Source organism: Tenacibaculum bernardetii (assembly GCF_029125915.1).
In the GTDB taxonomy this organism is placed as follows: domain Bacteria; phylum Bacteroidota; class Bacteroidia; order Flavobacteriales; family Flavobacteriaceae; genus Polaribacter; species Polaribacter bernardetii.
Genome location: NZ_JAQJCU010000003.1, coordinates 1 through 57,671, shown reverse-complemented (window position 1 = coordinate 57,671; position 57,671 = coordinate 1). Strand labels below are relative to the sequence as shown.

General features: G+C 32.4%; 41 protein-coding genes, 1 tRNA gene and 1 other RNA gene (1 of these 43 running past the window's edge). 19 read left to right on the top strand and 24 right to left on the bottom strand.

The features are described 5' to 3' along the window. Positions 1-3,000: the 3' end of an alpha-2-macroglobulin family protein gene (locus P2G10_RS03200; protein ID WP_275315178.1), read on the top strand. It extends 3,420 nt beyond the left edge of the window; the window shows 3,000 of its 6,420 coding nt (coding positions 3,421-6,420); its start codon lies off the left edge, out of view; it ends in the stop codon at positions 2,998-3,000. A gap of 54 nt (positions 3,001-3,054) precedes the next feature. After that, positions 3,055-3,501, top strand: a complete 447-nt coding sequence (locus P2G10_RS03195; protein WP_218771217.1) for a hypothetical protein — start codon at positions 3,055-3,057, stop codon at positions 3,499-3,501. A 55-nt stretch (positions 3,502-3,556) separates the two neighbouring features. On the opposite strand, the gene P2G10_RS03190 is transcribed toward P2G10_RS03195, so the two are convergent. The 3 genes from P2G10_RS03190 to P2G10_RS03180 all read right to left on the bottom strand — a co-directional run bounded on the left by P2G10_RS03190 (position 3,557) and on the right by P2G10_RS03180 (position 6,798). Next, positions 3,557-4,072 carry a DUF4136 domain-containing protein gene (locus tag P2G10_RS03190; RefSeq protein WP_218771218.1) on the bottom strand — a complete coding sequence of 172 codons (516 nt, stop codon included), beginning with the start codon at positions 4,070-4,072 and terminating at the stop codon, positions 3,557-3,559. Positions 4,073-4,161: 89 nt separating this feature from the next. Then, positions 4,162-5,640, bottom strand: a complete 1,479-nt coding sequence (locus P2G10_RS03185) for a S8 family peptidase (RefSeq protein WP_275315177.1) — start codon at positions 5,638-5,640, stop codon at positions 4,162-4,164. A 177-nt stretch (positions 5,641-5,817) separates the two neighbouring features. Continuing rightward, positions 5,818-6,798 carry a M20/M25/M40 family metallo-hydrolase gene (locus tag P2G10_RS03180; protein ID WP_275315176.1) on the bottom strand — a complete coding sequence of 327 codons (981 nt, stop codon included), beginning with the start codon at positions 6,796-6,798 and terminating at the stop codon, positions 5,818-5,820. A 153-nt stretch (positions 6,799-6,951) separates the two neighbouring features. Here P2G10_RS03180 and P2G10_RS03175 point away from each other — a divergent pair, with 153 nt between their 5' ends. Further along, on the top strand, positions 6,952-7,905 hold the full coding sequence (locus tag P2G10_RS03175) for a transglutaminase domain-containing protein (protein WP_275315175.1): 954 nt from the start codon (positions 6,952-6,954) through the stop codon (positions 7,903-7,905). A gap of 1 nt (position 7,906) precedes the next feature. Here the strand turns inward: P2G10_RS03175 and P2G10_RS03170 are convergent, their stop codons facing one another. From P2G10_RS03170 to P2G10_RS03155, 4 genes are all read right to left on the bottom strand, one after another. Beyond that, positions 7,907-8,257: a DUF1801 domain-containing protein gene (locus P2G10_RS03170; protein WP_275315174.1), complete on the bottom strand. Its 351-nt coding sequence runs from the start codon at positions 8,255-8,257 to the stop codon at positions 7,907-7,909. 20 nt (positions 8,258-8,277) lie between these two features. Then, the gene (locus tag P2G10_RS03165) at positions 8,278-8,499 is read right to left on the bottom strand and encodes a DUF3820 family protein (RefSeq protein ID WP_275315173.1); all 222 of its coding nucleotides are present in this window, start codon (positions 8,497-8,499) and stop codon (positions 8,278-8,280) included. Positions 8,500-8,531: 32 nt separating this feature from the next. After that, the gene (locus P2G10_RS03160) at positions 8,532-9,743 is read right to left on the bottom strand and encodes a mechanosensitive ion channel family protein (RefSeq protein ID WP_275315172.1); all 1,212 of its coding nucleotides are present in this window, start codon (positions 9,741-9,743) and stop codon (positions 8,532-8,534) included. Between the two features lie 115 nt (positions 9,744-9,858). Beyond that, entirely contained in the window at positions 9,859-11,067 is a 1,209-nt protein-coding gene (locus P2G10_RS03155) for an NAD(P)-dependent oxidoreductase (RefSeq protein ID WP_275315171.1), read from the bottom strand. A 195-nt stretch (positions 11,068-11,262) separates the two neighbouring features. On the opposite strand from P2G10_RS03155, the gene ssrA reads away from it, so the two are divergent. From ssrA to P2G10_RS03125, 6 genes are all read left to right on the top strand, one after another. Further along, positions 11,263-11,658: a transfer-messenger RNA gene (ssrA, locus tag P2G10_RS03150) on the top strand. Positions 11,659-12,133: 475 nt separating this feature from the next. Next, positions 12,134-13,525, top strand: a complete 1,392-nt coding sequence (locus tag P2G10_RS03145; RefSeq protein WP_275315170.1) for an arginine decarboxylase — start codon at positions 12,134-12,136, stop codon at positions 13,523-13,525. A 12-nt stretch (positions 13,526-13,537) separates the two neighbouring features. Next, a complete protein-coding gene (gene speB / locus P2G10_RS03140; protein ID WP_275315169.1) occupies positions 13,538-14,476 on the top strand; it encodes an agmatinase in 939 nt (312 codons plus the stop codon). Positions 14,477-14,485: 9 nt separating this feature from the next. Then, positions 14,486-16,018 (top strand): carbon-nitrogen hydrolase family protein, encoded by a 1,533-nt coding sequence (locus tag P2G10_RS03135; protein ID WP_275315168.1) that lies wholly within the window; start codon positions 14,486-14,488, stop codon positions 16,016-16,018. A 67-nt stretch (positions 16,019-16,085) separates the two neighbouring features. Then, positions 16,086-17,054 (top strand): deoxyhypusine synthase family protein, encoded by a 969-nt coding sequence (locus P2G10_RS03130; protein ID WP_275315167.1) that lies wholly within the window; start codon positions 16,086-16,088, stop codon positions 17,052-17,054. Positions 17,055-17,058: 4 nt separating this feature from the next. Next, on the top strand, positions 17,059-17,322 hold the full coding sequence (locus P2G10_RS03125; RefSeq protein ID WP_218771253.1) for a hypothetical protein: 264 nt from the start codon (positions 17,059-17,061) through the stop codon (positions 17,320-17,322). 81 nt (positions 17,323-17,403) lie between these two features. Here P2G10_RS03125 and P2G10_RS03120 read toward each other — a convergent pair whose 3' ends face one another. The 4 genes from P2G10_RS03120 to prfA form a co-directional block, all read right to left on the bottom strand. Further along, entirely contained in the window at positions 17,404-19,452 is a 2,049-nt protein-coding gene (locus P2G10_RS03120; RefSeq protein WP_275315166.1) for an OmpA family protein, read from the bottom strand. Positions 19,453-19,463: 11 nt separating this feature from the next. After that, complete coding sequence (locus P2G10_RS03115; RefSeq protein ID WP_476718324.1) at positions 19,464-20,381, bottom strand: PorP/SprF family type IX secretion system membrane protein; 918 nt, start codon at positions 20,379-20,381, stop codon at positions 19,464-19,466. A 46-nt stretch (positions 20,382-20,427) separates the two neighbouring features. Continuing rightward, a complete protein-coding gene (locus P2G10_RS03110; protein WP_275315164.1) occupies positions 20,428-31,563 on the bottom strand; it encodes a PKD domain-containing protein in 11,136 nt (3,711 codons plus the stop codon). Between the two features lie 436 nt (positions 31,564-31,999). Continuing rightward, positions 32,000-33,076 (bottom strand): peptide chain release factor 1, encoded by a 1,077-nt coding sequence (gene prfA / locus P2G10_RS03105; RefSeq protein WP_218771254.1) that lies wholly within the window; start codon positions 33,074-33,076, stop codon positions 32,000-32,002. 376 nt (positions 33,077-33,452) lie between these two features. Here prfA and P2G10_RS03100 point away from each other — a divergent pair, with 376 nt between their 5' ends. The 3 genes from P2G10_RS03100 (at position 33,453) to P2G10_RS03090 (ending at position 35,806) form a co-directional block, all read left to right on the top strand. Further along, positions 33,453-34,109 (top strand): ATP-binding cassette domain-containing protein, encoded by a 657-nt coding sequence (locus tag P2G10_RS03100; protein WP_275315163.1) that lies wholly within the window; start codon positions 33,453-33,455, stop codon positions 34,107-34,109. A gap of 12 nt (positions 34,110-34,121) precedes the next feature. Next, complete coding sequence (locus P2G10_RS03095; protein ID WP_275315162.1) at positions 34,122-34,547, top strand: DUF6265 family protein; 426 nt, start codon at positions 34,122-34,124, stop codon at positions 34,545-34,547. 98 nt (positions 34,548-34,645) lie between these two features. Further along, the gene (locus P2G10_RS03090) at positions 34,646-35,806 is read left to right on the top strand and encodes a DUF3095 family protein (protein WP_275315161.1); all 1,161 of its coding nucleotides are present in this window, start codon (positions 34,646-34,648) and stop codon (positions 35,804-35,806) included. On the opposite strand, the gene P2G10_RS03085 is transcribed toward P2G10_RS03090, so the two are convergent. Next, the gene (locus P2G10_RS03085; protein ID WP_255554351.1) at positions 35,792-36,655 is read right to left on the bottom strand and encodes a winged helix-turn-helix domain-containing protein; all 864 of its coding nucleotides are present in this window, start codon (positions 36,653-36,655) and stop codon (positions 35,792-35,794) included. The two genes, P2G10_RS03090 and P2G10_RS03085, sit on opposite strands and share 15 nt — an antisense overlap. A gap of 158 nt (positions 36,656-36,813) precedes the next feature. Here P2G10_RS03085 and P2G10_RS03080 point away from each other — a divergent pair, with 158 nt between their 5' ends. Both P2G10_RS03080 and P2G10_RS03075 read left to right on the top strand, forming a co-directional pair. Beyond that, complete coding sequence (locus P2G10_RS03080; RefSeq protein ID WP_275315160.1) at positions 36,814-37,392, top strand: hypothetical protein; 579 nt, start codon at positions 36,814-36,816, stop codon at positions 37,390-37,392. A 55-nt stretch (positions 37,393-37,447) separates the two neighbouring features. Further along, the gene (locus P2G10_RS03075) at positions 37,448-38,029 is read left to right on the top strand and encodes a hypothetical protein (protein WP_275315159.1); all 582 of its coding nucleotides are present in this window, start codon (positions 37,448-37,450) and stop codon (positions 38,027-38,029) included. 55 nt (positions 38,030-38,084) lie between these two features. Here P2G10_RS03075 and P2G10_RS03070 read toward each other — a convergent pair whose 3' ends face one another. From P2G10_RS03070 to P2G10_RS03035, 8 genes are all read right to left on the bottom strand, one after another. Beyond that, complete coding sequence (locus P2G10_RS03070) at positions 38,085-39,263, bottom strand: AIR synthase related protein (protein WP_275315158.1); 1,179 nt, start codon at positions 39,261-39,263, stop codon at positions 38,085-38,087. Between the two features lie 110 nt (positions 39,264-39,373). Continuing rightward, positions 39,374-40,873 (bottom strand): carboxypeptidase regulatory-like domain-containing protein, encoded by a 1,500-nt coding sequence (locus P2G10_RS03065; RefSeq protein ID WP_275315157.1) that lies wholly within the window; start codon positions 40,871-40,873, stop codon positions 39,374-39,376. A gap of 11 nt (positions 40,874-40,884) precedes the next feature. Next, positions 40,885-42,231 carry a CsgG/HfaB family protein gene (locus tag P2G10_RS03060; RefSeq protein WP_275315156.1) on the bottom strand — a complete coding sequence of 449 codons (1,347 nt, stop codon included), beginning with the start codon at positions 42,229-42,231 and terminating at the stop codon, positions 40,885-40,887. Positions 42,232-42,249: 18 nt separating this feature from the next. Continuing rightward, the gene (locus P2G10_RS03055) at positions 42,250-42,669 is read right to left on the bottom strand and encodes a curli assembly protein CsgF (RefSeq protein WP_275315155.1); all 420 of its coding nucleotides are present in this window, start codon (positions 42,667-42,669) and stop codon (positions 42,250-42,252) included. Positions 42,670-42,680: 11 nt separating this feature from the next. Next, positions 42,681-43,349 (bottom strand): CsgE family curli-type amyloid fiber assembly protein, encoded by a 669-nt coding sequence (locus P2G10_RS03050; protein WP_275315154.1) that lies wholly within the window; start codon positions 43,347-43,349, stop codon positions 42,681-42,683. Between the two features lie 69 nt (positions 43,350-43,418). Continuing rightward, positions 43,419-43,883: a hypothetical protein gene (locus P2G10_RS03045; protein ID WP_275315153.1), complete on the bottom strand. Its 465-nt coding sequence runs from the start codon at positions 43,881-43,883 to the stop codon at positions 43,419-43,421. Between the two features lie 79 nt (positions 43,884-43,962). Further along, complete coding sequence (locus P2G10_RS03040; protein WP_275315152.1) at positions 43,963-44,871, bottom strand: hypothetical protein; 909 nt, start codon at positions 44,869-44,871, stop codon at positions 43,963-43,965. Between the two features lie 408 nt (positions 44,872-45,279). Then, a complete protein-coding gene (locus P2G10_RS03035) occupies positions 45,280-47,463 on the bottom strand; it encodes a glutamine synthetase III family protein (protein WP_275315151.1) in 2,184 nt (727 codons plus the stop codon). Positions 47,464-47,651: 188 nt separating this feature from the next. On the opposite strand from P2G10_RS03035, the gene P2G10_RS03030 reads away from it, so the two are divergent. Beyond that, positions 47,652-48,677, top strand: a complete 1,026-nt coding sequence (locus P2G10_RS03030) for a glutamine synthetase beta-grasp domain-containing protein (protein ID WP_218771268.1) — start codon at positions 47,652-47,654, stop codon at positions 48,675-48,677. A 219-nt stretch (positions 48,678-48,896) separates the two neighbouring features. On the opposite strand, the gene P2G10_RS03025 is transcribed toward P2G10_RS03030, so the two are convergent. After that, on the bottom strand, positions 48,897-49,835 hold the full coding sequence (locus P2G10_RS03025; RefSeq protein ID WP_218771269.1) for a calcium/sodium antiporter: 939 nt from the start codon (positions 49,833-49,835) through the stop codon (positions 48,897-48,899). 521 nt (positions 49,836-50,356) lie between these two features. Between P2G10_RS03025 and P2G10_RS03020 the strand changes: the two genes are divergently transcribed. The 4 genes from P2G10_RS03020 to P2G10_RS03005 all read left to right on the top strand — a co-directional run bounded on the left by P2G10_RS03020 (position 50,357) and on the right by P2G10_RS03005 (position 52,336). Then, positions 50,357-51,694, top strand: a complete 1,338-nt coding sequence (locus P2G10_RS03020) for an SPFH domain-containing protein (RefSeq protein ID WP_275315150.1) — start codon at positions 50,357-50,359, stop codon at positions 51,692-51,694. Positions 51,695-51,791: 97 nt separating this feature from the next. Further along, positions 51,792-51,944 (top strand): SsrA-binding protein, encoded by a 153-nt coding sequence (locus P2G10_RS03015; protein ID WP_218771271.1) that lies wholly within the window; start codon positions 51,792-51,794, stop codon positions 51,942-51,944. A gap of 13 nt (positions 51,945-51,957) precedes the next feature. After that, positions 51,958-52,182, top strand: a complete 225-nt coding sequence (locus P2G10_RS03010) for a putative signal transducing protein (protein ID WP_218771272.1) — start codon at positions 51,958-51,960, stop codon at positions 52,180-52,182. A gap of 80 nt (positions 52,183-52,262) precedes the next feature. Next, positions 52,263-52,336, top strand: a tRNA-Arg gene (locus P2G10_RS03005). A 119-nt stretch (positions 52,337-52,455) separates the two neighbouring features. Here P2G10_RS03005 and P2G10_RS03000 read toward each other — a convergent pair. From P2G10_RS03000 to P2G10_RS02990, 3 genes are all read right to left on the bottom strand, one after another. Continuing rightward, complete coding sequence (locus P2G10_RS03000) at positions 52,456-54,402, bottom strand: OmpA family protein (RefSeq protein ID WP_275315149.1); 1,947 nt, start codon at positions 54,400-54,402, stop codon at positions 52,456-52,458. A 12-nt stretch (positions 54,403-54,414) separates the two neighbouring features. Continuing rightward, entirely contained in the window at positions 54,415-55,341 is a 927-nt protein-coding gene (locus tag P2G10_RS02995; protein ID WP_315945330.1) for a PorP/SprF family type IX secretion system membrane protein, read from the bottom strand. A 33-nt stretch (positions 55,342-55,374) separates the two neighbouring features. Continuing rightward, the coding region (locus tag P2G10_RS02990) for a T9SS type B sorting domain-containing protein (protein WP_275315148.1) at positions 55,375-57,671 on the bottom strand (2,297 nt) is incomplete at its 5' end.

Below are 57,671 nucleotides of genomic sequence, written 5' to 3'. Positions count from 1 at the left end.
AATTATTATTCATACGGAAATACTGCAAACGCTCGCCAAAGTTTTGGTAATAATAGTTTTAGAATTTATAACCGTAGTTATTCGAATAACCGTTATCAACCTCAACAATATGATAAATTTAAATGGTTTGGGTTTAGTTTAAATAATCATAGTTGGACAAATGAAAGATACCTGAAAAAATTAAACCAAAGAGATAAAATTAAAACTTCGGGAAAATACTCAGGAACAATAAAAGGTATTATCTCTGATGAGTCTGGTCCTTTACCTGGCGTAACTATTATAATAAAAGGAAGCACAGAAGGTACTGAAACAGATTTTGATGGCGATTTTACAATCAAAGCTAAAAAAGGAGATGTTTTAGTTTTCAGTTTTGTTGGTATGCAAACTATTGAAAAAGTTATTGGTGATTTTTCATCTATAAATATATGGATGATTAATGATAGTGTTCTAGATGAAGTTGTTGTTATGGGGTATGGAACGAGTACAAAAAAAGCATTTACAGGAACAGCTCGTATGGCTCTTTCTGGAAAAGTATCTGGAGTCAATATTGAAAGTAATGAAGCTGATGAATCAGAAGTAAGCTCATCTGAAAACATTCAAAAAAACCAAGAAAAAATAGCCTTAAAAGGAATTCAAGTTCGTAAAAACTTACAAGAAACAGCTTTCTTTTATCCGCATTTAACAACCGATAAAAACGGAGATATTACCTTTAGTTTTACAACTCCCGAAGCGTTAACTAAATGGAAATTACAATTATTAGCACATACTAAAAAAGCGCAATCGGCTACAAAAACATTAACAACGGTTACTCAAAAAGAGTTAATGGTTATACCAAATGCTCCACGATTTTTAAGAGAAGGTGACAAAATAACGTTGAGTGCTAAAATTTCGAATCTGTCAAATAAAAACCTGCAAGGGATATCTCAATTAATTTTAACGGATGCGATTACAGGTAAAGAGATTAATCTGTTAGAAAACGCAACAAAAAATCAATCTTTTAAAGTTGATACAAACGGAAATACAAATGTTTCTTGGAATTTGGCTATTCCAAATACTGTACAAGGCGTTCAATATAAAATTATAGCCAAAGCCGGTGATTTTTCTGACGGAGAACAAAGTGTTTTACCAGTTTTATCTAATCGAATGTTGGTAACTGAAACACTGCCAATGTGGGTGCGCTCTAATCAAACAAAAACATTTACGTTAGATAAACTAAAAAACAATACCTCTACAAGCTTAAAACACCACAAACTAACGTTAGAAGTAACATCTAATCCGACTTGGTATGCTGTGCAAGCGTTGCCATATTTAATGGAATATCCGTACGAATGTAGCGAACAAACTTTTGCGCGTTATTATGCAAATACATTGGCGAGTCATATTGCTAATTCAAACCCAAGGATTCAAGAAGTTTTTAAACAATGGAAAACTTCGGATGCTTTAGTAAGTAACTTAGAAAAAAACCAGGAATTAAAATCGTTGATTATTCAAGAAACTCCTTGGTTACGAGATGCGCATTCTGAAACCGAACAAAAAAAGCGTATTGCCTTGTTATTTGATTTAAATAAAATGAAAAACGAGCAGCAAAAAAGCATCCATAAACTAAAAAACATGCAATTGAATACTGGAGGTTTCCCTTGGTTTAAAGGAAGTGATTATGCCAATACATATATAACGCAACACGTTGTTAGTGGATTTGGTCATTTAAAAAAATTAGGTGTACATAATTTTGATACTTCAACAACCGATATGCTTCAAAAAGCAATTCGTTTTTTAGATGAAGAAATAGAAGAAGAATATACTTATTTATTAAAGCAAGCCAATAAGATAAAAGAAACAAACGGCGTTATTAAATATGAAGAATATCTAAGTAAAAATCATTTAAGTTATTTTACAATTCAGTATTTATACATGCGTAGTTTTTATCCTGAAATTGCTTTATCAGACACCACTAAAAGCGCAATCAAATATTATAAAAATCAAACTGCTGCTTATTGGAATACTTATAAATTATATACCAAAGGTCAGATTGCTCTAATTCAATTTAGAAATAACCATAAAACTATAGCATCTAAAATTATCGAATCTTTAAAAGAAAATAGTATTACTTCTGATGAATTAGGTATGTATTGGAAAAGTAATGTTGCAGGATATTATAATTATGAAGCTCCTATTGAAACACAAGCTTTATTAATTGAAGCTTTTTCTGAAATTGAAAATGACACCAAAACAATTAATAACCTAAAAATTTGGTTATTAAAAAACAAGCAAACCAATCGTTGGCAAACAACCAAAGCAACTACAGACGCGGTATATGCTTTATTATTAAATGGAAGTGATTGGCTTTCAATAACCGATATGGTTGCTATTAAAATAGGAAATCAAAAAATTGACCCTGCAAAGCTAAAAAACGTAAAAATTGAAGCTGGAACAGGTTATTTTAAAACCTCATGGAATGAAAATGATATAAAACCAACTATGGCAGAAGTAACGATTTCTAAAAAAGGAAACGGTATTGCTTGGGGAGGATTGTATTGGCAATATTTTGAAGATTTAGATAAAATCACATCAGCTGAAACTCCGCTAAAATTAAAGAAAAAACTATTTAAAAAGATAAATACTGATGCAGGTAAAGAACTTGTTGAGATTACTGATACAACGGATTTAAAAGTTGGTGATTTAATTACCGTAAGAATTGAGCTTCGCTCCGACAGAGACATGGAGTTTATCCATATGAAAGATATGAGAGCTTCTGGTGTAGAACCAATAAATGTGATTTCGCAATACAAATGGCAAGACGGCTTAGGTTATTATCAAGCAACAAAAGATGCTGCAACAAATTTCTTTTTTGATCGTTTACCTAAAGGGGTTTATATTTTTGAATATGATGTGCGCGTAAATAACTCAGGGAATTTTAGTAACGGAATTACAACAATACAAAGTATGTATGCGCCTGAATTTAGTAGTTATTCAAAAGGAAAACGATTAGTTATTAAGTAACTTTGCTTCCAATTTATAATAAACTACTTTTAACAATAATTAAAACTTAAAATTATGAAAAAAACATTTTTTATTATCGCCATATTATTTATAGGCGTTTTTTCTGCAAATGCTCAAGACATTTCTAAAAATGCTATTGGTGTTCGTTTTGGAGGAAATAATGGTTTTGGAGGTGAAATTTCATACCAAAGAGCTTTAGGGAGCAATAATAGATTAGAAATTGATTTAGGCCTAAGAAAAGGAGATGCTTTTAAAGCTACAGGGTTATACCAATGGGTATGGGCTTTAGAAGACCAATTTAATTGGTATGCTGGTTTTGGAGGTGGAATTGCTTCTGCAAACAGTAATAGTGCTATTTTCGGAGCTGGGGTTGTTGGTGTTGAATATAACTTTGACATTCCTTTAATGATCTCTTTAGATTTTAGACCAGAAGTAGGTTTTAGCGATTTTTACGACGGTTTTCAATCTGATTTCGGATTAGGTCTTCGTTACCAATTTTAATCAACTTACAACATAAAAAAAACCTCCATAATTGGAGGTTTTTCTATTTATAATACTATTTCTTAGGCGGATAATTCATTAACATTTTTTCAATTATCTTTTTATAATGTATCAATCTTTCCTCTGGCGTTGTTCGTTCTTTTATTGCTCCGTTTGATATTCCTTGCCACAATAATTCATCGTTTTCGCTCTTTACAAAATCAATAATTAACCTTTGATTTATTTTTTTGCTTCCAATAGGTATTCCTCCAGAAATCCCAAAACCTACATTTCGTCCACCTCCCATACCAATACCAATGGTACTTCTATCAATTTTCTTACTTTCTTTTGATAAGATGTTTATGTACATATCTGGATCTTCAGATAATTTCATTCCTTTTTGTTGTAATCCGCTGGTTAATTCGTTCGTAATTCTCTTAACATCTAATTCATTTAAGCCTTCACCTGCATCTTCAAAAAAATTAAATGTTTTATATGCTTTAAAATCAGTTTTACTATCATAATCATATACTACATTGGTAGAAGAACATCCAACGATAAAGATTAAAAAAAGATATTTTAATGGTCTCATAATATTATAATTTCTATAATCCGGTTTTTATAAAAATACAAAAAACCTCGAATATTCGAGGTTTTTCTTAGGTAAGTTAGTTGATTTTTTTATTGAACAGCTTTTAGCGCATCAATATTCCCATATCCGTATTCTGAGTGTTTATTTGGATAAAAATCTGCTGCTTCTTTCATTTTTTGTAATACTTGTTCACGAGACCAAGATGGATTTTTAGACCATACTAAAGATGCAATTCCTGCTGTTGTTGCTGTCGCAACAGATGAACCACCGATGTAATTAGCCTGTCCGTCATAATAACTTAATACCGGAATTTTATTATCTGTACCGTTAGTTCTTTGCATTTGAATAGTAAAATCGATTTTAGAACCTGTATGACAAACATCACACTTATCATACTCACCTTCTTTAACTCCGGTAACAGCAACTGTTTCTGACATACTTGCCGGAAAAATAACACCATACCAAGTTGTAAATGAAGTTGAAGTACCACCTGCTGCTAAAATCATTTTCCCTTTACTATGTGCATATTTAATTGCATCAGAGACATTACCGATATTAAAAGGAGATCCTATAGACATTGAAATTACTTTTACATCACTTCTATTAGCTAAAGCTGTTAATGCTTCTACAACTCCTCTTTTTTCATGATAATCATTAATAATAACATTCTCTACAGCTCTATATGTTACTAAATTAGAGTTGTATGCTACACCTACTGGTAAATTATCATTATTTCTTGGTGCTGTTGCTACAGCTGCCATTTTAGTTCCATGCCCACATTTATCGTTAACACCATCGTAACTATTAGACCATGCCCACCAAGAATCTACAAATGTTCCATACTTCTGAACAGTTCTTCCTGAAGAATCTCCATCATTAAAATATTGATTCATCCATTTTTGTTGAGGCGACAAACCTGAATCGATAATAGCAACTGTTACTCCTGCACCTGTACTATAGTTCCATGCAGAAGGAATATTATGCGCATCAAAAGACCAAGGCACTCTTGCTCCTGGCGATACTGTACGGTAATCATTTGTACTTAATGTAGTACTTCCATATCCACAACCTGAACCGCCTTCTGATCGAGCTTGATTATCTGAATCTAAGAAATTATATCCTCCAGGCTCTATATAACGCACCCTACTATCTTTTAATAATGTCGCTATCGTTTCTTTATTTGTAACTCTTATGTCAATAACATTAATAATCTCATCAACATGTAATTCACTAGCTCCTTTTGCAGATGTTTTTTCTAGGCTATGAACAAGTTGAATTAAATCATTTTTAATATTACTTGTCTCAGTAGTTCTTGCAAATTGATTTTTAGAGTTTCCATAACCAATGGTTAAAATATTCTCTCCATGTTTTACAGCACTCCAAATTGTATGAGCACTTTGTGTTGTCCAATTAAAATCACCGGTAGTTTGCAGTGAGGTATTAATAATTGAATTAATTTCTTTTTTTGAAAGCAATTCATTTTGCTCTTCTTGCATCTCTAATGTTTCGTTACTAGAACAAGAAAACATTGCTAAAACAATAGCCAAACTTAATATTCTTTTTTTCATCTTACTTTGAAGGGTTTAGATTAAATCGTTGCGAATATAGTAAAATTTTAATAATATTTTAACACAAATCACAATACCAAGACACAAAAGAAAGATTTCAATAATTTTTAAATTTTTCGTAAAACAAGAAAAGAGCCTTTAAAAAAAGGCTCTTTTCTTGTTTTACTTGGTTGAAAATTACTTTTCAAGGACTACTCTTGTAGGGGTGTCTTTACCATTTATAATACTTTCTGTTCCTTTTGCTACTGCCTGTATCGTTTGTGTAATTACCGTCATATTTAAAGTTTCTGCTTCATCTGAAACTTTATGATAATCTTTATCTACATCAATTGGCGTAGTAGAGAACGTATGTGAAGGCACTCCTAAACGAGCTAAAGAAGCATTATCTGATCTAAAAAATAAATTGAATTTCTTATATGGATCTGGAAATAATTGGTATCCTGTACCCAGTAAGTTTTTCTGAATAATTTTACCAAAATCAGAGCGTTCAAAACCTGTTAACCAAGCTGTGTTTGGTCCAAAACTTGGCGTTTTCCCTATCATTTCTAAATTAATTCCTGCAACAAATTTACTCGCATCAATTCCCTTACCAAAATGTGTAGAACCTATTAAACCCATTTCTTCTGCTGTAAAAGCTACAAAAATGATTGTTCTTTCGTTTTGTCCTTTATTTTTAAAATACCTTGCCAAGGCTAAAACGCCCGTTACACCAGATGCATCGTCATTTGCTCCGTTAAAAATTAAATCTCCTTCTCCTGTTTTTTTTGTACCTAAATGATCGTAATGTGCAGAAACTACCACATATTCGTCTTTTTTACTCTTTCCTTCTAAAACGCCAATTACATTGAACATTTTAATCCCCTTATATTCAAAGTTCTGACGAAAAGTTGGTAGTGAATTGTATTTTTTCAATCCGATTTTTTCGAATTCATTTTCAATATATTTTGCTGCTTTTTCAATACCTTCTGTACCAGGTTTTCTACCTGCCATTTCATCAGAAGCCAATGTATATAAATGTTTTTTAACAAGAGATGAATCAATATTAATTACACTTTTTTCAGTTTTTGATGAAACTACTGATTTGGTAGCTGTTGATTTTTTACTATCATTTTGTACTGTTTTACATGATAACATAGATAATGTTACCACTGTAGACATATATATTATTTTTCTCATCTGATTATTTAATTCTATTTGTTATTTAATTTGAAAGGCTAAATATAGCCAATTTAATTTTTTAGTATTTTTACCTCTATAGCAAATAATTTATAGGCACAATCTTTGATAAATAAAGTTGTTATAACATAACCTATGAAACAACTTTATTTTCTTTTTTTCTTAACGTTTTCGTCATTATATGCTCAAGATTTCACTTCTATTGATGAAAAAATAAAAACGTATCCTAAAATAATTACCGCAGATAAATTAGCGAATAAAATTACTGCTGATTTTAATTCTGATCAAGAAAAAGTGAGGGCTGTATTTTCGTGGCTAGCATTTAATATTAGGTATGATTTAGAAGAATTTTATAATCCTAGTCAAAAAAAAATTGCCTTTAGATACAGAACGGAAGATGAAAAACAAGCCAAAATTAAAGCTATAAAAGAAGCTATTGTAACTAAGACACTTTCTAGTAGAAGTGCTGTTTGCGAAGGTTATGCGCAAACATTTAGCAAAATTTGTTCTCTTTTAAATATTGAAAATGAAGTAATAAAAGGCCATGTAAGAAATTCCTCTAGCGATATCGGCAAAATAAACAATCGTACAAATCACGCTTGGAATGCTGTAAAGCTAAATAACAAATGGATGTATATTGATGCTACTTGGGCAGCAGGATCGGTGACTTACGGAAAATGGCAACGCAACTTTAATAATTATTACTACAACATACCGAAAGAAAAATATTTCTTCACTCACTTTCCTGAAGATGTACTATGGCAATTACGTGTAAAACGAATGAGCTTAAAAGAGTATTTTAATCAACCGATATATACTTCTTACTTTCTTAAAAACGACTATGAAGTAGTTACACCAACATCTGGCATTGTATACCGAAAACCTAATAAAACTGTTAGTTTTACGCTTAAAAATGTAAAATCCAATCAATCTATTTATTGCGGATTTAGAAATTCTAAATATGCTAAAAAACCTAAAGTTACCTTTAATAAAAACACAGCAACTATTAGTATTATACCTCCCGCTAACAGTAAAGAGATTTATTTAATTATTGATAAAGAAGTCGTGCTAGAGTACCTGTTAAAATAAATTACAATAACCTTATATTATAAGCCTCTAATAAAACACAAACTAATATTTCTTCATTAATATCTTCTACTCGGTAATACCGAAGAGATTTTACTGCTTTTCTTTTCTCTGACACTAAAAATTTATTGTATTTTTTAAGATTTGTTTTAGCATAAAATCCAACATCAACAAATCCTTTTTTTGTTGCATTAAAATAACACAAAGGCTTATTATTTAAATAATAAAACGGAAGTTTCCATTTATACAACAATTCTGCTTCACTAAAGTTCGCTTCTATTAAAACCTGAAGGTATAACAAAATTGACCTTAATGATTCTTCTTGTTTTAGAATATACTCTTCTGCTGGTTTCATTCTTTAAAAATAACAAAATTTTAAAAATTTGCTTTTACCTTCTTAAGAATATCTTCTAAACCATTTAGTTGCAGCTCATAAACCAATCCCATCATTTTACCCAACTTACCGTCAGGGAAACCTTTGTTTTTGTACCACACTATATAATACTCAGGAATATCTACTAAATAAACTCCTTTATATTTACCAAATGGCATTCGCATTTTGGCGGTATCTATTAAAAATTGTTGGTCTGGTATCATTTAATAGTATTAAAAATTATATTGATAAAAAATTAATTATCAATCTTAAAACCTGGTTTTACATATCCTTTGGGCACATTTTCTGGCGGAACAGTTAACACATTTCCATCTCTAACAGCATTGTAATGCGGAGATAGTATTTCGATACCTGCTTTGTGTAACTCATTTTTAATACTTTCATGTAAATGAGAATATATTACAGCAGCTTTTTCTGGATTTTTAGTATGACAATTAATTTCGTAATTGATATAAAAATCATCTAAACTTTTCACTAGCACAAAAGGCACAGGTTTATCTAAAACCATCGGAGTATTTTTTGCTCCTTCAACTAAAGCCTTTATTACCTCTCCACTAGGCACATCGTAACCAATCGTTACAGAAGTGTGCAAAATCACCCCAACATCTTCTGTGGCATTTTTACTAAAATTGATGATATGATTCCCTAAAATTGACGAATTAGGAATCGTAACATCAATATTTTTAATTGTTTTAACTCTTGTTACCAGTAAACTCCTTTCGGTAACATCACCAATAGTGGTTCCTATTTCTACACGATCACCAACTTTAAAAGGGCGCATATAAGTAATCACAATACCGGCAACGATGTTAGATATTGCTGCTGTTGAACCTAGCGAAAATAACACTCCAAAAAAGATAGAAACACCTTTAAACCCATCAGATTGAGAACCCGGTATGTAGGGCCAACAAATTATTACAGCAAAAGCAATTATAACCACTCTTAATAAATTAAAAGTTGGCTTGGCCCAATCTGCATGAAAACCATCTAATTTTACAGCCTCACGCTCCAACTCACTCGTTAAGTACTTTAAAAACTTTAATAGGTATTTGGTACCATAAAAAATTACAATTATAAAGAACAAGCCAGGTATAAAATCTAAAAAACCTTCAACTATAAAGTATACTGGCTTTAATAAATACTCAAAAGCTTTTTTTGCATACGCTTCTGTTTCTGGTATAAAACTAAAAACAAGCGGTAAATAAAAGATTAAAAACAAAATACTTATTGCATATCTTAAGGTTTTTGTTACAAATTTTAAGATATGTTTTTCTCTTCTTGGTGTTATAAACTTAAAGAAATTAACTAATTCGATTTTTCTAAAAAAGAAATTTCGATCTAACTTATCTAACTTAGATTGAAACCAGTTGAAGAGTTTTTTTAGTAAATAAAAAAACAGGAAAATTCCTAAAATAGACACTCCAAAATATGTATAACTTAAAATCATGTTTTTTAAAAGTGTTAGATGTAAAAATGAGTATTTTTAAAAAGAAAGTCATTAACCCCTTTATTACTCGTAATTTTATACAAACTAAAACCCCCGTTAAGCAGGGGGTTTTTAGTTATTCTTTTCCGTCTACGTAGTCTTGTAAATACGAATATCTCGCTGCTAATTCCCCTTTGCTAGTTGTCATTTTTGCTCTTGCTAAAACGCCCTCTTTATCATTATTAAAAAACGACGGAATTACGTGTTTTAAAAACATGTCGCCAAAACCTTCACTAGCGTCTTTAGGCAATTCACAAGGTAAATTATCTACCGCCATTACCGTTATTGCTTCAGCACTTTTAAAATCGACTTCTTTTTCTGTTTGCGGATCATAACCATAAATGGGATCGGCAATTGTAGATGCTTTTATTGTCGATGCAACTGGGCCATCAACATCACACGAAATGTCTGCCACATATTTTATCTTAAATTCTGCTGATTTAGCATCTTCTCTTGTATATAAATAAGGTGCTTCGTTTCCGTAAAAATGACCCGCAATAAAGAAATCTGTTTCCTTTGCGTATGGCATAAAATTACTTTCATAACCTCTAGGATCTTTATAAAAAGCTGCCTTATCCCCGACCTTACCATCTTTACGCTTTGCATATTCCATAACATCTGCCATGCAATATACCGGTTCTGTAAATGTTGATGTCAAATACAAGGCATCAGAAACTTGCTTTATACCTAAATAATCTAAAATTTCTTTAGCTCCGTATGCAACTTTACCTGTTCCTGTTAATAATATTTTAAAATTCGGAAGTTTAATTTTATCTAACGCATCTTTTACAGCGTTTAAATCTGCCAATGTTTCTACTTTAGGTAAGGTAAACGTATTTTCTCGTAAACCAATTGCTCTAAATCCGTTATAAGCACCAACTAAACCTGCGTAACGACCAAAACCTATTAAACGCGCTCCGTTTTCTTTAACAATTGTTTCATGGTCAAACATTTCAATGTTTTTTGCCAACATTTCTTTTAACAACTTACGGTTATATGGTTGTTTTTTGATGGTATGACTAAAATAAAAATATTTTTTATTAGGAATTAAGCTCTCTACAGGAACTTCTTTTACTCCTAATAAAACATCGCAATCTGAAACGTCTTTTACCACTTCAAAACCAGCTTTCTGATAGTCTTCATCTGTGAAAATTCTAATATCAGAACTTTCTACAACTATTTCAGCTTGTGGAAATTGTTGTTTAAATTCTTTTAATTTTTGTGGTGAAAATACGACACGCCTATCTGGTGGGTTTTTACGTTCTTTTATGATTGCAAATTTCATACTTATATTTTATTTTTTTGAAGCCCTGCGAATTTACTCTTTTTTATAGGTTTGTACAACCTTGTTTTTATTATCTTTGCCGACCGCGTTAGGGATTAAAGCATTTGTTGAAGCTCCTTGAAAAGAGCGACTGCGAAAAGCCCGCCCGAACGCCCAAATGATTGGTATAGTTTTTGACTAATTATTTGACATAATGGGGACGACTGGTTTTGACAGCGAGGCCAGTGATAATGTAAGCATACCGAGGAGCGAAGAGATACACTCGTTAAACTTTTTTTCAACTTTTTAAACGGCGAGAATAACTACGCTTTAGCTGCTTAATCCGAATCATAGTAGGATTGGCCTAGGCACACAAGGTGTGCAAGCTTTATGTCCACGGATAGCCTTGATTTACGGCGCTTCACTTTTGGATATCGTAAAAGTAAATATAGAAAACTTGCTGCTTCGACAGGTTTTTGAAGCTAAAGAAGATAAGCTTTTAACAGATTGTTCTTAATCAGTTATAAGTCGAAAATTAAGAAAGAAATAAGTATGTAGAAAGCATTTGAGCTGCTTGTTTGGACCCGGGTTCGATTCCCGGCGTCTCCACAATTAAACCCTGTAAGCACTATGTTTACAGGGTTTTTTATTTTTAAGGCAACTAGAAATACTTCTTGTATATTTTTTTTCGAAAAAAAATAAAAAAAAATTTGTTGTTTTAAAAAATAGTTTACATTTACCGCATCTTATTAGATAGGTTTAATGTATCGTTCTACTTATTTCGTAAACAACTTTTATGAGAAGATAAAAAGCTGTTTGGTGTTTTGGAAACACAGCGAAAAAATTAAGGTTTCTTCTTTTTCAAATAACTACTCTTTACCACTGAATTTCGACAATCAGTGCGGTGACTGTTTGGCTCTAAGAGTCTGATATATTCATATACATTTTAGTTTTTAACAAATCAGCTATAAAATATAGCCTATAATTTGTTACGCATTATTTTAAAAAAGATATACTATTTCGTTATATCTATTTTTTAAACAACTTCTCTGTACACAACATTTACAGGGTTACATTAAAAAACAAAATGAATACTAAATATAAAGATTTAATAGCACAAACTTTCGATTTTCCACAAGCGGAATTTCGTACAGAAAAAAACAATTTATTTTTTCATGATATAGATATGATGGAGCTGGTTAAACAATACGGTGCGCCGTTAAAGTTTACCTATTTACCTAAAATATCCGAAAACATTAACAATGCTAAAAATTGGTTTGCAAAAGCAATAAAAAAACACCAATATAACGGTAGCTACAACTACAGCTACTGTACTAAAAGCTCACACTTTAAATATGTGTTAGATGAAGCGTTAAAGAATGATATTCATATTGAAACTTCTTCTGCTTTTGATATTGATATTGTAAAGGCACTTAAAAAATCTGGCAAACTAAGTAATGATGCTTATGTACTTTGTAATGGTTTTAAACGCGATAAATATATTGAGAACATCGTAAGTTTAATTGATGGCGGGCATAAAAACTGTATTCCCATTATAGATAATTATGAGGAGCTAGATCTTTTATTAAACGAAACTAAAAGTAAGTTTAAAGTAGGTATTAGAATTGCTTCTGAAGAAGAACCTAAATTCGAGTTTTACACCAGCCGTTTAGGCATTGGTTACAAAAATATTGTTTCTTTTTACGAGCGTGAAATTGCTAAAAACCCACAAGTAGAGCTAAAAATGCTTCACTTTTTTATCAACACAGGTATAAGAGATAACGCTTACTATTGGAACGAATTACTAAAATGTTTAACGGTATATATAAAATTAAAAAAGGTATGTCCTACTTTAAATAGCCTAAATATTGGTGGTGGTTTCCCTATTAAAAACTCATTAGCCTTTGATTATGACTATGAATATATGGTTGATGAAATTATCAATCAAATTAAAGCTGCTTGTGATGAAGCTGAAGTAGAAGTTCCTAATATTTTTACTGAATTTGGTAGTTTTACTGTTGGTGAAGCTGGCGGTGCTGTATACGAAGTATTATATCAAAAAAAGCAAAACGATCGTGAAAAATGGAACATGATTAACTCATCTTTCATTACAACATTACCAGATTCTTGGGCTATTAACAAACGCTTTATTATGCTTCCTGTTAATAAATGGAATCATAGATATGAACGTGTTTTATTAGGTGGTTTAACTTGTGATAGTGATGACTATTACAACTCAGAGCAACATGTTAATGGTATTTATTTACCGATATATGAAAAAGAGAATCCGCTGTATGTTGGTTTCTTTAATACCGGAGCTTACCAAGAAACAATTGGTGGTTTTGGCGGCTTACAACACTGCTTAATACCAGCACCAAAACATGTTCTGATATCAAAAGACGAAGAAGGAAACATTGTTACCAAATTATTTAAAGACCAACAAAAAAGCGAAGAATTCTTATCAATTCTTGGTTACTAACAATATAGTATAATGAAAAATAAAAATTACGCAGGAATTCCAGATCAATACGCAAAACTAGAAAATGCACAAATCGTATTAATTCCAGTTCCTTATGACGGAACTAGTACTTGGCAAAAAGGAGCTGATAAAGGTCCTGATGCATTTTTAGAAGCTTCAGAAAACATGGAGCTGTATGATATCGAAACAAATACCGAAGTTTATAAACAAGGTATTTATTTAGCGGATGCTGTAACAGAAAAATCATCGCCAGAAGCAATGGTAGAAGCAGTTCATGCAGCAACTAAAAAGTTTATCAATAAGAAAAAATTTGTAACCCTTTTTGGTGGTGAACATTCTATTTCTATCGGAACGATAAGAGCTTTTGATGAATGTTTTAACAACTTAACTGTTTTACATATTGATGCGCATGCCGATTTAAGAAAAGAATACGAAGGTTCTTCTTGTAACCACGCTTGTGCTGTTTATGAAGCAAATCAGAATACTAATTTAGTTCAGGTTGGTATTAGAAGCATGGATGTTTCTGAGCGAAAGGAAATAAATGAAGACAAAGTGTTTTTTGCACACGATATGGCTGTAAATGAAGACTGGGTAGACGATGTTATCGATCAATTAACGAATAACGTTTTTATCACATTCGATTTAGATGCTTTCGATCCTTCTTTATTACCATCTACTGGAACACCAGAACCTGGAGGTTTATTTTACTATGAAACTTTAGACTTTTTAAAGAGAGTATTTACAACCAAAAATGTTGTTGGTTTTGATATTGTTGAGTTATGCCCTAATCCATCTGAAAAATCATCAGACTTTTTAGCAGCTAAACTTTACTATAAAATGTTAAGCTATAAATTTTCTAACGATACAGACGAAGAGGAAGATATTGATTCTAAAAAAAGCAATCGTGCTGCTGTTTCTAAGTTTAAAGACAATGATAATGACTATTTTTAATTCTGTAAGATGTTAAAAAATATCGAAAATATTGAGCTTCATTATTTAACGTTAACTGATTATAAACAGTTAAAAGAAGCCATGATCCAGGCATACTCAAGTATGCCGGATTCTTATTGGAAAGAAGATCAAATTAAATCGTTAATCAACAAATTTCCTGAAGGGCAAGTTGTTATAAAAATAAACGGAGATTTGGCAGGCTGTGCACTTTCTATCAAATTAGATTATGATAGTTTCGATGACCAGCATACCTACGAAGATATTACTGGCAATTATACATTTGACACTCATAATGAAAATGGTGATGTATTATACGGAATAGATGTTTTTATAAAATCGGAATATAGAGGTTTGCGTTTAGGCAGAAGACTTTATGATTATAGAAAAGAATTGGCTGAAAAACAAAATTTAAGAGGAATTGCGTTTGGAGGTAGAATTCCGAATTATCATAAATACGCGGCAACTTTATCACCAAAAGAATATATAGAAAGCGTAAAACGTAAAGAAATTCAAGACCCTGTTTTAAACTTTCAAATTTCGAATGACTTTCATCCTTCAAAAATTTTAAAAGGATATTTAGAAGGCGATGAAAATTCGGGTGAATTTGCCGTTTTATTAGAATGGGATAATATTTACTATGAAAAAAAATCTAAAAAAGCAGCAACAAAGAAAAAGGTTGTTCGTTTAGGATTAATTCAGTGGCAAATGCGCTTGTATAAAGATTTGGAAGAATTAATGCAGCAAGCAGAATATTTTGTAGACGCAGTTTCTGCTTACAGATCTGATTTTGCTTTATTCCCCGAGTTTTTTAATGCGCCTTTAATGGCTGACAATAATCACTTGCCAGAATCGGAAGCAATTAGAGAATTAGCAAAATATACACCGCAAATTGTTCAGAAATTCTCTGAATTGGCAATTACGTATAACATTAATATTATTACTGGTAGTATGCCAGAAATTAAAGATGAACTGTTATACAATGCTGGTTATATATGCAAAAGAGATGGCTCTACAGATCGCTATGAAAAATTACATGTTACACCAGATGAAGCTAAAGTTTGGGGAATGCAAGGCGGAAATGAGCTAAAAACTTTTGATACAGATTGTGGTAAAATTGGTGTTTTAATTTGTTATGATTCTGAGTTTCCTGAATTAAGTAGAATTTTAGCAGAAGAAGGAATGGATATTTTGTTTGTTCCGTTTTTAACAGATACTCAAAACGGATATTCAAGAGTACGTCATTGTGCGCAAGCCAGAGCAATAGAAAACGAATGTTATGTTGCCATTGCAGGTAGTGTTGGTAATTTACCAAAAGTAAATAATATGGATATTCAGTACGCACAATCTATGGTTTTTACACCCTGCGATTTTTCTTTTCCTGCAAACGGAATAAAAGCAGAAGCAACCACAAATACTGAAATGATTTTAATTGCTGATGTAGATTTAGATTTACTAAAGGATTTAAATCAATTTGGTAGCGTACGAAATTTAAAAGATAGAAGAACAGATATATTTGAAGTAAGAAAACTTATTAAAAAATAATTTAAAATATAAAAAACATCTCGATACAAAATTTCTGAAAAATCGTATCGAGAACAAAAAAATAAAAATGAACAAACCAATATCAAATTTTATAGAAAAATACTTTTTACACTTTAACGCAGCATCTTTAGTAGATGCTGCCAAAGGGTACGAAACACAATTAGAAAAAGGTTCTAAAATGTTAGTTTCTTTAGCGGGTGCAATGAGCACGGCTGAATTAGGTAAGATTTTTGCAGAAATGATTCGTCAAGATAAAGTACATATTATTTCATGTACTGGTGCCAACTTAGAGGAAGATGTTATGAATTTAGTAGCGCATTCTCATTACAAGCGCATACCTAACTACCGCGATTTAACGCCACAAGATGAGTGGGATTTATTAGAAAAAGGGTTAAACCGTGTTACCGATACTTGTATTCCTGAAGAAGAAGCTTTTAGAAGAATTCAAGAGCATATTGTAAAAATATGGAAAGATGCAGAAGCAAAAGGTGAACGTTATTTGCCACATGAATATATGTACAAATTATTGTTATCTGGCGTTTTAGAAGAATATTACGAAATAGACATTAAAGATTCTTGGATGTATGCTGCTGCAGAAAAAAACTTGCCAATTATTTGTCCTGGTTGGGAAGATTCTACCATGGGGAACATTTTTGCTTCTTATGTTTTAAAAGGTGAGTTAAAAGCAAGTACAGTAAAATCGGGTATAGAATACATGACTTTCCTTGCCGATTGGTATACTGACAATTCTGAAAACGGAATTGGATTTTTCCAAATAGGTGGTGGTATTGCTGGTGATTTCCCAATTTGTGTTGTGCCAATGCTGTACCAAGATATGGAAAAACCAGAAACACCATTTTGGAGTTATTTCTGTCAGATTTCTGATTCTACAACAAGTTATGGTTCATACTCTGGTGCGGTACCAAATGAAAAAATTACTTGGGGTAAATTAGATATTGATACGCCTAAGTTTATTATAGAAAGTGATGCTACTATTGTTGCTCCGTTAATTTTTGCCTATCTATTAAAAATGTAAAAGGATGAAAAGAGTTATTGTAAACTACGAAAAACTAACAGCTAGTATTTTAGATTTGTTAATTGAAGAATATCCTAACGGATACGATCACAGTGATATTATTTCGTTTAAAAATGCCAAAAACGAGACTATTAAAGCTGTAGAGGTTAAAACAGACGACACTTTATATTTAGTCAAAATCAGCTCTAAACTAGAGCAAACAATGGAAGATTATGCTGACGATGAAGATTCTTTTGATGAGATTAATTTCGACGAAGAATTTGAGTAGTACCTATTAAATATCTTTTTTTTACAATACTAAAAAAGCAACCAATTTGGTTGCTTTTTTAGTATTGTAAATTATATAAAACTACATTTTTAAAATAATAAACTCTGATCTTCTATTTAACTGATGTTCTGCTTTAGAACATGGAACACCGTTTAAACACTTATTAAGTAATCTGCTTTCTCCAAACCCTTTTGCACTATCTATTCTACTTGCCTTTATACCTGTTTTAATTAGGTATTCTTTTGTAGATTTTGCCCTTCTGTCTGATAAACTTAAATTATAAGCATCTGTATTGCGTGAATCTGTATGTGATTCAATCTTAATAACCATTTTTGGGTATTGCATCATTAATATAACAATCTTATTAAGCTCGATAGCTGCATCTGGTCTTATAAAAGATTTATTTAAATCGAAATAAATAATTCCTATTTTAATTTTTAATTGCCCGCCTTCTTCAACAATAAGTTCGTTTAATGTTTCTAAACCTAACGGAACAATTGTTTCTCCAGTTACTAAACCTGTTAACAAAGGTTTATCATTTTTTCCATAACCCGTTTTAGTAGCAATAACTTTATATTTTGTTTTACAGTCAAATACTTTTGTGAACGCATAAGCTCCATTAATATTTGTTATTGTTGTTTCTAACTCTTCTTCTTTTTCATTAAATAAAGTAACTTTAACATTAGCTATACGCTCTCCTGTAATAGTATTAGAAACAGTTCCTTTTACTAATTGATTACATTCTGGCTCTTCTTTTGGTGTTAAAGGTGTTCTTACAAATGAATAAATATCATCATCGCCTTTACCAAATTTTCTATTAGAAGATACAAAACCTGTATTTTTATCTTCTTTAATAATAAAGGCGAAATCATCTAACTCACTATTTAATGGTGCTCCTAAGTTAGTTGGTTTCGCAAAGCTATTTTCTTTAATACTACTTTGATAAACATCTAAACCTCCTAAACCTAAATAACCGTCTGAGGCAAAGTATAAGGTATTATCTGTTATGTAAGGAAACATTTCTCTACCTGCTGTATTAATTTTACCACCAAGATTTCTTGGTCTTGAGTAGCCTGTATATGTTGAGTCTGCTACTTTATTATTTTTATTATCTAAAATATCAACAACAAAAATATCTGTTGACCCAATAGATCCCGGCATATCAGAAACAAAATACAACAACTTACCATCACTACTCACTGTTGGATGTCCAACAGAATAATCTTTACTATTAAAAGGTAATTCTTTTACATTTTGCCATGTAGCATGTTCGCTATCTTCTTCTTTAACTAAATCTGCACTGTAAAGTTTTAAATGGTTTGTTCCTTCTTTATCTCTTTCTAATTTACCATTATAATTATTTCTTGTAAAGTAAACTTTTTTCTCATCTGGTGAAAATGCTAAAGCAGCTTCGTGATATATTGTGTTTAAACTCTCAGAAAAATCTCCTTCCTTTTTAACATTTGCTCCAGTCTCACTTATAATTCCCGAATACATATTTAAAAATGGTTGTTCGTTCCAATGATAAATTCTTGTATGATAGTTTGATGAATCTACTGCTGATGAGTAAATTAATTTATCTTTATAATACATCGGTCCAAAATCTGAATATTTTGTATTGATTGACAAATTATTTAAAATAAATTGAGGCTCTATAGCAAGTACATCTTCTATTGTTTGATGTTCTTGATTATATTTTTCGGATCTATCATCTTGTTTTTTAGTTCTTTTAGAGAACTCTTTCATCCAACGTTTTGCTTCTTTATATTTACCTATTCCCTCTAAACTATGTGCATATCTAAATATATATTCTGGAGCTATTGATGAATAATCATTTGCTACTAAATCTTTATATATTCGACTTGCATTTTTCATGTCTGTATTAAAAAAGTAAGAATCTCCTGCCTTTTTTAATACTTCTAAATAATCAGAATTTCTAACTTCCTTTTTATTTAGTTTTTTTAACTCCCTTTCATAAAGTACTGCAGCCTCTTTATACCACATACTTTTAAAAAGTTTATCTGCCTTAGGTGTTGAACTTTTCTCTTTTTGATTATACAATCCATCGTTTTGTGCAATAATTAAATTATTTACAAACAAGATTATTAGTACTGTAATTACTTTTTTCATTTTCATAAAATTTAAAAGAAACGAGGTGATTTTAATTGTTTTTCTCTTGTTATTAATTCATATCGTAACATAATTTCATGTGTTCCTGAATTAAAATCTCCTAATCTTGTTGTTGTTAAATCGTAAGCGTAACCTAATAAAAGCCTTGGGCTTATTTGTAAACCTAACAATCCACTAACTGAATCATCCCAACGGTAAGCCACTCCTAATCGTACTGTTTCTTCGATCATAAAGTTGGCTGATAAATCTACAATTGCTGGAGCACCAGAAACAAATTTACCTAAGAATGCTGGTTTAAATTTCACACTTGAGCTAAGATCAAATACTTTTCCTGCTATTAAAAAATAGTGTAATCGCTCAGCACTTACATTATAATTATTTGTACTAAAATCATTTCTATTAAAATGCTTATCTGTTAAGAAGTTAGGAACTGATAAACCAATGTAAGTTTTTTCATTACGCCAATAAACTCCTGCTCCTACAGTTGGCAAAAACTTATTATCTATTGATGCTACATCTGATTGGTTTTGAAACCCATCAAATAAATCAACATTTAATAATCTACCTCCACCTTTCATTCCGAAAGAAAGTTGACTTTCATCGTTTAGTCGTATAGTATATGAAACATTTGCATCTATATATGTTTCTTTAGCCGGACCTAATTTATCGTTTACAAACGACAATCCTATACCTACATTTTTACCTACAGGTGACTCAATACTTAATGATTGTGTTTGTGGTGCTCCGTCTATACCAACCCATTGTGTTCTATGCAATGCTGTTACCGACAAATGCCCTCTCGAACCAGCATAAGCTGAATTCACAGTCATTGTATTAAACATATAGTTTGTATACTGTGGATCTTGTTGCGCAAGACTACTTAAAGTCCCTAAAGCTAAAAACAAGATTATTGATATTCTAAATTTCATATCCATTTTTATTTTTTTCTAAAATATTTTTTTTCTGACTTTAACTTTATTTCGCAATATATAACCATCCAACTTTTGCCTTTGTTCCATCTCCTAAATCTAACACATAGTAATAAGTTCCTGCAGGTAATTCTTTGTCTTTACTAATAACAGCTCTTCCGTTAGAGATTCCTCCAAACGTATTATCATATCCCAATTTAGAGTATACTACATTACCCCACCTATTAAATATTTCTAATTTATTGTTTGGATAATTCTGAATACAATCTATATAGAAAACATCATTATTTCCATTTCCGTTAGGCGAAAATTTATTATGAATTGTTAAACATACTGGTGCTATTTCTGCACTGGCACTATCGTTATCTGAATTTGAATCTATTTGATCTAAAGATTGTAATGAAGCTGTATTTAAATAATCATTAACATCTAAAACTTTCACTTCAATTTCTAATATTTGAACATCTCCTATACTTACAAGAGGTAAACTCCATACACCTGAGTTTTCATCATAAATACCAGAAGTTGTTACTGCTGATATGTATTCATATCCTGAAGGTAACGCTTCTGAAACAACAACATTTGTTGCATCTATTTGCCCTTGGTTTGTAACAGTTATAGTAAATATTATAACATCTCCAATAGATGGCTCTAATATATCTACTTCTTTAACAACTCCTATATCTGCTGTTGGTGTATTAATAGAAGCTTCAGAATTATTATTACTTAAATCAGGATCAAACTGATCACTTGTCGTAATGTTAGCTGTATTTAAATACTCGCCATCTTGTAATGTTGGACTATTAACTGTAGCTTCATAGGTGATTGTTAATCCTGCTAATGGGACATCTAAATTAGACCAACTTATAATGTTTCCATTTAAAGTACCTCCATTACTAATGTTATTTATGTTACTATAACCAATAGGCATTATATCTTCTAATGCGACACCTGTTGCAGCATCAGGACCTAAATTATTTACTTGTAATGTAAATATAACTACTTCTCCTACGTTTGCATTTTCATTACTAACTGACTTAATCAATTCTAAATCTGAAAGTGCTACTTGCACTACAAAATTAGCTTCATCATCATCAGCAATTCCATCTGCTAAATCATCTGTTGAAACATCACTGTTAACATCACTATCAGGATCTATTTGATCTGAAGCTGTAATTTCAGTAAAGTTGATAAACTCATTTGCTGTACCCGTTGGTGAATTAACAATAACATCTATAAATAATGTTTGTGATCCGTTTGCAGGGATATTATCTACTGTCCATAATCCTGTTATTGGATTATAAACTCCTGATGTTGCACTAAACTGTTGGTATGCAAAACCAGCTGGTAAGATATCTAATACTTCAACATTGGTTGCATTATCAGGTCCTGCATTGCTTACGTTAATTTGGAAACGTAATGCATCACCTGGTTGTGCAGTTGTTATACCTCCTACTGTTGTTTTACTTATAGAAAGATCAGCAACTGTTTGTATAGGTGTTGTATTTGCTTCTGCATAGTCATCCTCTGTTGTTATACCGTTTCCTGGTGTAGAATCATTATCTAAAATATTTGAACCTGTAATTTCAGCAGTGTTTAAATAAACTCCTGTTGGTTTTACAATTACATCTATTAATAATGATTCAATTGCTCCGTTTGCTAAATTACCAATTGTCCATTCTCCAGTTGTTTCATTATATGTTCCTGTTGAAGAACTGAATGTTTGGAAATCGTAACCTGTTGGTAATAAATCTGTAACTACTACTCCTGTTGCATCTTCTGGACCTTGATTTGTTACAGTTAATTTAAACGTTATTTCATCTCCAACTAACGGAGTAATATCTCCATCAACAACTTCTTTAGTTAATGATAAATCTGCTAAAGGTACTATTGGTGTAACCACTGCATTATCCATATCATCTTCCGATAATATTCCGTTACCATGCACAGAGTCAGAATCAGTTCCATTCTCAGACATAACCTCTGCTACGTTTGTATAATTACCTGTTGGTAATACAGTTGCTGTTACCGTTAATGTTTGTGATGTACCTGTTGGCATATTATCTAATCCGTCCCATAAACCTGTTGCTGGTGTATAAAAACCTGATGATACTGTATGACTAACATAATTGTAACCTGAAGGTAACAGATCTAAAACATCTACTCCAGTTGCCGTATTAGGACCATCATTTGTTACTACAATATCAAATGTAATATTACTTCCTACTACTGGAGAGTAATTACCATTTGTTACTACTTTAGTTAATGATAAATCAGAATTTGATAACATTGGTGTTACTACTGTATCATCCATATCATCTTCAGATAATATTCCATTACCATGTACAGAATCAAAATCAAACTCATTTGCAAACATAACTTCTGCAATGTTGTTATAATTTCCTGTTCCTAATACTGTTGCTGTAACTGTTAATGTTTGTGATGTTCCGTTTGGCATATCATCTAAACCGTCCCATAATCCTGTTACTGGAGTATAAAATCCAGACGATACTGTATGACTAACATAACTATAACCTGATGGTAATAAATCTAAAACATTTACTCCTGTTGCAGATGTTGGTCCATGGTTTGTAACTACAATATCAAATGTAATTTCATTTCCTATAATTGGTGTGTAATTACCATCTGTTACTACTTTAGTTAATGATAAATCACCTTGCTTAACTATTGGTGTTATTGTTGTTTCATCATCATCTGCAATTCCATCGCCCATGTCATCTGTTCCTAAACCACTTGTAACATCACTATCTGGATCATATTGATCACTTGCTGATATTTGTGCAGAGTTTGTATAGCTAATACCTGATCCTGGTGCATTTACCGTAGCTGTATAACTTACACTTATTGTTCCGTTATTCGCTGGCACACTTAACCCTGTCCAATCTATTGTCCCTGATGTTTCAACTCCACTATCGTTTATTGTTCCAATAGTATATCCGTTTGGTACAATATCTTGTATTGCTACTCCGGTTGCTGCATCTGGTCCTGCATTAGTTACCGTTAATGTAAACGTTATTACATCCCCTACATTTGGTGACATATTACTCGATACCTTTACAATACTTAAATCTGATTGTTGAATCGTTACTCCGACTGAACTCTCATCATCATCCGATATTCCATCGCCATTATCATCTGTATTTGCATCACTTGTTACATCACTATCTGGATCATATTGATCACTTCCTGTGATTTCTGCCGTATTTAAATACTCATTCGCTACTCCCGTTGGTGCATCTACTACTGCATCAAAGGTTAAACTTAATGATCCGCCATTAGTTACTGTTAAGTTTGCCCAACTTACTGATGTTGCTCCTACTGTTGCATTTGCTGCATTACTTACATTGGTAATTCCGCTATATCCTGCTGGTACAATATCTTCTACACTAACGTTCGTTGCATCGTTTGCTCCTGCATTGCTTACTAATAAAGTAAACGTTACCGTATCTCCTACATTTGGTGTATCATTACTTACACTCTTTACCAAACTTAAATCTGAGGTTTGAGGAACTACTACAAATGTTGTTTCATCATTATCTGCTACTCCATCTCCATTATCGTCTACACTATCATCTGTCGTTGGATCACTGTTTGGGTCAAACTGATCACTCGCGGTAATTTGAGCCTTATTTAAATACTCATCTGTTGCTCCCGTTGGCGCATTTACTGTAGCTTGATACGTTAACGTTACACTTGTTCCTGATGCAATATTTGCTATTGTCCAACTTGCAGTGTTTCCTGATGCTGTTCCTGAGTTATTTACAGTTCCTAATGTATATCCTGATGGTAATACATCTTCTACTGATACATTCGTTGCTGCACTTAATCCTGCATTGCTTACCGTTAACTCAAAAGTTAATACCGCTCCAACTTGTGGCGTTGCACTTCCTACTGATAATCCTTTAGTGATACTTAAATCTGCACTTTGCGGAACTACAGTAAATGTATCTTCGTCATCATCATCTCCTCCTGTTGCTGGGTTGTTATCTCCATCAGCATTGTCCTCATCAACTGTATTATCTGATGATGGATCACTATCTGGATCATATTGATCACTTCCTGTAATTTGGGCTGAATTTCTATATTCGTTTGCTGCTCCCGTTGGTGCATTTACCGTTACTTGGTAGGTAACATCTGTTGTTACTGCTCCATGAGCTACTGATGCTAAAGTCCATGTAATTGTTCTACTTCCGGCATTATAAACTCCTCCTTGAGTGATACTTCCTGTTACAATACTATAACCTAATGGTAACATATCTTCTAAAACTACATTGGTAGCTGTTGAAGATCCTCCCTCATTGTTTGCAATAGCAATAGTAAATGTTAAGGTATCTCCTACATTTGGTGCTAAATTACTTGCTGTTTTATCTATTGATAAATCTGATACTACGGGTACTATTGTAAAAATAGTCTCATCATCATCTGCAGCTCCATCTCCTAAATCATCAACTGTACTATCTGTTGCTGGATTACTATCTGGATCAAATTGATCACTCGCAGTAATTTGTGCTGAGTTTCTATACTCATTTGCTGCTCCCGATGGTGCGTTTACTGTTGCTTGATAGGTTAAAGTAATACTGCTATTCTTTGGTACAAATAAACTGGTCCAACTTGCTGTATTCCCTACTCCTGATCCTGCATTATTAACTGTACCTAATGTATAACCTACTGGTAAAATATCCGATACGTTTACTCCTGTTGCATCATCTGTTCCTGCATTACTTATTGTTAATTCAAAGGTTAAAACATCGCCTACATTTGGTGTAGCGCTTCCGCTTTGTAATCCTTTTGCAATACTTAAATCTGCTTGTTGAACTATTGGTGTTATTGTTGTTTCATCATCATCTGTGATGTCATCGCCAAGATCATCTACTCCTGAGCCTGTTGTAACATCACTATCTGGATCGTATTGATCACTATCTGTTATCTCTGCATTGTTAGTATAACTTACTCCTGCTCCTGGTGCTAATACCGTTACTTGATAACTTACACTTACTGTTCCGTTATTGGCTGGTACACTTAGCCCTGTCCAATCTATATCTGTTGTAACTCCAACTACTGTTGTATTTGATGCTCCTCCTGTTGGTGTTACTATATTACTGATGCTTCCATATCCGTTTGGTACAATATCTTGTATTGCTACTCCGGTTGCTGCATCTGGTCCTGCATTAGTTACCGTTAATGTAAACGTTATTACATCCCCTACATTTGGTGACATATTACTCGATACCTTTACAATACTTAAATCTGATTGTTGAATCGTTACTCCGACTGAACTCTCATCATCATCCGATATTCCATCGCCATTATCATCTGTATTTGCATCACTTGTTACATCACTATCTGGATCATATTGATCACTTCCTGTGATTTCTGCCGTATTTAAATACTCATTCGCTACTCCCGTTGGTGCATCTACTACTGCATCAAAGGTTAAACTTAATGATCCGCCATTAGTTACTGTTAAGTTTGCCCAACTTACTGATGTTGCTCCTACTGTTGCATTTGCTGCATTACTTACATTGGTAATTCCGCTATATCCTGCTGGTACAATATCTTCTACACTAACGTTCGTTGCATCGTTTGCTCCTGCATTGCTTACTAATAAAGTAAACGTTACCGTATCTCCTACATTTGGTGTATCATTACTTACACTCTTTACCAAACTTAAATCTGAGGTTTGAGGAACTACTACAAATGTTGTTTCATCATTATCTGCTACTCCATCTCCATTATCGTCTACACTATCATCTGTCGTTGGATCACTGTTTGGGTCAAACTGATCACTCGCGGTAATTTGAGCCTTATTTAAATACTCATCTGTTGCTCCCGTTGGCGCATTTACTGTAGCTTGATACGTTAACGTTACACTTGTTCCTGATGCAATATTTGCTATTGTCCAACTTGCAGTGTTTCCTGATGCTGTTCCTGAGTTATTTACAGTTCCTAATGTATATCCTGATGGTAATACATCTTCTACTGATACATTCGTTGCTGCACTTAATCCTGCATTGCTTACCGTTAACTCAAAAGTTAATACCGCTCCAACTTGTGGCGTTGCACTTCCTACTGATAATCCTTTAGTGATACTTAAATCTGCACTTTGCGGAACTACAGTAAATGTATCTTCGTCATCATCATCTCCTCCTGTCGCTGCATTATTATCTCCATCTGCATTATCCTCATCTACTCCACTTCCTGTTGATGGATTACTATCTGGATCAAACTGATCACTTGCAGTAATTTGTGCACTGTTTACATAACTTATTCCTGCTCCTGGTGAATTTACTGTCGCCGTATAACGAAGTGTAATACTACCTCCTAATGGTATATTTAAATTTGACCAAGAAGCAGTATTAGCTGTTCCACCTAGGAAACCGCCATTAAGAATTGTGCCTAATGTATATCCATTAGGTAATACATCTTCTACACTTACTCCTGTTGCTGCAACAGTACTCGTTGGTGCTCCAGCATTACTTACCGTTAATTCAAAAGTTAAAACATCTCCTATATTTGGTGTAGCGCTTGAACCAGCCGCTAAAGCTTTTGTTATACTTAAATCTGCTAATTGTAATGTAATAACTTCACTATCTTCATCATCTTCACTTTGATCCCCATCATCATTATTTGGTGTACTATTAGAATCCGTACCATCTGAAGCTGTTACTTGTGCTATGTTTTTATATTCATTTGCAGCACCTGTTTGAGCATTTACTGTTGCTTGATAAGTTAACTGAGTAGCATTAGCATTTCCTATCTGAACAGTTAAACCACTCCATGTAATAGTACTACCTGTTAAACTTCCTGCATTACTAATGTTTGTAATGTTACTATAACCTGATGGTATTACATCAGATACACTTACGTTTGTTCCTATACTCGGACCTGCATTAGTTAAATCTATTGTAAATGTTACTACATCTCCAACATTTGGTGTTGAATTATTAACACTTTTATTTAAACTTATATTGGTACATTGTTCTACTGTAATTGTAACTGGTACTTTTGCACTTTCGCATATTCCATTAGAATGACTAACATAATATGTTTTATTACCAATAGTTGATGTACTAGGTATAGGTGCAGATGACAATACCGTTGTTGAATTAGAATCATACCAAATAATTGTACCAGAAGCTGTAGCAGTTAATTGAGGTGCTGGACTATATTGACAATAAACAATATTACTAGTTGTTGTTGGTAAAACCGGTACAGCAACTTCTTGAACTTCAACTTCTGTAGATGTAGTATTTCCACAATTTTCAGAATCAGTTACTACTACTCTATAAAATCCTGGTTGTAAACCAGTATAACTTCCGTCAGTATCACCATCAGTTTGAGTAGCGTCCGTATATGTACCTCCAGAACTTGTAGCATAAATTAAGTTATATGTTAAAGGAGGAGTTCCACCAGAGGCAGAAGCTGTTACCGTACCATTACTTAAACCTTGACAACTATTAGTTGCACTTATTGAATTAATAGTAGCTGTAGTTGGACCTACTATTGTTATTGTTACATTATCTGTTGCGGGAGTACATGTTGGACCATTAGACACTGTCCAAGTTAAAATAGCTGTTTCTCCTGGTGCTGCGCCTGTTAATGTTAATGATGTCGTAGGACTACTTGGGCTATCGAAAGCTACAGTAAAATCTGGAGAAGAATTAACACTCCATGTACCAACACCAACCGAAGGTGCTACAGCACTTAATTGTGGGTTTACAGTACACACATTCATAGCAGCTGGTCCAGCATCAGCAGTTGGTTGTTCATAAACTGTAATAGCCATGTCATCAGTTTTTCTACATGATGATCCTGCTACTCCATTACTTGTTGTCCATCTAAAATAATAAACTCCCGCTGTCGTTAAACCACTTACTGGTGATGTAGGATCAGAAGCTGTAAAGGTTGGTGTTGAAACACCTGAAGTACTAAGTGATGGTAAAAAAGACCAAGTACCACCTGTTGCAGCTGTAGCATCCATAGTGGCTGTACCAGGTGTTGTTCCACAAATATTAATATCTGGTCCAGCAGCCGCAGCTGGTGGTTCTTGATTTGTTACATTCATTGAGTCTGACAATGATGCTGGCGAACAACCACCTCCAGGTGCATTTAATGTATAAGTAAATACATAATTTTGTTCTGGTGTAATAGTAGCTGTAGCTATATTGTCACTAACTGCTGTAATAGTTGGTGCTGGTCCTCCTGTACTTGAATTTAAAGACCATGTACCCTCAGAACCTGCTGTACCCTCTAAGACTACTTCGGTAACACCACATAAATTTTGATCTGATCCAGCATCAGCTGGAGCTATTACTGTTACCGTTACATCGTCAGATGTTGTTAAAGTTGTATTACATGCAGGGTCTCTACTTGGTTCTTCTGGCGATGTTACCCATCTAAATACATAATCACCAGTAACTAAACCACTAATTCCTGTACTAGGGTTATTCGCATCTGCAATTGATGGAGAATTTGGTCCAGAAATAAATTGCCATGATCCTTTTCCTACTTGTGGAGAAAATAATGCATTTAAATTACCACTATTGCTATCACATATTGTAAAATCTGATCCAGCATTTGCTGCTGTTGGTTGATTAGCAATAGTAAAAACTATCCTATCGTTTGTAGCACAACTTGCGGTAAAAACTCTCCATTCAAACTCGTATAAACCATCAGCTAAATTAGAAAATGTTGCTGTTGGGCTATTAATATTATCAACAGTCCAACCACCACCACCGTAAGTTTGTACCCAAGTACCTTGACTAACTGGTGTAGCTGCTGCCATGGTTATAGAACCTGAACCACAAATATCTTGATCTGCTCCTGCTGAATAAGTTGAGGCAGGTGTAACAGAAATTGTAACTGTATCTTCAGTAGTATTGTTAGGACACGCAGCACCTCCCGAAGCAGTCCACTTAAACACATAATTACCTTCCTGTAAACTTGTTACTGTAGTATTAGGATCACTAGGTGTAGTTATATTACCTCCAACTGGTCCACTTTCTTTAGTCCATAAACCAGATCCATTCGTAATCGTTGAACCATTTAAAGATGTTGAATTACCTGTTACACAAATATCATTTCCTGCACTAGCTAAACTAGGACCAGTATTATTGTTAACTGTTATTACAACATCATCTGTTGCTGTACCACATTGATTCGTTATGGTATATGTAAATGTATATATGGTATTAGCTTGTAAACCTGTTACCAAAGTTTTTGGATCATTTAAAGAAACTATTGTTGGTCCTGATGGAGAAACACTCCATGTAGCTAATTCATTTTCAAAAACATTTGTTCCATCTAACTGATAATTACCAGCACAAACAGTAGCATCAGCACCAGCAAAATTACCTGAATATAATGGTGGTCCTGTTGAAACTGCTACTTTAACTTCGTCTAAATTTGCATCGTTAAGCACTCCATTAGGTCCTGAAGAAATAGCCCATCTAAAGTAATAAACACCTCCTGTTAAACCTGTTACAGTTGTTGATGGATTATTATCATCTGTTATTGTTGCTGTATTTGGCCCACTTACTTGAGACCATGTACCTTCTCCTTGAGAAGGAGTATTACCAGTTAATGTAACTTGAGTGGTTGGTACACAAACATATATATCAGTACCTGCATTTGCATTTACTGCTATTCCAGAAATTTTTACTGTAATGTCATCTGAAGCAATAGTACAACCTATATCTGTATCTCCTCTTGGCTCACGAGTAGCTCTTACAACATAAGTACCTATTTGTGTAAATGTTCTTGTAAAACTATTCGAATTACCTACATTAATTACTCCTGTAGTTTGAGGTCCACTAATTATTTGATAACGTGTTGGTGTATTTATTGTAGGTCCTGTTTCTTTAGTTATACCAAAAGTTACATCTACTTCACTTGCTCCATTTAATGTAGCAAAAATACATTCTGAAGATGAACCATTATCCGTTAAAGTTACCTCTAATGGATTTTTAATAAACCTTACCTCTACTACATCTGAACTAGTACAAGCCGCACTTGTACCACTAGTTACCGTATATCTAAATATGTATCGTGCATTATCTCCTCCTGCAGTAGCACTTAAACCATAAACAGTAGGCGTTACAACTCCTGATACAACATCTTGTTGGGTAGCACCGTCACTATTAAAAGTAGCTGTACCAAAACCTGGACCTGGGTTTGTAATAATCTCCCACATTACTGTTTCTCCTGGTTTTTCAGGCGGGTTAGCTACTAAAGTATATTGTGTTGTAGGGTTAGAAGGGTCGTTACATATACGTATGCTGTTGTTTTCTATTAAAGAACCAGCGTTTGTAACACTACCAGCTGGGGCAGGAACTGTAATTTGAACTGTATCTGTACCAGTAACACAGGCACCATTAACCGTCCATCTAAAAACGTATGTACCAGGTACTAATGGACTAACACTAGCGTTATTATTGGTTGGGTTACTAAAATCAGGATTACTAGGACCACTAACTAGCTCCCACATACCTGCAGGCTGACCAGAAGCTGTATTACCAGCAAAAGAACCTTGTAAATTATAACTTGTATTAACATCATAACATGCACTAAGTGTATCATCTAGACCTGCATTTACAGGAGATAAACCGCCTAAGTTTGTTACATTAATTCTTGAAACACCATCACAAGTCGCTGGATTTCCGTCAGTAAGTCTCCACTCTATAATAGAAGTACCTGCTGAACCTGTTGGAAATGTAATCCCTGATGTATTTGACGTAGCATCTGCAAAAGACACTCCCGCCTCATTTCCCCCTACAACCGACCATTCACCTGTAAAACCTGGTGGTGGTGGTGTACCAGATAACGAATATCCACCTGGACATCCAGTAATATCTGAGCCAGCATCAGTGGCTGGAGCGTTAGTAACTGTAATAGTAACATCTTGTGATGTTGGTAAACCATTACTACATGTAACTGTTAATCTAAAAACATAGGTATTGCCACCCGTTGCTCCTGTTATAAATGGTTTATATACTGACGGATCGCTAATACCAACTGTTGGTCCTGAAACTTGAGACCACGATATTGTAGATGTATTTACATTTGCATCACCTGCCCCATCTAACTGGAGATCAACCCCTTCACAAAAAGAAGCATTTGCTCCTGCATTAACACCACAATTAGGATTAGATTGTGAATACATTTTAAACTGAAAAATCAGTAAAAAAAGTATAAAACTAAGTTTAAAGTATTTTTGTTTCATATACGTTAATTTACAATAAGGTAAAGATGATTTTGAATTAATTTCTTTATTAAATAACAATTTTTGAGCACTATACTTTTATAAATAACGCACCTATTTTAAGTAAAAAAACTTAGATAGTTTGTTTTTATTTTATAAAAGTATGAAAAATTTAACACTTTTAACATTAACATTAATGTTAATGTTAATGTTAATGTTAATGTTAAAAGCTGTGTTTATAATAGACTAGGACACTTATTTATTAATAATGTCACATAAAATAACTGGCATTCACATCTAAAACCGCTAAACATTTGATTTAAAAACATATAAGACTAAAAAAAAGCAACCAATTTGGTTGCTTTTTTTATTCTTTATAGTATTAAACAGAAAATGCTTAAATAGATTCTCCTAACTCTTTTAGTTTAGAGGTATTTTCTGCCATCATTAACTCATCAATAATTTTTTGGATATCACCATTTATAATATTCGATAAATCATATAATGTCAATCCGATTCTGTGGTCTGTCATACGACCTTGTGGAAAGTTATACGTTCTAATCTTAGCAGATCTATCTCCAGAAGTAACCATCGTACCTCTTTTTAAAGCATCCTCGGCATTTTTCTTAGCCAATTCCATTTCGTATAAACGAGAACGTAATACTTTAAAAGCCTTTTCTTTATTTTTATGCTGCGATTTCTGATCCTGACATTGCGCTACTAAACCAGTAGGAATGTGCGTTAATCGTACTGCCGAATAAGTTGTGTTTACCGACTGACCTCCTGGACCTGAAGAACAGAAAAAATCGATTCTTACTTCTTTTGGGTTTATCTCTACATCAAACTCTTCTGCTTCAGGAAAAACCATACAAGTAGCTGCCGATGTATGCACACGACCTTGTGTTTCTGTTTGCGGTACACGCTGTACACGGTGTACACCTGCTTCAAACTTTAACGTTCCGTAAACATCATCTCCAGAAACTTCAAACTGAATTTCTTTAAATCCTCCGTTAGTTCCTTCAGAATAATCTACTGTACTTACTTTCCACCCTCTACCTTCACAGTATTTAGTATACATTCTAAATAATTCACCAGCAAAAATACTGGCTTCATCACCACCTGCACCAGCTCTCAATTCTACAACGGCATTTTTGGCGTCTTCTGGATCTTTAGGTATTAACATGAATTTAATTTCATCTTCTAAAACCGGAATACGCTTCTTTGCCTCATCCATTTCCATTTTAGCCATCTCAGTCATTTCTGCATCACTTCCGTCTGCAATAATTTCCTTAGCCTCTTCAATTGAATCAGTTAGACTTTTATATTCATTACCTTTTTCTACAACCTTACCTAAATCTTTATATTCTTTGCTTAATTTAGCGTAACGCTTTTGATCCATTATAATATCTGGTTGGATAATTAAATCCGAAACCTCATCATAACGTTGTTTTATAATTCTAATTTTATCTAACATCTTCTAACTTTTCTGGTTTGCGAATTTACGTTTTTTATCGGAATTATTTTTAAAATTCAATTAACTATATTTGATTTAAAACTGATTCATCAATAATGAAAACATTGCAGCTTTATTTTCTTTTTTATAAAACTAAGTTTTTCCTTCCCTTAGCGCTTACTCTTTTTGTGGTACTTAAGTTCAAAATGATGCCATTGGCTGTACTTACCTTATTTATAGCTTCTTTATTAGTTTGGTTTTATCAGAATTTTATTAATGATCGAAAAAAAGAAAAACTATATTTTTATTACAATATGGGTATTACTGAACTTAAATTATATGCTTTCGTTTTTTTCATCAACCTTATTATTACCATAACATTAAACATTTGCATGAAATGGATTGTTTAGAAATTGATAATATCGAACTAAATTTTGGCGCTACCGAAATTTTAAAAGCCATTTACTTTAAAGCCGAAAAAGGAAAAATTACAGGTATTTTAGGAAGCAACGGATCCGGAAAAACATCTTTATTAAGAATTATCTTTGGCGAACTGCTACCAAAAAGCAAACTTCTTAGAGTAGATAGTAAACCTATTTTAACACCACTTTACAAAAAAGGGATTGTTAAATATTTACCACAGTTTCATATCATACCTAATACTATTTCTTTGCAAGAAGGTTTTAAATTCTTCAATGCTTCTTTTACTGATTTCTTAACTGATTTCCCTCTTTTTGAATCTCAGAAACAGCATCGTTTCTCTGAGTTTTCTGGAGGAGAAAAAAGATTGATAGAAACGTACATCATTCTAAAATCTGATGCAAAAATTGTACTATTTGATGAACCTTTTTCTCATTTAGCACCGCTTTATATTAAAAAACTAAAAGAAGTACTAGAGATTGAAAAACAGCATAAAATAATTATTATTACCGATCATTTATATAAAGATATTTTAGATATTTCCGACACCCTGTATTTACTAAAAGATGGTTGGAGTAGATTATTAAAATCTCCCGAAGAATTAATTCAATACAACTATATAAACGCCTTATAAAAATCTAAATTTATGAAAAACTACTTCCTTTTACTCTTTGCTATTGCATTATTTTCTTGTAAAAAAGCACAAAAACCACAACCTAATTGGCTCGTTGGTAAATGGGAACGTGTAAATGAAAAACCGGGCAAAAGCACCTTCGATTTTTGGAACAAAGATTTAACAGGAGTTGGTTTTACTTTAAAAGAATCGGATACTATTTTTAAAGAAATAATGAGCATCGTAACTATTAAGGACACTTTACATTTAAAAGTTGAAGGTGTAAACGAAAAACCTACTTTATTTAAGTTTACCCAACAAACTGACACTTCTTTTGTATGCGAAAACCAAGAGAATGAGTTTCCTAAAAAGATTTACTATTTTTTAGACAATCAGCAATTAAAATGTAAAATATCTAATGAGGAATTTTCTGTAGATTTTGTTTTTAACAAACAATAAGAAAATAGCTACCTTTAAATAAAATTCACCTTTTATAATCTCTTTTTTTTAAAAAAATATACTAAAATAATATATAAACAAAGCTATAATATGTACTAATGGCAGAAAACATCAAATACTACAATAATTTAAAAAAATATGAAGATACTCTTGTTAACCTTCTAACTGATGAATCGTGTTTTTCTGACATACCAAAAACCTGGTATGTGGTAGTGGTTGATATTGAAAATTCTACAAAAGCTGTTAACGAAGGAAAGCACCACCAGGTAAACTTAACGGCTACCGGAGCAATTATCTCTGTTTTAAATACCATTAGAAAAGAGAAAAAAAATATTGAAATACCTTATTTTTTTGGCGGCGACGGAGCTACTTTTATTATACCTAAAACTATCTTAAAACCTATTTTAATCATCTTAGAAAACTATAGCCTTCATATTAAAAGAAATACGAACCTAACACTTAGGGTTGGTCATATTTCTGTTAATAAACTAGCTTCTGAAAAACATAATTTAAAGATTGCAAAACATCAACTAACAAATCAACTAACTATTCCGGTTGTACTAGGAAACAGTTTAAAGAAAGCTGAAGAATATATTAAAAAAACTTTCGAAGAAAAAAATGCTATCAGTTTTAATGAAAACCTTTTAAATTTAGAAGGCATGGAGTGTAGATGGAAACAAATAAAACCGAATCAAAACAAACAAAAGGTTATCTGTTTACTACTAGATTCTATAACTGAAATTAATCAAAGAGAAGTTTACAGGAACGTGCTTGCTAAAATGGATTTAAGTTTTGGTTCTTTTAAAGACAGACAACCTATAGTGGCTACTAATTTAAAGTTAAACTATAATATTTCTAAAATATGGAAAGAAATGAAAATTAGTTTAGCTGATAAAAGTTTAGCCTATTTATTAAAAAAATGGACTTCTACTCTTATAGGTAAATTTTACTTGAACCTTTCTCATGATGGGAAACAATATTTAAAGCAAATTAGTCAATTATCACATACTTTTATGTTAGACGGTATGATAAACACTATTTTTATTGCTGATGAAGACAAAATTAAACCTTTTATAAAGTATTTAGACGAACTAGAAAGAGATAAAAAAATTATATATGGTATTCATATAACCCATGCTTCTGTTATGTCATGCTATGTATTAGATAGAAAAACAAAACACTCTCATTTTGTAGATGGCACCGAAGGTGGTTATACCTCTGCTGCTAAAATGTTTAAAATAAAACTAAAAAACCTCTAACTTATAACCAACACCATGCACATTGGTTAATTTAATAGAACTGTCTTCTTTTAATTTTTTTCGTAACTTAGATATATACGTATCTAAGCTTCTACCCACAAAAACACCGTTATCTTCCCATACTTTTTTAGTAAGATCTTCTCGTTTTATAATTTGATTTGGGCTTGCCACAAAGATTGCAAGAATTTCACATTCTTTTTTAGAAAGACTTATTTCTGTTGCTTTTTTTACCAATTTATTTTGTGTTGGGTAAAACTGAAAGCTTCCTATTTTAGTATACTCTTTAATATTTTCGCTTGTATTAACAACTTCCTTTTTTCCAGAAAATAGTATATGAATTATAAAAACGATTACCAAAAGAAGTAATCCAATTAAAAAGAAATTACTATGCCAAAAAGAAATTTCATACGCAAAAAACACTACCTGAATAACATAACATCCTTTAGGCAAAACACGCTCTCTGCAAGGTATTATTGTACTCTTTTTTAAAGCGCTGTTTTGATAACTATAACTTACTTCACTATTTAAACATCGCAATACTTCTACCCTATAATCATTTGGTAATTTTACTTTACTAAAACTAGTATTTATAAAAGTAACTAAATTGTCTGGCTCAAAAGAAAACTTCTTTTGAAAAGACAATTCATACTTATTATTTTCTAATTCGATAATTGGTAAAACTAAAGATGTTGAATCTTTATCAGAAAGCAATAATTGATTACCTACATCTCGCAAAGAAACCTTTACTCTTTCTGTAAAATCTTTACTACTATTTGTAGTAGAAAAAAACCATCCTAAAAGGAGAAAAAAAGCAAAGCCACAATATATATAAATTTTGTTCTTGTTCATAATCCTGGTAAATAACATACATTTTTATGACTTTTTACTACCATTCACACTTCTTTTACATTTTTTTGACACTCTTAGCAATTGCTAACCTTACTTTTATCATGTTCTTAATATAATAGTGAATTTCTATTCAATAGTAATTTTTAAATCTCTATAAAATGAAAAATACAATAATATGTTGTTGTCTAATTCTTACAATAAGCTGTAAAAAACAAAGTGTTAATCCAGTAAATTTAATAGTCGCCAACAATGTAGCAACTCAATATACAACTACACAAACTCCTTTAAACTATTTTGATAGCCAAAAAAGAAAAAATTCTGAGCCTTACAAATTAAAATTAGCTTCAAAAAAATTACAAAATAATGAATATGACTTATCAATCTCAATGGAATTATTTGATAATGCTCATTTTATATCTCCGAATGCTAAACGTGAATTTAAAGGAAAGTTTAAAGTAGTTTTTAACACTACTGATAAATTTAGTTTATTAGGTAAGCTTATTGAAAAACCGCTTTCTGTTGAAGAATATGATGAGCATCCGTTTACGAACGGCACAGTTAATTGGGTTAGAAAAAACACCACATATCGTCAGAAAATAAAACTAAACTCAACTAAAAACTTTCAAATAAAAGGATACATTCAATTTACTATTGAACCACGATGTACTTTAGAAAAAATATCATTTATCATAAAACAAGTAAATGGTAAAATGAGTGTAGAATTATTTGGTTGTTAATTTAGACATACGATACATTATAACAGTTATCATATTCAATAAAAAAACTAATACTATGAATAATAAAATTATTACACTTATTACTCTACTATTTAGCATTACAACTATATTTTCTCAAAAGGATGAATTTAATTTGATTGCACTAGATTCTACCTGGGGACAAGAAGTTCTTCGTTTTCCCGCAAGACATATGAATTATATTGGTGTAGGCGATATAAGATTCCCTCCTAAAGGTTGGATAAAGCCAGAGCACACGTTTTTTTGGTCATACACATATGCTTGGAATATTAATGTAAATAGAAAAATTACCGAAGAAGAACTAACACTCGATTTAGTAAAATATTTTAATAGCTTAAATAAAGTTGATATGAATGCTACAGCTGATAAAAAGTATGCGTCTGCTAAAATAACTAGTATAAAAAAGGCCAAATCAACTACTTTTTTCAAAGGATATATTAATACTTTTGATCGTTTTGCTACCAATAAGTTAATTACTCTAAATGTTTTAATAGAAAGCAATTATTGCAAAAAAGAAAAAAAAACAGTTATTCTATTTAAGTTCTCGCCTAAAGAGTTTAATCATAAAGTATGGAAAACACTTAATGAAATAAAACTACATACTTCTGTTTTAAATTAAAACAAAAAACCTCAGCATAATAACTGAGGTTTTTAAATATGAAATACTTTTTAGTTTAATATTCAAAAGTTCCAAACTCACTATTTATAGTCAGTTTTTTAGTTTCAGAGGCTTCCACTCTACCAACAATCTGCGCATTTACATTATAGCTTTTAGAAATAGCAATAATATCTTCAGCTACCTCTGGTGATACATATAATTCCATTCTATGCCCGCAATTAAATACCTGATACATTTCCTTCCAATCAGTTCTAGATTGTTCTTGTATCAACTTAAATAAAGGCGGAATCGGAAACATATTGTCTTTTACAATATGTAATCCCTCCACAAAATGCAAAATTTTAGTTTGAGCGCCTCCAGAACAATGAATCATTCCGTGAACAGTATCTGTATTAAATTTTGATAAAATTTCTTTAATAATTGGCGCATACGTTCTTGTTGGCGACAATACCAATTTACCTGCATCTATAGGCGAATCCTCTACTTCATCAGTTAATTTTGCGTTACCAGAATACACGAGATCTGCAGGAACTGCTGCATCATAACTCTCAGGATATTTAGCAGCTAAATAGTTGTCAAAAACATCATGACGGGCAGATGTTAATCCGTTAGATCCCATTCCACCGTTGTACTCAGTTTCATAAGTTGCTTGTCCGAAAGATTCTAAACCTACAATTACATCACCAGCTTTTATATTCGCATTGTCAATAACATCAGTACGTTTCATACGAGCTGTAACTGTACTGTCAACAATAATTGTACGCACTAAGTCACCAACATCAGCAGTTTCACCACCTGTTGAATGAATTGTTACACCAAAACCTTTAAGGTCTTCGATCAATTCTTCTGTTCCGTTTATAATTGCTGATAAAACTTCTCCTGGTATTTTACTTTTATTACGTCCTATAGTAGACGATAACATAATATTATTAGTAGCGCCTACGCATAGTAAATCATCAATATTCATGATTAATGCATCTTGTGCAATTCCTTTCCAAACAGAAATATCTCCTGTCTCTTTCCAGTACATATATGCCAACGAAGATTTTGTTCCTGCTCCATCTGCATGCATAATCAAACAATAATCATCATCATTTGTTAAATAATCTGGAACAATTTTACAGAAAGCTTTTGGAAACAATCCTTTATCAATATTCTTAATTGCATTATGCACATCTTCTTTAGATGCTGATACTCCGCGTTGTGCGTAGCGCTTAGATACTTCGTTACTCATGTGTTTGTGTCGTGTTGTTGTTACTGCAAATTTAGTTTTTCTAAATTTTATATCAAGAAAAAAGCGAACGTTTTTTAACGTTCGCTTTTAAAATTTGAATTTGCTATATATTATTCCCAATCAGGCATTGTTGCACTACTAAACAAGGCAGTTCTTACCACAGCTCCACCTCCGAAATTCATTTTATAAACTGTTTTTTCAGACACACCGTCATTAGATGTACTTACAAAAATAACATCCGCTTCGTTAGGTGAAAATCGAGGGTCTAAATCGTTTGTTCCAGCAGTTTTTTCAGCTGACAAATCGGTTATTGTTGCAGATGAAAATTCATAAATAAACATATGATTATCTAATTGCCTATAACTATTCGATTCAAAATTAGAAACATCTCTCGTATATAATAATTTACTACCATCTATAGAGAAATTTATTCCTCCTACAGCTCCTTGTTCTCCTGTTAAAATAGTGTCAATAATAGTTCCACTCATATTTATGGTATAAATTTGAGCATTATACCCAGTTGTATTGTTCGTTTTTAATGCTATTGTTAATTCGTCATTACTCCAATCACACTCGGTTATGTAATTACCATCAGTAGTTTGATACACCTGCTGCAACCCACTTCCATCTTTATTTATCATATATAATTTATCGTAATGTGGATACATAATTCTATCTCCGTTTGATGACCAAGAAAAATCTACCTCATTTAAATTAAAGGCTGTAACTGGCACACTAGAGGTTACTTTTTTAACATCTGAACCATCGGTGTTCATTGTAAATATATGAGTTTCATTACCATCTGTTCGTAAAAACGCTATTAAGCTTGTTGCTGAATTTTTTCTAGGTCTCCAAGAGTTTGTATTTATAGAAGTAAGTAACAATTCATTTATGGGAGCATTATCTATAAAATCGCTAGAATAAATAACATTATTATCGTTTTCTTGCCTTGTAAAAAAATACCTATTATTTGGTGAACTAGTTACTTTAAATGTGTTTGTAGCACTTAAAACCTCAGAATTTATCCCATCTGATGCAGCTATCTGCCAAAAATATTTTGCTCCAAATTTTAAATTAGATACCGTATATAATGTATCTTTTACATTCGTAAACTCAAGAATATCATTATCTAAATCATTTTTAATTTCAATTCTATAAGTAATTTCATCGTCATCAGGGTCGGTTGACTTAAAACTCAATTCAACAGTATTATCTAAGTCTTCTACTCCGTTTGTTGGAGTTCTTAATTCAGGCGTTGTAGGTGGCTTATTTAAGGCTGTTTCTATATCCATTTCAAATATAAGGTTCACCTCACTTCCTGCTTCTAAGCTTACTGGTTGAAAATTTGTTAAATACCCTTCTTTGGTTGCACTTACAGAGTATTCTTGTGTCGGAACTTCTTGCATTGTAAAATATCCATTCTCATCAGTAAATTCCGTGTTATTTGTTGGTGACAATGCTACTTTTGCGTTTTCTATAGGCTCAAAGCTTCCTTTTTTAACAACACGACCTTTAATGGTTCCAAACTCTACAAAATCTACAGTGTCTTCTCCACAATTAATTAATGTAAAAGATATAAGAAGTATAGCTATTTTAATTATTTTTTTCATTTTTCTACTTTTTAAAAATAAACATTTAAACCTGCCCCAACTCTCCAAATAAAATCATTCTTCTCTCCTCTAACCAAAGTATCTATACTATCTGACCCTAATTGATTATTTTCTCCATAAATAATCAAACCAATTTTATTGGTTATTAAATATTCCAAACCTAAACCGAATTGATATTTAAAAATTGGATTATCTAGATTTTTTTCTACAACTGAACCTATACCAACATAAAGATAAGGCGTAAACCTATCGTAGGGTAATATATTATATTCGAAATTTAAACTTGATGTAAGAAATGTATTTTTAAAAGCCCGTTCATTTTCTAGTTCAAACCTACCTACACTTCCTCCAAAACTAAACCGCGGATCTTTCAATAAATATTTGAACTTTAAATCAAACCCAAATCTTGCTACTGATTTAGAATAATCTCCCGATATCATTGACATTCCCGCCGTAGCACTCATAGAGTTTCTTGCTCTTCTTGTTTCTTGCTTTCTATTAAACAGTAAAGTATTGTCTGCTTCCTTTTTTTCTTTTACATATTCCTTTTTAAAAAGGTCTACAACTGGCTGACCTCCTTGAGGCATCCATAAACCATCTTTAACTCCTTCTATTATTAATTGTTCTACAGCTTTATCTATAGCTTCTTTCACTGCTAATTGAGCCGGCTCATTTTTAGTAACACCTGTTTCTACCTCTAATAATCTTCTTAAAGCAACATATCTATATAAATTTGCTGATATTCCTTGAGATAGTATTGTTTTAGAAACATAAATATTTTTTAAAATTTGCCCGTTAGATGTCGACACTGCTCTTAGATAAATAGTAATTCGATCTTGTCTATATTGGTTTGATGCTCCTGCTCCAAAATATCGAACACCAGATCCGCCAGTTATAATATTAGAATCATAAGACACAACTCCTCCTTCTAAAATAATACCTGCAAAAAGTAGTGGCGGCATTTTTTGTGAATTTGTACCTTGATACTCCTGCCTTGTCGATCTAATAATTTGTCGTTCATTTAAAAGGTTGGCAATATTCTCTCTTTCTATAGGCTTAAACCATTTTGACTCTTCTAATGATTTTAATAGAATTGATGTTCCTCCTTGAGTTACAGCTGTACTAAATGTAGATCCATTTTCTGTTGGTTTATACTGACCTGTTTGGTCTCTAAACTTATACACCCCAACAATAACTTGTTCTACAGGTAAAAATTCTTTAATAAGATTACTCTGAGTAGATGTACTTTCTCCTATTCTGGCTCTAGTAGTATCTAATGGTTGATTAAGATACGCACCACAACTTGATAATAGCATAAAACCTACACAAACAATTGTTTGAAATAAAAGCTTTTTCATAGATTATATAATGGTTGGTTAGTTACTGTTTGGTATGGTTATTTGTGTTTGCTCACCTGTTTGTGTGTTCAAAATATTTACAGAAAGCCCTCCGTTTGTTGGTGTTACATCTACAACTAAAGACCCAAACACATAGGTACCTACTGTTAAACCTTGATCACCAAATTGCTCTTGAAACAAATCTTGTGATAGTGAATTTAAAAGTTGTCTATTTAAACTATTGGTGAAGTTCTCTAAATCTGAAGGTTGTTGAAAAGGATCTTGTCCTTCCTCCTGAAAATCGTTTTGTGCATTAGCCGACGCTAGTATTTGTTGATAACCAAAAGGATTGTTTCCTCCAAAAAAAGGATTAATTGGTTTATAAGTCAATGCTTGTGAAAAAACAACTGAACTTATTATAAAAAAAACAAATGTTATAAGTTTGGTAAACGTTTTCATAACTTTTTTATTTATATTTTATAACTCAATAAAGTATTTCTTTGCTTAGAATAGCTGCTCAACCTTGCTAGAGTAACTTTAACAGCTTGCTTTAAAAAATCTTCTCCTGGTCTTGTCATAAACTCAAAAACTTTAGTATCGTTAGCCTCAATTGTTACAACTGTTGTTCTTCTTAACCCTGGTTTTTCTTTAATTTTTATAATAAACGGATACTTTAATCCAGAGAGTAAGTATTCTTGATAAAAAAAATCATAAAAGTCTTTTCCTATTTTAGTAATTGCTTCTTCAATAACTAACCCTTTTAACACAAAAGTTGATTCATCAATTTTTTTATCCTCTACAAAACCTAGTTTTTTAGGCATTATAACCAATGTATCTTTATCTATTAATTCATCTTTATGCTTTATAAATAAAAACGCCTTTAATTCTTCATCTGAATTTAAACTCAGTCTAATAAATGAAAGATCTTTTTTTTCATTGGGTTCTAACGAAAATACCCCTGACTGTTTGTTATTTGAATAATTACCTTCTTTGCTTTTTTTTAAAACAACTAAATTATAACTTAGTTCGTCTTTAAATAAAACGCCTTCATTTTCAGCCTGTGCCTTTACCGCTATAAAATTATCTTTTCTTAAAATGTGTATTTTAGCTAGAACATCATTTTTATCTTGTGCATACATATTTACACATAATAGAAAAAGGACACACCTTAAAGTTACGCGAAAAAAATAAAATCTCAACATCTTTTCTTAAAAATTTCTTACAATAATTGTCTTATAATTAGATTTTTGAGTGATTTTTATATTCTTCATAAACGAATTAGTTCCGTAAATCTGTAAAGAATTAGCATTTCCCTGTTGTAAAACACTCATATTCGTTGGTGCTGTATTATAATAATCCATAAAGCTATAATAGTTATCTTTACCATATTGATTTACTTGTTGAGAATCTCTAGCCCCTTTTTTTATATCTACAACATTACTGGCTCCTACCTGATTTATTGATAATAAATTTAAGTTATTATTAATTGATGAATTTCTAAAACTTATTAAATCTGATGATGATAAATTAATATTATTTTCTAACACCAAAAGTGAAGCATCACTTCCTATTTGTGGTACATTTACAAAATATGTAGATGTATTTTGCTGAGACATTATATTGAAACAGCTAGCTAAAAACACTATGAATATTATTCTTTTTATTTTTTTCATCTGTTATATAATTTAAAAAAAAGGGGGAGAAAATTTCTCCTCCCTTTTTATATCAATCTTAAATCTAATTCATAAAATCTTATAGCCCTGTTTGTTCAACACAAGCGTTATTCTTGTAACCACTCTGACCGATGAAACTTGCATTTCCAGAACCTTGAGCATCTTGCATAACCGAAGCTGAATTTTCTGCACCAAATTGCCCGATTAAACTTAAGTTAATTCCTGTTGCCGCTTTCTGATCAACACATGCTTTATTATCATTTCCAGACTGTAAAAGACCAGAAATATTTAACCCTCCATTACCTGCTTGAGTTGAAGAAGCCATATTACCATTACCAAATTGCGCAATACCATCTGCATTAAAACTACCTCTTTGTTTTTGTTTAGCTTTATTATCGTTACCAACTTGTAAAATACCCGCTACACTACCAGGTGCTCCGTTAGTTCCTGTACTTTGATCTTGGTGTGCGAAATTTCTTCTACCTGACTGTGCAACAATAGCTGTATTATTATCATGACGTTGCTTTTGAATAGATGTATTCTTACGACCTGTTTGATAAGCATATGCTCTGTTATTTTCTGCCCAACCTACACCAACATCTTGCTGTGCATAGTTTTTAACCCCTACTTGGTTTACAAAACCTGTATTGTTATCACCATGTTGCTTAATGTCTGATTCATTTTTTCTACCTTGCTGATATACAGTTGCTTCATTCGATAAACCTCCTGCAAAGCCTTGATTTTGACCATCTTGATCGATTGTAGATAAATTACCTGATCCTGTTTGAACCGCACTAGCATCATTCATATGACCTGTTTGGTTAATAATACTCGTGTTGACAGCTGCCCCTCTAGCTCCTAGAGCTGGCCCTACTTGAGTTACCGAACAGTTAAGGCAGTTAGCCTTAGGCGTTGGTAATGGGTTAGCAAACTGTGCAAAAATTGTTCCTGAAGCTAAAAAGATAGCTGCTACTAAAAAATTTTTCATAATAAATAATTTTAAAAATCCGTTTAATTAATTTTTAGCACATCTAAACTATACTCATACTTACTATAAGTATAAAATTGGGGTGCTATTAAAATATAGGGTAAAATAAAATTACTAGGGTAAAATGTAATGACTAAGGAGTGTCATTTTTCATTTTCATCAACCTTATAAAAAGGCAGTCGTAAAAAACTATATAGTTTGCGTGTTTAAACGCTGCTAATATACAAACTATTCACTTCTATTACAAAGGGTAACTAACTAATAAACAGTAGTTTTTTTTATAAAAAAGCAATAAAAACAAGTAAAATAAAGGGCGTAGCTTTCTTTTTTACTTTCTATAAAATTAAAAAAAGGGTGAAAACACCCTTGTTGTGCAAAGGAATTCCTTTTGTAAAAAAAGAGTTTTTCTTACTTCGTAAATAACAATTCTCTATACTTTGTTAAAGGCCATAAATTATCATCAACCATAAGCTCTAGCTTATCGCAATGATAACGAATCTCAGCAAAAAAAGGTTTTACTTTATCGCAATAACTATCTGCATTTTCTTGACCAATGAGTTTGTTTGATTTTTTGCGTTCTTCGGTCATTTTTTCAATTTTCGAGTTAATTTCCGCTATATGAATCGATATTGTTTTAATTAAATCAATCTGTTCTTTAGCGTATTGCTCAAACCCTTTTCCGAAAATTTCCTTTAACCCTTTTACATTTTCTATCAATGTATTTTGATATTGAATTGCAGTAGGAATTACATGGTTTCTTGCAATATCTCCTAAAACCCTACTTTCTATTTGAATGCGCTTAGCATATTCTTCTAATTCAATTTCGTGACGAGCAGCTACCTCTACTTTATTCATCACATTCATTTCTGTAAAAAGTGCTATTGCTTTTTTAGAAGCTTTAGCTTTCAAAGCTTGAGGAGTCGTTTTATTATTACTTAAACCTCTTCTTAAAGCTTCTTTTTCCCATGCTTCACCATAACCATCACCTTCAAACCTAATTTTCTTTGAAGCTTTAATATACTCTCGCAGCACATTAAAAACAGCCTCATCTTTTTTCAACTTTTTAGTATCTATCAAGTCATCAACCTCTATTTTAAATTCTTTTAACTGTTTCGCTATAATCGTATTTAAAACTGTCATTGGCCCAGCACAATTAGACCAAGAACCAACAGCTCGTAGTTCGAATTTATTTCCAGTGAAAGCAAAAGGAGATGTTCTATTTCTATCTGTATTATCTAATAATATTTCAGGAATTTTACCTACGATATTTAACTTCAAGTCTGTTTTTTCTTGTGGTGACAGCTTTCCTTTTGTAACATTTTCTAACTCATCTAAAACTTCAGACAATTGCGAACCTATAAATACAGATATAATTGCTGGCGGAGCTTCATTTGCCCCTAACCGATGATCATTACTCGCACTTGCAATTGAAGCCCTTATTAATTCTTCGTAATCATGAACTGCTTTTATAGTGTTTACAAAAAAGGTTAAAAATTGTAAATTTTTCATTGGTGTTTTACCTGGACTCAATAAATTAATTCCGGTATTTGTTGCCAAAGACCAATTATTATGCTTACCCGAACCATTAATTCCTTTAAATGGTTTTTCGTGAAATAGTACTTTAAATTGATGACGTTGCGATACTTTTTCCATCACATCCATTAATAACGAATTATGATCTACTGCTAAATTTGCTTCTTCGAAAATTGGTGCTAATTCAAACTGGTTCGGAGCAACTTCATTATGGCGTGTTTTTACAGGGATTCCTAACAACATACATTCCTGCTCCAAATCACGCATAAAACTCATCACTCTATCAGGAATAGACCCGAAATAATGATCATCTAATTGTTGTCCTTTTGCAGGTGAATGTCCTAACAAAGTTCTACCTGTCATCATTAAATCAGGACGCGCAGACATTAAAGCTGTATCTATTAAAAAATATTCTTGCTCCCAGCCCAAAGTAGCATTTACTTTCGATACATTTTTATCGAAATACTTACAAACCGCCGTTGCAGCTATATCCACAGCCTGTAAAGCCCTAAGCAAGGGAGCTTTATTATCTAAAGCTTCACCTGTATACGCTACAAAAACAGTTGGAATACATAATGTTGTACCATATATAAATGCGGGCGATGTTGGGTCCCAAGCTGTATAACCACGGGCCTCAAATGTATTTCTAATTCCGCCATGCGGAAAACTAGACGCGTCTGGTTCTTGCTGCACTAATTGCTCTCCATCAAAACGCTCCATTGCACCACCTCCTTCAATGGTGTCAAAAAAAGCATCGTGCTTTTCAGCTGTAGCACCCGTTAACGGCTGAAACCAATGTGTATAATGTGTTGCTCCTTTAGACAACGCCCAATCTTTCATACTGACCGCTATTTGATCGGCAACTTTTCTATCTATTTTACTTCCAAATTCAATTGCGTCCTTAACACTCTTATAAGCATCTCTAGTCATATACTGACGCATGGCTTGCTCATTAAAAACATTTTTCCCGAACAATTCAGAGCGACGTCCTTTTTCTTCTATAAAAACTGGTTTTCTATGTAAAGTTTCTTTTAAAGCGCTAAATCTTAAAGTTGACATTATATATGGTGTAAAATTCGATATCAAAAATACAAAATATAATCTATTTTGAATAACACCCCCTAAAAAATAGGGTTAAAATTAAATTAAAGTTAATTTTTAAAGTTTTACCCCCGTAAATTTTAATATTAAATATAAAATATTCATTTTTGCATTGAATTTGATTATAAACACATTCCGATATTATCATGGCAAAAATTAAGTTAGAGTACATTTGGTTAGACGGTTATAAACCAACACAAAACCTAAGAAGCAAAACAAAGGTTGAAGAACACGATAATTTTCAAGGAACAATTGAAGAGATAGGAAATTGGTCTTTTGATGGATCTTCTACAAAACAAGCTTCTGGTGGAGCATCAGATTGCTTACTGGTTCCTGTGGCAATTTATCCAGATCCTGCAAGAGTTAACGGTTATTTAGTTATGACAGAAGTTATGAATGCAGATGGTACGCCGCACGAAACTAACGGAAGAGCTACTATTGATGATAATGATAATGATTTTTGGTTTGGATTTGAGCAAGAGTATTTTATTATGGATACCGCAACTCAACTACCTTTAGGGTTTCCTATAGGCGGTTACCCAGGGCCACAAGGAATGTATTATTGTTCTGTAGGCGGAAGAAATACACATGGTAGAGATTTCGTTGAAGAACATGCTGATTTATGTATTGAAGCAGGTTTAAATTTTGAAGGAATTAACCAAGAGGTTGCTTCAGGACAATGGGAATACCAATTATTCGCACAAGGAGCAAAAAAAGCGGGTGATGAAATTTGGATCTCTAGATACTTATTAGATAGATTAACAGAAAAATATGGTTACTACATAGAATACCACCCTAAACCTGTAAAAGGAGATTGGAATGGTTCTGGAATGCACGCCAATTTTTCTAATGAGGTTTTAAGAACCTGTGGTTCTCAAGAAATATATGAAACTATTTGTGAAGCATTTAGACCTGTAACTAAAGAACACATTGCTGTTTACGGAGCTTACAATGATGAACGTTTAACAGGTTTACACGAAACAGCTTCTATAACAGACTTTAGTTTTGGTGTTTCAGATAGAGGAGCATCAATACGTATACCAATAATTACTGTAGAAAAAGGCTGGAAAGGATGGCTAGAAGACAGAAGACCTGCTTCTAACGGTGATCCTTATAAAATTGCAGCGAGAATTATTAAAACAGTAAAACCAGTGAGCGAACAATTCAAATAAATAATTTCCATAACAACACACACTAACAACAACTAAAAAGCCTTTAAATTAATTTAAAGGCTTTTATGTTTTATATAATTAAACAGTATCTGTTATGTATTCTAATTTGAATAATTTCTGATAAAGAACCACATCGAAAACTACCCTAAAGGTTAAGTAATAAATTTTACTGAATCAATTGATAAAGTTTTATCAAAAATAAAAAACAGCTTTATAATTCTATTTAAAAGCTAAATAGATAAAAGAAACATATCCTATTAGCAGCACAAAACCTTTGATTCTTCCTATTTCATTTTTCTTATAAAAATAAGCCATCGGTAATAAAACAAAAGCGAAACCTAACATCCAGAATATATCTTTACTTAATATTTGTGGCTCGGTTACTTTTATAGTTGTTATCATAGAAGTTAAACCCAATACAGAAGCAATATTAAAAATATTAGACCCTAACAAGTTCCCTAATGATATTGCCTTTTCACCTCTTATTGCCGCTATTACTGAAGCTGCTAATTCCGGAACACTAGTTCCGATAGCAATCATCGTTACAGATATTACCCCTTCACTAATTCCTTGATTTCTTGCCAATGTTTTTGCGCCATCTACCAATAATTCAGAACCGAAATACAATGCTAATCCACCGATTAACAACCAAATGATTATTTTAAAATAACTTACCGCCGCCAGTGCATCATCTACCTCTTCACTGCTTTGATCTGATTTTGCATTTTTTATTAAATAAACTAAAAACAACGCTAAACCAATCAATAAAACACCACCTTCAATAGCATTCAAATCATTGTTATAGCTCAACATTCCCCAAAGAGCTAGAGAAAACAACATCATCACTGGCCAATTTATTTTATAAAAATCTTTACTTATTGCAATAGGACCAATTAACGCTGTTATACCTAAAACCATTCCGATATTAGCAATATTAGATCCAATAACATTGTTTATGGCAATTGCCGGAGAACCATCTAAAGCTGCCTGCAAACTAACTAATAGTTCTGGTGCTGAAGTTGCAAAAGAAACCACCGTCATACCAATTACCATTTTAGAGATATTCAATTTAAAAGATAATCCCACAGAAGAACGAACTAAAAACTCCCCTCCAAAAACCAACAAAATCAATCCTATTATTATATATACAACACTCATGTAATATTATTATTTTTTGCGAAGATACTGCTTTGATTTCAAAAATTACAACCTTCAAATACATCAAAAAATACCTTCACCTAATTTTTAAAACAACACTTTTTATTTAGTTTTCAATAATCAAACAACTAAAAAAAGCTGCTATTTAAACACTTTTTGCTTTAGTTTTAAGTATTCATTTAAAAAACTTCTTTAATTTATTACATATTAAAACAAAAAACAACCTATAAAGTTAATAAATAAAACAAAAAACTAGCAAAAATAGTTTCATATTAAAACACAATGTGTTTTTTTATATTAATAATAAAACACAAACAGATTAATTTATACTTAAGTTTTTGGAAGTATGATTCTCTTTGATATATATTGATAAAACAATTCCGGAATCAATCAATATTAACCTATTAAAAACATTAAAATTCATGATAACTATTACTACTAAAATAATTACTATTGCAGTAAAAATTGCAACTATTATAACACTATTATACTAATCAACTTTTAAAACCAAACTATATATTATGCTAACATTTATCGGAGTATTATTAATTATTACAGGGTTAATTACCATTGTATTAAATTCAATTTTTAAAAACAGTAAAATACTAAACTGGTTCACCCTACAAAGAAGCATTCAGCTAACCATACTTGGTGCTCTTATGAGTATTATTACAGGAATGTTTTTTTACGCAGATGCCGGTACAGCTTATGCCGTACAATTTGTTTCTGGTGGTGATAAAATGATTACCACACAAGGTTTGAAACTTAAATGGTGGGGAAGAATTATTCCGCTTTCATACGAAACATCAATAAAAGATATTATTGTTAATAATGAAAGTGAATTACCTAAAAGTGATCAAGGAATTTATAACCGAAAAGCTCAGAAATGGGAATTCAGTGATGCTATTAAAGCGGAGATAAGCACTTCTGTAATTGTAGGAGTTAACATTAACGACGAGGAAGTATTTTTAAATATGGCCGACAGAAACAGGAGTGAATCTAAATTAATATACGGAAGAGTTTTACCGAATATTGACGCAGCGATTAAAAATACATGTAAGCTAATGGATGCCCAAGATTACATTTCTGGTCAAGCATCTGATTTTGACAGGTATTTTAGAGATCAATTAGAAAACGGAATGTATCAAGTAGAGCAATATTATGAAGCTGAAAATATGAATGAAATTGTAGGTGATACCACTACCATCAGAAAAATAAAGGTTGGTAAATCTAGTAAGCAAAAAAAGTTCAGAATAAAAAGAAATGACAATGGTAATATTGTTAGAGACAACTCTAATACCTTAAAACAATATGGTTTAAAAATATACCAAGCACAAGTAACGGGTATCGATTGGGAAGCTTCTTTTGACGAACGTTTAGACTTACAAAAAAATGAAGTTGCACAAACACAACTAGAAAAGCAACAAGCAGAGCGCGAATATTATAGAGCAAAAAAAGAAGTTGCAAAAGGAGAGTCTGAAAAAGCAAAAGAAAGAGCTCGTTTAGAGAAAATTCAAATTCAGCAAACCATTGAAGCTGAAACCGAAGCAAAAGTTGCTGGTTTTAACTTAATCAAAGAAAAAAAACAATACGAAGTTGAACAGTTTAAAGCAAAAAGTAAAAAAGTTGCTGCTGATGCAATGTATTACGAAAATTCTAAACTAGTTAGCGCTGGTTTAACTCCGCAAGAAAAGGCTGAGTGGGAATACAAAACAGCAGTTGGAGTAGCAGGCCAAATAAAAGATTTACAGCTACCATCTACATATATTGAAGGGAGTAAGAACGGGAATGACGGAAACTTGTTACAATCGCTAATTGGAGCAGATCTCGCCAAGAAAATGATGGAAAGTAAAAAGTAAACATCATATTTATTAAATTGAGTGAAGTAATCCTTTTTCACTTCACTCAGTTTAACAAATTATTTTTCAGTATTTTTGATATAGAATCAAACTTATAATGAAAAAACAATTTTTTAAATTTTTAGCAAAGTTAAATAAAATGATACTACCCTCTTTTACACAAAAAGAGTTAGACATTTCTAAAGCTACTAAATTTCAATTAGCAATTATTGGATGGCGTGCTTTTGTAACAATAAACTCACTAGACTAAAAAACTTATAATTATGAAAGAGCATATAAAAGTATATACAGGAACCACAATTTTAACAAACAGACTAGCTTTTTTACTTGACGAAGCTAACATAGCAACTTTAATTAAAGACAGTAAAGAATCTGGTAGATTAGCTGGTTTTGGATCAACTGGAGATTCTTGTGAATTATTCATCTACAAATCTGATTCTGAGCATGCTCAGGAAATAATAGATAATTTTAAGCAAGAGGTTAATTAATTTTAAAAAATAAAAATCAAAAAAAAATGTTTTTTTGCTTTTTTAATTAAAAAACATCTGTATATTTGCACCCGCAAAACGGCCTCGTGGCGCAACTGAATAGCGCACTTGATTACGGCTCAAGAGGTTGCTGGTTTGAATCCAGCCGAGGTCACTAAAAAAACCACATATTAATTTATGTGGTTTTTTTGCTTTTAATAAATAGCGTAAAATACAGTCATAAAAAAACCTCGAAGATAACTTCGAGGTTTTTTTATGACTATGTAAAGCACATTAATTATTGACCTTTACGTTTTTTCCTCCATCTAAAATATAAAAATAAGAACGTCTATTCTTTTGATGCTCCTCTTTACTACATTTACTTTGATTTGCATCATCACAGTCGTTTAATAATTGGCTTTCTCCAAATCCTAAAGCACTTTTAATTCTGTTTGATGCAATACCTCTAGAAACAATATAATCTCTCGTAGAAATAGCTCTACTAGTTGATAAACGCTTATTATACTCTTTAGTTCCTCTACTATCGGTATGTGATTCTATTTTTATAACCATTTCGGGGTGATTTTTCATCACAGATACTATATGCTCCAACTCATATTCTGCATCTTCTCTAATATTAGATAAGTCAAAATCAAAATAAATAGGTTTAATTACTATTTGATCCTCTACAATAAGAGACTCCAGTGTTAAATTTGCATTAATTAACTTATTATTTACATCTACTGTTTGTACTTGTTTTTGTGTATCTTTAAAATCTACTTTAGAAGCTACTACTGTAAAATTATTCTCACAATCTATTCTTTTAAAAACATACCTTCCATCTTCTTTTGTTATCTGTTTTGAAATAGGGTTGCCTTCTGAATCAATCAATCTAACCTCTACATTAAACATTGGATTACCTGTACGAGAATTAGTAACAACACCTTCTATATCTTCTTTACAGTCATAAATTAAAAAGCTATAAATATCATCATCTCCTTTACCACCTTTTCTATTTGACGAGAAAAAACCTTTACTTCTTTGATTATTTATTACAAAAGAAAAATCATCTAAAGGGCCATTTACGGGTGCCCCTAAGTTTATTGGTCTTGAAAATTTACTGTTTTTTATTTTCGATTCAAAAACATCTAAAGCTCCTAGCCCTATATGACCATCTGAGGCAAAATAAAGAGTATTATCAACACCTACAAAAGGAAACATCTCTCTACTTTCTGTATTAATTTGTTTTCCTAAATTGATAGGTTCTCCGTATTTATCATCTTCTAATATAGCTACTTTATAAATATCTGTTTCTCCAAATCCATTTGGCATATCAGAAACAAAATATAATGTCTTTTCATCAGGACTTAATGCTGGATGTCCGTATGAATAATTATCTGTATTAAAAGGTAGTTCTCTTACTTTTGACCATTCACCATCAACATTAGTTGCTTTATAAATTTTTAAATGAGTTGTACGATTATCATCTCCTTTTAGCTCTTCACCGTCAAAATTATCTCTAGTAAAATACATTGTTTTACCGTTTTTAGTGATAATAGTGTTTGACTCGTGATAACTTGTTGATAATTCTTTTAACCTTTTTGCTTCAGAAATATCAAGGATTTTATCAGCATCTATATCTTTTAATTCAGAGCTATATATGTTTAAGAAAGGTTGATTATTCCATTCATATAACTTAACATCTTTTTTAATATTTAAAGGTTTAGTTGAGGCATAATATAATTTGTTATCAAATATAAAACCACCGAAATCTGAATATTTTGTGTTTGTAGCTACATTATGAACATTTATATAAATCTTTTCTTTATTCGTGTATTCTACAAAATAATCTTGATTTTCATCTAATGCAATTGGTCTACTATCTGTTGCTTCAATTTTTTTTATTTTTTGAAGCCATTTATCTGATTCAGAAACTTTACCGTTACTTTTTAATACCTGTGCATATCTAAAAAAGTGTTTTGTTGTTTCTTTATTTTCAAAATTCTGCATTAATTCTTCATACCACACCTCTGCCTTCACAAACTCTGCATTATAATAATATGAATCAGCTAACCTACTTACAACTACTTGTGATGTATCTCCTTTTTGATACAAAACTTCATAAAGCTCTGCAGATTTTTTATAAGCAAACTCTTTAAAGTATCTGTCTGCTGCATATTTTCGTTGTCCAAAACTAACAACGCTGGTAATTAAGAATACTAATAGTATTGTTTTTTTCATCTGTTATTATATTTAGAAGAATCTTGGCGACTTCATTGTTTGTTGTTTAAAAATCTCGTAACGTAGCATTAATTCATAAGTCCCTGAATTATAATTACTATAATTAGAAGTCGTTAAATCATATGCAAATCCTATATACATACTTCTACTTGCTTGGAAACCTAATAAAGCACTTAACGAATCATCCCACCTCCATGCTAATCCTGCAGTAAACTTTTCTTGAAATAGGAAATTTGCAGAAACATCTATAGACAAAGGAGCTCCTTTTACAATTTTTGCCAAGGCCGCTGGTTTAAATTTTAAATCTTCGTTTATATCAAAAACATAACCTGTTATTAAAAAGAAATGTAAACGTTCTTCAGCTACATCTCCTCCATTTACTGTATCATCATAATGGTCTGTTCTTAATAAATTAGGAACCGCTAAACCAACATACCATTTTGGTTTATGAAAATATACACCTGCTCCAATAGTTGGTAAAAACTCACTAACATTATCAGACAAAAGAGCATCTGGATTTTGTGAAAGCCCTTTACTCCAGTCAATACTTAAATGTCTAGCCCCTAACTTTAATCCAAATGCTAAATTTCCTTCATCACCTGTACGTATTGTATACGAAACATTAGCATCTAAATAAATTTCATTTGAAGGCCCAATTCTGTCATTTGTTAAATTAACCCCCAATCCTACTCCACTATATCCCAAAGGAGTGTCATAACTTAATGTTTGGGTATCTGGCGCACCATCTAAACCAACCCACTGAGTTCTACCTAGTGCAGTTATTGTTGTATGCCCCCTAGAGCCTACATAAGCAGGGTTAACACTCATTGTATTATACATATATTGAGTATACTGCGGATCTTGCTGTGAGTAAACAACTCCTGATAAACTTAATAACAATAGTAATGTTATTTTTATATGAAAATTTATTCTATTCATACTTAAAGTATTTCATTTTATGATTTAATTATTTTATCTATTTATATATAACCATCCAGATGTAGGTTCAGAACCATCTCCAAGATCTAACACATAAAAATAAGTTCCAACAGGTAACTTACCTTCTTCATTTATTGTCACCCTACCGTTAGATATTCCTTTGAATGAAACATCAGTATTATTGTAACCTGAAGCTTTATAAACAGTGTTTCCCCATCTGTTATAAATCTCTAAGCTATTGTTAGGGTAATTCTCTATACAATCGATTACAAAAACATCATTATTTCCATCACCATTAGGTGTAAATTCATTAAATATTTTTATACATGCTTCTGCATCTCCAAAAACACCATCATCACCATCTACACTATCTGCAATTCCATCGCCATCGGCATCGGTTCCACTATCACCTACTGTTCCGTTTCCGCCATCGGTTGGATCAGTTGGATCGGTATCGTTTACGTCTGTATTTCCTGCATCTCCAAAGTTTCCGTTGTCATCATCTACTTCGTCTAAAATTCCATCGCCATCACTATCATCTCCATCAACAATTCCGTCTCCGTTAGCATCTGAATCATCATTTCCGCCTTCTACAACATCATTGATTCCGTCATCGTCACTATCTAAATCTTGGTAATCTGGAACGCCATCGCCATCACTGTCGGTATTATCAGGTTCTCCTCCATTACCTTCTCCGAAGTTTGCATCATCTGCATCTGCACTATCTACGATTCCATCGCCATCGGCATCTATTCCGTCTGCAATTCCGTCGTTATTAGCATCGATATTATCATCTTCTATAACATCATTGATTCCGTCGTTATCGCTATCTAAATCTTGATAATCTGGTACACCATCGCCATCGGTATCTGGCTCTTCATCTGCATCTACTGATGCGTCTGCTTGACCATCACCATTTGTATCGGCTCCTGATGCGCCATCATTTGTATCGATAACTCCGTCGCCATTAGTATCTAAATCACCGTTTCCGCCTTCATCAACATCTAAAATCCCATCGTTATCCGAGTCTAAATCTAAACTATCTGGTACGCCATCGCCGTCTGTATCACCGTTTCCTTCTAATGCATCTGGTATACCATCGTTGTCATCATCTATATCATCTGCATCTACAATTCCATCGCCATCAGTGTCGATTGCATCTCCGAAGTTGGCATCATCACCATCTACACTATCTGCAATTCCATCGCCATCGCCATCGGTTCCGCTATCGCCTACTGTTCCGTTTCCGCCATCGTTTGGATCAGTTGGATCGGTATCGTTTACATCTGTATTTCCTGCATCTCCAAAGTTTCCGTCATCTTCATCTACTTCGTCTAAGATTCCGTCGCCATCTGTATCTGCTCCATCAACGATTCCATCGCCATTAGCATCTGATACTTCGTTTCCGCCTTCTACAACATCATTGATTCCGTCGTCGTCACTATCTAAATCTTGATAGTCTGGTACGCCATCGCCATCGCTGTCCGTATTATCTGGCTCTCCGCCGTTTCCTTCTCCGAAGTTAGCATCGTCTGCATCTGCACTGTCTACAATTCCATCGCCATCGGCATCTATTCCGTCTGCAATTCCATCGTTATTTACATCAATATTATCATCTTCTATAACATCGTTGATTCCGTCGTTATCGCTATCTAAATCTTGATAATCTGGTACACCATCGCCATCGGTATCTGGTTCTTCATCTGCATCTACTGATGCGTCTGCTTGACCATCACCATTTGTATCGGCTCCTGATGCGCCATCATTTGTATCGATAACTCCGTCGCTATTAGTATCTAAATCACCGTTTCCGCCTTCATCAACATCTAAAATTCCGTCATTATCACTATCTAAATCTAAACTATCTGGTACTCCATCTCCGTCGGTATCGCCATTTCCTTCTGCTGCATCTGGTATACCATCGTTGTCATCATCTATATCATCTGCATCTACAATTCCATCTCCATCAGTGTCTAAAAACACAATTACATCTACAGTGGTTGTATCACAGTTACTTGGTACTGCTATCTCACAAATAGTATACGTTAATGTGTAGTTTCCTGAATCTGTACCTGCTGGTACAACAACGTTTCCGTTGCCATCTATTGTGATTCCTGATCCGTCATCGTTATCTAAGGTGATATTGATTTCTGAATCTACAACTGCTACTCCGTTTAAAGTATCGTTTGCGGTCACATCGCCTGAGGTTCCTCCTGCTGCTCCATCTACTGGGGTTGCTGTGAAATCATCTACTACCGCATCGATTGTTCCGTTTACAATTACATCTACAGTGGTTGTATCACAGTTACTTGGTACTGCTATCTCACAAA

Bases quoted from the DNA above. Each gene is read 5' to 3' on its own strand.
- P2G10_RS03130 (WP_275315167.1), top strand. From the start codon at position 16,086: ATGAACAAACCAATATCAAATTTTATAGAAAAATACTTTTTACACTTT.
- P2G10_RS03015 (WP_218771271.1), top strand. From the start codon at position 51,792: ATGAAAAAACAATTTTTTAAATTTTTAGCAAAGTTAAATAAAATGATA.
- speB (WP_275315169.1), top strand. From the start codon at position 13,538: ATGAAAAATAAAAATTACGCAGGAATTCCAGATCAATACGCAAAACTA.
- P2G10_RS03085 (WP_255554351.1), bottom strand. From the start codon at position 36,655: ATGAACAAGAACAAAATTTATATATATTGTGGCTTTGCTTTTTTTCTC.
- P2G10_RS03050 (WP_275315154.1), bottom strand. From the start codon at position 43,349: ATGTATGCACAAGATAAAAATGATGTTCTAGCTAAAATACACATTTTA.
- P2G10_RS03170 (WP_275315174.1), bottom strand. From the start codon at position 8,257: ATGAAACCAGCAGAAGAGTATATTCTAAAACAAGAAGAATCATTAAGG.
- P2G10_RS03025 (WP_218771269.1), bottom strand. From the start codon at position 49,835: ATGAGTGTTGTATATATAATAATAGGATTGATTTTGTTGGTTTTTGGA.
- P2G10_RS03020 (WP_275315150.1), top strand. From the start codon at position 50,357: ATGCTAACATTTATCGGAGTATTATTAATTATTACAGGGTTAATTACC.
- P2G10_RS03040 (WP_275315152.1), bottom strand. From the start codon at position 44,871: ATGAAAAATTTTTTAGTAGCAGCTATCTTTTTAGCTTCAGGAACAATT.
- P2G10_RS03185 (WP_275315177.1), bottom strand. From the start codon at position 5,640: ATGAAAAAAAGAATATTAAGTTTGGCTATTGTTTTAGCAATGTTTTCT.
- P2G10_RS03100 (WP_275315163.1), top strand. From the start codon at position 33,453: ATGGATTGTTTAGAAATTGATAATATCGAACTAAATTTTGGCGCTACC.
- P2G10_RS03165 (WP_275315173.1), bottom strand. From the start codon at position 8,499: ATGATACCAGACCAACAATTTTTAATAGATACCGCCAAAATGCGAATG.
- prfA (WP_218771254.1), bottom strand. From the start codon at position 33,076: ATGTTAGATAAAATTAGAATTATAAAACAACGTTATGATGAGGTTTCG.
- P2G10_RS03070 (WP_275315158.1), bottom strand. From the start codon at position 39,263: ATGAGTAACGAAGTATCTAAGCGCTACGCACAACGCGGAGTATCAGCA.
- P2G10_RS03080 (WP_275315160.1), top strand. From the start codon at position 36,814: ATGAAAAATACAATAATATGTTGTTGTCTAATTCTTACAATAAGCTGT.
- P2G10_RS03115 (WP_476718324.1), bottom strand. From the start codon at position 20,381: ATGAAATTTAGAATATCAATAATCTTGTTTTTAGCTTTAGGGACTTTA.
- P2G10_RS03120 (WP_275315166.1), bottom strand. From the start codon at position 19,452: ATGAAAAAAGTAATTACAGTACTAATAATCTTGTTTGTAAATAATTTA.
- P2G10_RS03145 (WP_275315170.1), top strand. From the start codon at position 12,134: ATGAATACTAAATATAAAGATTTAATAGCACAAACTTTCGATTTTCCA.
- P2G10_RS03090 (WP_275315161.1), top strand. From the start codon at position 34,646: ATGGCAGAAAACATCAAATACTACAATAATTTAAAAAAATATGAAGAT.
- P2G10_RS03035 (WP_275315151.1), bottom strand. From the start codon at position 47,463: ATGTCAACTTTAAGATTTAGCGCTTTAAAAGAAACTTTACATAGAAAA.
- P2G10_RS02995 (WP_315945330.1), bottom strand. From the start codon at position 55,341: ATGAATAGAATAAATTTTCATATAAAAATAACATTACTATTGTTATTA.
- P2G10_RS03030 (WP_218771268.1), top strand. From the start codon at position 47,652: ATGGCAAAAATTAAGTTAGAGTACATTTGGTTAGACGGTTATAAACCA.
- P2G10_RS03160 (WP_275315172.1), bottom strand. From the start codon at position 9,743: ATGATTTTAAGTTATACATATTTTGGAGTGTCTATTTTAGGAATTTTC.
- P2G10_RS03055 (WP_275315155.1), bottom strand. From the start codon at position 42,669: ATGAAAACGTTTACCAAACTTATAACATTTGTTTTTTTTATAATAAGT.
- P2G10_RS03110 (WP_275315164.1), bottom strand. From the start codon at position 31,563: ATGTATTCACAATCTAATCCTAATTGTGGTGTTAATGCAGGAGCAAAT.
- P2G10_RS03195 (WP_218771217.1), top strand. From the start codon at position 3,055: ATGAAAAAAACATTTTTTATTATCGCCATATTATTTATAGGCGTTTTT.
- P2G10_RS03190 (WP_218771218.1), bottom strand. From the start codon at position 4,072: ATGAGACCATTAAAATATCTTTTTTTAATCTTTATCGTTGGATGTTCT.
- P2G10_RS03075 (WP_275315159.1), top strand. From the start codon at position 37,448: ATGAATAATAAAATTATTACACTTATTACTCTACTATTTAGCATTACA.
- P2G10_RS03175 (WP_275315175.1), top strand. From the start codon at position 6,952: ATGAAACAACTTTATTTTCTTTTTTTCTTAACGTTTTCGTCATTATAT.
- P2G10_RS03155 (WP_275315171.1), bottom strand. From the start codon at position 11,067: ATGAAATTTGCAATCATAAAAGAACGTAAAAACCCACCAGATAGGCGT.
- P2G10_RS03060 (WP_275315156.1), bottom strand. From the start codon at position 42,231: ATGAAAAAGCTTTTATTTCAAACAATTGTTTGTGTAGGTTTTATGCTA.
- P2G10_RS03135 (WP_275315168.1), top strand. From the start codon at position 14,486: ATGTTAAAAAATATCGAAAATATTGAGCTTCATTATTTAACGTTAACT.
- P2G10_RS03000 (WP_275315149.1), bottom strand. From the start codon at position 54,402: ATGAAAAAAACAATACTATTAGTATTCTTAATTACCAGCGTTGTTAGT.
- P2G10_RS03125 (WP_218771253.1), top strand. From the start codon at position 17,059: ATGAAAAGAGTTATTGTAAACTACGAAAAACTAACAGCTAGTATTTTA.
- P2G10_RS03065 (WP_275315157.1), bottom strand. From the start codon at position 40,873: ATGAAAAAAATAATTAAAATAGCTATACTTCTTATATCTTTTACATTA.
- P2G10_RS03045 (WP_275315153.1), bottom strand. From the start codon at position 43,883: ATGAAAAAAATAAAAAGAATAATATTCATAGTGTTTTTAGCTAGCTGT.
- P2G10_RS03095 (WP_275315162.1), top strand. From the start codon at position 34,122: ATGAAAAACTACTTCCTTTTACTCTTTGCTATTGCATTATTTTCTTGT.
- P2G10_RS03010 (WP_218771272.1), top strand. From the start codon at position 51,958: ATGAAAGAGCATATAAAAGTATATACAGGAACCACAATTTTAACAAAC.
- P2G10_RS03180 (WP_275315176.1), bottom strand. From the start codon at position 6,798: ATGTCTACAGTGGTAACATTATCTATGTTATCATGTAAAACAGTACAA.